This is a genomic window from Lysinibacillus sp. ZYM-1, assembly GCF_001308875.1.
Classification (GTDB): Bacteria; Bacillota; Bacilli; order Bacillales_A; family Planococcaceae; genus Lysinibacillus.
In genome coordinates this window covers 57672-115342 of the sequence record NZ_KQ465116.1, presented here as the reverse complement: position 1 = coordinate 115342, position 57671 = coordinate 57672, and the positions used below count along the sequence as shown (strand labels likewise).

The 57671-nt window shown below is 37.1% G+C and carries 56 protein-coding genes and 1 other annotated feature (2 of these 57 cut by a window edge); of the genes, 35 read left to right on the top strand and 21 right to left on the bottom strand.

The window, feature by feature from the left end; translation table 11 throughout:
• Together AO843_RS10980 and AO843_RS10975 are read left to right on the top strand one after the other, a co-directional pair.
• A protein-coding gene (locus tag AO843_RS10980) for a GAF domain-containing sensor histidine kinase (RefSeq protein ID WP_054611166.1) crosses the window boundary here: on the top strand, nucleotides 1-308 show its 3' portion. It extends 808 nt beyond the left edge of the window; only the last 308 of its 1116 coding nucleotides appear in the window; its start codon lies beyond the left edge, outside the window; it ends in the stop codon at nucleotides 306-308.
• A 12-nt stretch (nucleotides 309-320) separates the two neighbouring features.
• Entirely contained in the window at nucleotides 321-968 is a 648-nt protein-coding gene (locus tag AO843_RS10975) for a response regulator (RefSeq protein ID WP_054611165.1), read from the top strand.
• A 56-nt stretch (nucleotides 969-1024) separates the two neighbouring features.
• Here AO843_RS10975 and AO843_RS10970 read toward each other — a convergent pair whose 3' ends face one another.
• A complete protein-coding gene (locus tag AO843_RS10970; protein WP_054611164.1) occupies nucleotides 1025-2146 on the bottom strand; it encodes a response regulator in 1122 nt (373 codons plus the stop codon).
• A 571-nt stretch (nucleotides 2147-2717) separates the two neighbouring features.
• On the opposite strand from AO843_RS10970, the gene AO843_RS10965 reads away from it, so the two are divergent.
• Together AO843_RS10965 and AO843_RS10960 are read left to right on the top strand one after the other, a co-directional pair.
• Complete coding sequence (locus AO843_RS10965) at nucleotides 2718-3647, top strand: helix-turn-helix transcriptional regulator (RefSeq protein WP_054611163.1); 930 nt, start codon at nucleotides 2718-2720, stop codon at nucleotides 3645-3647.
• 63 nt (nucleotides 3648-3710) lie between these two features.
• Entirely contained in the window at nucleotides 3711-4454 is a 744-nt protein-coding gene (locus AO843_RS10960) for an effector binding domain-containing protein (protein ID WP_231630119.1), read from the top strand.
• 18 nt (nucleotides 4455-4472) lie between these two features.
• Here AO843_RS10960 and AO843_RS10955 read toward each other — a convergent pair whose 3' ends face one another.
• The 4 genes from AO843_RS10955 to AO843_RS10940 form a co-directional block, all read right to left on the bottom strand.
• A complete protein-coding gene (locus tag AO843_RS10955) occupies nucleotides 4473-5381 on the bottom strand; it encodes a cation diffusion facilitator family transporter (protein WP_054611162.1) in 909 nt (302 codons plus the stop codon).
• 190 nt (nucleotides 5382-5571) lie between these two features.
• On the bottom strand, nucleotides 5572-6909 hold the full coding sequence (locus tag AO843_RS10950) for a hemolysin family protein (protein ID WP_255350374.1): 1338 nt from the start codon (nucleotides 6907-6909) through the stop codon (nucleotides 5572-5574).
• Between the two features lie 478 nt (nucleotides 6910-7387).
• Entirely contained in the window at nucleotides 7388-7804 is a 417-nt protein-coding gene (locus AO843_RS10945; protein ID WP_054611160.1) for a hypothetical protein, read from the bottom strand.
• 171 nt (nucleotides 7805-7975) lie between these two features.
• The gene (locus tag AO843_RS10940) at nucleotides 7976-8179 is read right to left on the bottom strand and encodes a YheE family protein (protein WP_054611159.1); all 204 of its coding nucleotides are present in this window, start codon (nucleotides 8177-8179) and stop codon (nucleotides 7976-7978) included.
• Nucleotides 8180-8368: 189 nt separating this feature from the next.
• On the opposite strand from AO843_RS10940, the gene AO843_RS10935 reads away from it, so the two are divergent.
• From AO843_RS10935 to AO843_RS10920, 4 genes are all read left to right on the top strand, one after another.
• The gene (locus AO843_RS10935; RefSeq protein ID WP_054611158.1) at nucleotides 8369-9511 is read left to right on the top strand and encodes a DUF445 domain-containing protein; all 1143 of its coding nucleotides are present in this window, start codon (nucleotides 8369-8371) and stop codon (nucleotides 9509-9511) included.
• Between the two features lie 16 nt (nucleotides 9512-9527).
• A complete protein-coding gene (locus AO843_RS10930) occupies nucleotides 9528-9875 on the top strand; it encodes a YlbF family regulator (RefSeq protein WP_054611157.1) in 348 nt (115 codons plus the stop codon).
• A 131-nt stretch (nucleotides 9876-10006) separates the two neighbouring features.
• The gene (locus AO843_RS10925; RefSeq protein WP_054611156.1) at nucleotides 10007-10669 is read left to right on the top strand and encodes a ribonuclease H family protein; all 663 of its coding nucleotides are present in this window, start codon (nucleotides 10007-10009) and stop codon (nucleotides 10667-10669) included.
• A gap of 122 nt (nucleotides 10670-10791) precedes the next feature.
• Entirely contained in the window at nucleotides 10792-11700 is a 909-nt protein-coding gene (locus tag AO843_RS10920) for a copper amine oxidase N-terminal domain-containing protein (protein ID WP_054611155.1), read from the top strand.
• 54 nt (nucleotides 11701-11754) lie between these two features.
• Here AO843_RS10920 and AO843_RS10915 read toward each other — a convergent pair whose 3' ends face one another.
• Nucleotides 11755-12126, bottom strand: coding sequence for a hypothetical protein (locus tag AO843_RS10915; RefSeq protein ID WP_054611154.1), 372 nt, complete (start codon nucleotides 12124-12126; stop codon nucleotides 11755-11757).
• Between the two features lie 175 nt (nucleotides 12127-12301).
• Here AO843_RS10915 and AO843_RS10910 point away from each other — a divergent pair, with 175 nt between their 5' ends.
• Entirely contained in the window at nucleotides 12302-13807 is a 1506-nt protein-coding gene (locus AO843_RS10910) for a coproporphyrinogen III oxidase (protein ID WP_054611153.1), read from the top strand.
• Nucleotides 13808-13846: 39 nt separating this feature from the next.
• Here AO843_RS10910 and AO843_RS10905 read toward each other — a convergent pair whose 3' ends face one another.
• The gene (locus AO843_RS10905) at nucleotides 13847-14926 is read right to left on the bottom strand and encodes a CdaR family transcriptional regulator (RefSeq protein WP_054611152.1); all 1080 of its coding nucleotides are present in this window, start codon (nucleotides 14924-14926) and stop codon (nucleotides 13847-13849) included.
• A gap of 165 nt (nucleotides 14927-15091) precedes the next feature.
• Between AO843_RS10905 and AO843_RS10900 the strand changes: the two genes are divergently transcribed.
• From AO843_RS10900 to AO843_RS10880, 5 genes are all read left to right on the top strand, one after another.
• A complete protein-coding gene (locus AO843_RS10900) occupies nucleotides 15092-16231 on the top strand; it encodes a glycerate kinase (protein ID WP_054611151.1) in 1140 nt (379 codons plus the stop codon).
• On the top strand, nucleotides 16232-17578 hold the full coding sequence (locus AO843_RS10895; RefSeq protein ID WP_054611150.1) for a GntP family permease: 1347 nt from the start codon (nucleotides 16232-16234) through the stop codon (nucleotides 17576-17578).
• Between the two features lie 72 nt (nucleotides 17579-17650).
• On the top strand, nucleotides 17651-18841 hold the full coding sequence (locus tag AO843_RS10890) for an MBL fold metallo-hydrolase (protein WP_054611149.1): 1191 nt from the start codon (nucleotides 17651-17653) through the stop codon (nucleotides 18839-18841).
• Nucleotides 18828-19076: a DUF3006 domain-containing protein gene (locus AO843_RS10885; protein ID WP_054611148.1), complete on the top strand. Its 249-nt coding sequence runs from the start codon at nucleotides 18828-18830 to the stop codon at nucleotides 19074-19076. The genes AO843_RS10890 and AO843_RS10885 overlap by 14 nt, the downstream gene beginning before the upstream one ends.
• 197 nt (nucleotides 19077-19273) lie before the next feature.
• Nucleotides 19274-20062: an HAD family hydrolase gene (locus tag AO843_RS10880; RefSeq protein WP_054611147.1), complete on the top strand. Its 789-nt coding sequence runs from the start codon at nucleotides 19274-19276 to the stop codon at nucleotides 20060-20062.
• A gap of 499 nt (nucleotides 20063-20561) precedes the next feature.
• Here the strand turns inward: AO843_RS10880 and serA are convergent, their stop codons facing one another.
• Nucleotides 20562-22169 (bottom strand): phosphoglycerate dehydrogenase, encoded by a 1608-nt coding sequence (gene serA, locus AO843_RS10875; protein WP_054611146.1) that lies wholly within the window; start codon nucleotides 22167-22169, stop codon nucleotides 20562-20564.
• 159 nt (nucleotides 22170-22328) lie between these two features.
• Nucleotides 22329-22571 (bottom strand) — a binding site (T-box leader).
• 405 nt (nucleotides 22572-22976) lie between these two features.
• Here serA and AO843_RS10870 point away from each other — a divergent pair.
• Nucleotides 22977-24626, top strand: a complete 1650-nt coding sequence (locus AO843_RS10870; protein WP_054611145.1) for an FAD-binding dehydrogenase — start codon at nucleotides 22977-22979, stop codon at nucleotides 24624-24626.
• A gap of 104 nt (nucleotides 24627-24730) precedes the next feature.
• Here AO843_RS10870 and AO843_RS10865 read toward each other — a convergent pair whose 3' ends face one another.
• Nucleotides 24731-25702, bottom strand: coding sequence for an oxygen-dependent tRNA uridine(34) hydroxylase TrhO (locus AO843_RS10865; RefSeq protein WP_054611144.1), 972 nt, complete (start codon nucleotides 25700-25702; stop codon nucleotides 24731-24733).
• A 139-nt stretch (nucleotides 25703-25841) separates the two neighbouring features.
• Here AO843_RS10865 and AO843_RS10860 point away from each other — a divergent pair, with 139 nt between their 5' ends.
• Complete coding sequence (locus AO843_RS10860; RefSeq protein ID WP_054611143.1) at nucleotides 25842-26624, top strand: enoyl-CoA hydratase; 783 nt, start codon at nucleotides 25842-25844, stop codon at nucleotides 26622-26624.
• A 46-nt stretch (nucleotides 26625-26670) separates the two neighbouring features.
• Here the strand turns inward: AO843_RS10860 and AO843_RS10855 are convergent, their stop codons facing one another.
• Nucleotides 26671-26856: a YhzD family protein gene (locus AO843_RS10855; protein WP_054611142.1), complete on the bottom strand. Its 186-nt coding sequence runs from the start codon at nucleotides 26854-26856 to the stop codon at nucleotides 26671-26673.
• Nucleotides 26857-27121: 265 nt separating this feature from the next.
• Here AO843_RS10855 and AO843_RS10850 point away from each other — a divergent pair, with 265 nt between their 5' ends.
• The 4 genes from AO843_RS10850 (at nucleotide 27122) to AO843_RS10835 (ending at nucleotide 33619) form a co-directional block, all read left to right on the top strand.
• Nucleotides 27122-28336: a metallophosphoesterase family protein gene (locus AO843_RS10850; protein WP_054611141.1), complete on the top strand. Its 1215-nt coding sequence runs from the start codon at nucleotides 27122-27124 to the stop codon at nucleotides 28334-28336.
• A 5-nt stretch (nucleotides 28337-28341) separates the two neighbouring features.
• Complete coding sequence (locus AO843_RS10845) at nucleotides 28342-31230, top strand: ATP-binding protein (RefSeq protein WP_054611140.1); 2889 nt, start codon at nucleotides 28342-28344, stop codon at nucleotides 31228-31230.
• Nucleotides 31227-32162, top strand: a complete 936-nt coding sequence (yhaM, locus tag AO843_RS10840; RefSeq protein ID WP_054611139.1) for a 3'-5' exoribonuclease YhaM — start codon at nucleotides 31227-31229, stop codon at nucleotides 32160-32162. The genes AO843_RS10845 and yhaM overlap by 4 nt, the downstream gene beginning before the upstream one ends.
• Nucleotides 32163-32314: 152 nt before the next feature.
• On the top strand, nucleotides 32315-33619 hold the full coding sequence (locus tag AO843_RS10835) for a methyl-accepting chemotaxis protein (protein WP_054611138.1): 1305 nt from the start codon (nucleotides 32315-32317) through the stop codon (nucleotides 33617-33619).
• Nucleotides 33620-33700: 81 nt separating this feature from the next.
• Here AO843_RS10835 and AO843_RS10830 read toward each other — a convergent pair whose 3' ends face one another.
• Nucleotides 33701-34681 (bottom strand): peptidylprolyl isomerase, encoded by a 981-nt coding sequence (locus tag AO843_RS10830; protein WP_054611137.1) that lies wholly within the window; start codon nucleotides 34679-34681, stop codon nucleotides 33701-33703.
• Nucleotides 34682-34823: 142 nt separating this feature from the next.
• Here AO843_RS10830 and AO843_RS24000 point away from each other — a divergent pair, with 142 nt between their 5' ends.
• Nucleotides 34824-34928, top strand: coding sequence for a YjcZ family sporulation protein (locus tag AO843_RS24000; protein ID WP_004230765.1), 105 nt, complete (start codon nucleotides 34824-34826; stop codon nucleotides 34926-34928).
• Between the two features lie 178 nt (nucleotides 34929-35106).
• Here the strand turns inward: AO843_RS24000 and AO843_RS10825 are convergent, their stop codons facing one another.
• From AO843_RS10825 to AO843_RS10800, 6 genes are all read right to left on the bottom strand, one after another.
• Nucleotides 35107-35292, bottom strand: a complete 186-nt coding sequence (locus tag AO843_RS10825; protein WP_008173337.1) for a hypothetical protein — start codon at nucleotides 35290-35292, stop codon at nucleotides 35107-35109.
• Between the two features lie 70 nt (nucleotides 35293-35362).
• Nucleotides 35363-35908, bottom strand: coding sequence for a DUF3267 domain-containing protein (locus AO843_RS10820; RefSeq protein ID WP_054611136.1), 546 nt, complete (start codon nucleotides 35906-35908; stop codon nucleotides 35363-35365).
• 176 nt (nucleotides 35909-36084) lie between these two features.
• Entirely contained in the window at nucleotides 36085-36645 is a 561-nt protein-coding gene (locus AO843_RS10815; protein ID WP_054611135.1) for an HTH-type transcriptional regulator Hpr, read from the bottom strand.
• A gap of 157 nt (nucleotides 36646-36802) precedes the next feature.
• A complete protein-coding gene (locus AO843_RS10810; RefSeq protein ID WP_054611134.1) occupies nucleotides 36803-37198 on the bottom strand; it encodes a YtxH domain-containing protein in 396 nt (131 codons plus the stop codon).
• Nucleotides 37199-37329: 131 nt separating this feature from the next.
• A complete protein-coding gene (locus AO843_RS10805; protein ID WP_054611133.1) occupies nucleotides 37330-37866 on the bottom strand; it encodes a tryptophan transporter in 537 nt (178 codons plus the stop codon).
• Nucleotides 37867-38017: 151 nt separating this feature from the next.
• Complete coding sequence (locus AO843_RS10800) at nucleotides 38018-38431, bottom strand: HIT family protein (protein WP_054611132.1); 414 nt, start codon at nucleotides 38429-38431, stop codon at nucleotides 38018-38020.
• Nucleotides 38432-38535: 104 nt separating this feature from the next.
• On the opposite strand from AO843_RS10800, the gene AO843_RS10795 reads away from it, so the two are divergent.
• Nucleotides 38536-39285, top strand: a complete 750-nt coding sequence (locus AO843_RS10795; protein WP_054611131.1) for an ABC transporter ATP-binding protein — start codon at nucleotides 38536-38538, stop codon at nucleotides 39283-39285.
• Nucleotides 39269-40450: an ABC transporter permease gene (locus AO843_RS10790; RefSeq protein WP_054611130.1), complete on the top strand. Its 1182-nt coding sequence runs from the start codon at nucleotides 39269-39271 to the stop codon at nucleotides 40448-40450. Before AO843_RS10795 ends, AO843_RS10790 begins: the two co-directional genes overlap by 17 nt.
• A 55-nt stretch (nucleotides 40451-40505) precedes the next feature.
• Here the strand turns inward: AO843_RS10790 and AO843_RS10785 are convergent, their stop codons facing one another.
• On the bottom strand, nucleotides 40506-41021 hold the full coding sequence (locus AO843_RS10785; protein ID WP_054611129.1) for an antibiotic biosynthesis monooxygenase family protein: 516 nt from the start codon (nucleotides 41019-41021) through the stop codon (nucleotides 40506-40508).
• 422 nt (nucleotides 41022-41443) lie between these two features.
• Here AO843_RS10785 and hemE point away from each other — a divergent pair, with 422 nt between their 5' ends.
• The 3 genes from hemE (at nucleotide 41444) to hemY (ending at nucleotide 44996) form a co-directional block, all read left to right on the top strand.
• A complete protein-coding gene (gene hemE / locus AO843_RS10780; protein ID WP_054611128.1) occupies nucleotides 41444-42493 on the top strand; it encodes a uroporphyrinogen decarboxylase in 1050 nt (349 codons plus the stop codon).
• A 149-nt stretch (nucleotides 42494-42642) separates the two neighbouring features.
• Nucleotides 42643-43563 carry a ferrochelatase gene (gene hemH / locus AO843_RS10775; RefSeq protein WP_054611127.1) on the top strand — a complete coding sequence of 307 codons (921 nt, stop codon included), beginning with the start codon at nucleotides 42643-42645 and terminating at the stop codon, nucleotides 43561-43563.
• 14 nt (nucleotides 43564-43577) lie between these two features.
• Complete coding sequence (gene hemY, locus AO843_RS10770; RefSeq protein ID WP_054611126.1) at nucleotides 43578-44996, top strand: protoporphyrinogen oxidase; 1419 nt, start codon at nucleotides 43578-43580, stop codon at nucleotides 44994-44996.
• A 127-nt stretch (nucleotides 44997-45123) separates the two neighbouring features.
• Here hemY and AO843_RS10765 read toward each other — a convergent pair whose 3' ends face one another.
• Together AO843_RS10765 and AO843_RS10760 are read right to left on the bottom strand one after the other, a co-directional pair.
• Nucleotides 45124-47100 carry an exosporium glycoprotein BclB-related protein gene (locus tag AO843_RS10765; RefSeq protein ID WP_082389442.1) on the bottom strand — a complete coding sequence of 659 codons (1977 nt, stop codon included), beginning with the start codon at nucleotides 47098-47100 and terminating at the stop codon, nucleotides 45124-45126.
• A 175-nt stretch (nucleotides 47101-47275) separates the two neighbouring features.
• Entirely contained in the window at nucleotides 47276-48361 is a 1086-nt protein-coding gene (locus AO843_RS10760; protein ID WP_082389441.1) for a glycosyltransferase, read from the bottom strand.
• Between the two features lie 154 nt (nucleotides 48362-48515).
• Here AO843_RS10760 and AO843_RS10755 point away from each other — a divergent pair, with 154 nt between their 5' ends.
• From AO843_RS10755 to AO843_RS10730, 6 genes are all read left to right on the top strand, one after another.
• On the top strand, nucleotides 48516-49508 hold the full coding sequence (locus AO843_RS10755) for a YncE family protein (RefSeq protein WP_197278908.1): 993 nt from the start codon (nucleotides 48516-48518) through the stop codon (nucleotides 49506-49508).
• The gene (locus tag AO843_RS10750; RefSeq protein ID WP_054611125.1) at nucleotides 49508-50191 is read left to right on the top strand and encodes a response regulator transcription factor; all 684 of its coding nucleotides are present in this window, start codon (nucleotides 49508-49510) and stop codon (nucleotides 50189-50191) included. The genes AO843_RS10755 and AO843_RS10750 overlap by 1 nt, the downstream gene beginning before the upstream one ends.
• Nucleotides 50188-51576 carry a sensor histidine kinase gene (locus tag AO843_RS10745; RefSeq protein WP_054611124.1) on the top strand — a complete coding sequence of 463 codons (1389 nt, stop codon included), beginning with the start codon at nucleotides 50188-50190 and terminating at the stop codon, nucleotides 51574-51576. The genes AO843_RS10750 and AO843_RS10745 overlap by 4 nt, the downstream gene beginning before the upstream one ends.
• Nucleotides 51577-51579: 3 nt before the next feature.
• Complete coding sequence (locus tag AO843_RS10740) at nucleotides 51580-52110, top strand: FixH family protein (RefSeq protein ID WP_054611123.1); 531 nt, start codon at nucleotides 51580-51582, stop codon at nucleotides 52108-52110.
• 121 nt (nucleotides 52111-52231) lie between these two features.
• Nucleotides 52232-52804, top strand: a complete 573-nt coding sequence (locus AO843_RS10735; protein WP_054611122.1) for a TetR/AcrR family transcriptional regulator — start codon at nucleotides 52232-52234, stop codon at nucleotides 52802-52804.
• A 131-nt stretch (nucleotides 52805-52935) separates the two neighbouring features.
• Nucleotides 52936-55125 carry a YhgE/Pip domain-containing protein gene (locus tag AO843_RS10730; RefSeq protein ID WP_054611121.1) on the top strand — a complete coding sequence of 730 codons (2190 nt, stop codon included), beginning with the start codon at nucleotides 52936-52938 and terminating at the stop codon, nucleotides 55123-55125.
• Nucleotides 55126-55342: 217 nt separating this feature from the next.
• Here the strand turns inward: AO843_RS10730 and yhfH are convergent, their stop codons facing one another.
• On the bottom strand, nucleotides 55343-55468 hold the full coding sequence (gene yhfH / locus AO843_RS23995) for a protein YhfH (protein ID WP_082389440.1): 126 nt from the start codon (nucleotides 55466-55468) through the stop codon (nucleotides 55343-55345).
• A 144-nt stretch (nucleotides 55469-55612) separates the two neighbouring features.
• Here yhfH and AO843_RS10725 point away from each other — a divergent pair, with 144 nt between their 5' ends.
• From AO843_RS10725 to AO843_RS10715, 3 genes are all read left to right on the top strand, one after another.
• Nucleotides 55613-56605 carry a lipoate--protein ligase gene (locus AO843_RS10725; protein WP_054611120.1) on the top strand — a complete coding sequence of 331 codons (993 nt, stop codon included), beginning with the start codon at nucleotides 55613-55615 and terminating at the stop codon, nucleotides 56603-56605.
• Between the two features lie 100 nt (nucleotides 56606-56705).
• The gene (locus AO843_RS10720; protein ID WP_054611119.1) at nucleotides 56706-57410 is read left to right on the top strand and encodes a response regulator transcription factor; all 705 of its coding nucleotides are present in this window, start codon (nucleotides 56706-56708) and stop codon (nucleotides 57408-57410) included.
• Nucleotides 57410-57671, top strand: partial view of a sensor histidine kinase gene (locus AO843_RS10715; RefSeq protein ID WP_054611118.1) — the start only. The gene runs 722 nt beyond the window's last position; 262 of the gene's 984 nt are visible here — the first part of the coding sequence; the start codon lies at nucleotides 57410-57412; its stop codon lies beyond the right edge, outside the window. The genes AO843_RS10720 and AO843_RS10715 overlap by 1 nt, the downstream gene beginning before the upstream one ends.

Below are 57671 nucleotides of genomic sequence, written 5' to 3'. Positions count from 1 at the left end.
TTTCAGGTGTACTACAATTTCCCTCACGTATTGAGGAGACATTATTTCGGGTAGCTCAAGAGGCCCTAAATAATGTGCGACGCCATGCGGGTGTTTTGGAGGCAGCCCTTTATATTACCGTCACGTCTACAGATATTTTATTGGTAATCCGTGATGAGGGAAGAGGGTTTGTCATTGACAATAATACGAAGTTGCTGTCAATGGGCTTACAATCCATCAAGGACCGTGCAAAATCAGTGGGTGGCAGTGCTGACTGGGTAAGTGAAATGGGCAAAGGTACGGAGCTTCTAATCCGCTTGCCATATTAAGGGGGAGAGGACATGATACGTGTATTAATTGCAGACGATCATCACGTGGTGCGTCGAGGATTATTGTTTTTCTTAAAGACACAAAAGGATATTGAGGTTGTTGGAGAGGCGAAAAATGGACATGAAGCCGTATCATTAGCAGAAAGTATCCAACCGGACATTATCTTAATGGATTTAGTGATGCCTGAGATGGACGGCATACAGGCAACAAAACGCATTAAAGCAAAGTTTCCACAAATAGAAATTTTAATGCTTACAAGCTTTTCTGATCGGGATCATGTTGTGCCTGCAATGGAGGCTGGGGCAGCAGGCTATCAATTGAAAGATATTGAGCCAGATGAATTAGTCTTATCTATTCGTCGCATCATGCGTGGCGAAAATACATTGCACCCAGAGGCTACAACGACACTTGAAATGGATCGCCAGGAGGCGCAAAATGCCCCACACTTGTTAAATCCATTGACACCTCGCGAGCAGGATGTACTGGCAGAGCTAACGAAAGGAAAAAGTAATCGGGAAATTGCATCCTCATTATTTGTTACAGAAAAAACAGTTAAAACTCATATTTCGAATATATTTACAAAATTACAAGTACAAGATCGTACACAGGCAGCATTATATGCAGTTAAGCATGGTTTGACAGAGGGTAGCGGTAGCTAAAAAAACAACGACGAGTTCCTACAATGTAGTAGGAGCCCGTCGTTTTTAGTGTGGTGTTACTTAGTTTGCACAAATAATTTTTTAGATATCTCTAATAAAGTGGAACTTGGAGCTAATGCTAAATCTTCTTTTAATTTTTGTTTATAAGTTTGGTAAATTTTGTGTGCCTGTTCAGGAAGACCTGCCTGAATTAGCGTGTATAAATAGTGCTCAAGTTTTTGTTCATTATATGGATCATATTCTAATAAGGCATGTAAACATTCAATAGCTTTTTCAGTATCAGATAAGACCGTAGTTTGAAATCCTTTTTCTAATAACTCTATGTATGATTTCGTTAATCTATCTTTATAGGCAGTTGCCCATTCATAATCATCGAAAACAAGTAGGCCATTTTTATAAATAGAAAGACATTGATGTATCAAAGAGATGGAGGGAAACTCCAATCGCGAAAAATCCTCATGAAGTTTTTGAAAATCATATAAGTCACACACAATGCTTGGTTTTTCAAAGACATAGTACTTATTTGAAAAGACAATACAGTTTTCATAGCCAATCGTATTTAACGTTTTTCTTAAATATGACAAAGCCGTATGAAGATTTGATTTGGCTCTTACATAGTCTAAATCTGGCCAGAGTATTTCAATTAAATAATCTCGGTGGATTGGAATATTTGGATGCAAAATAAAGTAGGCAAACAATTCCTTCGTCTTTTCTGTTTTAAATGCCACTAAGCTTTTATTGCTATAAACAGCAAATTGATCAAAGCATTGCACTTTTAATACCGTTTGTGTAGCTTGTTGAAGCATTTGCTGTATAGAAAATTCATGCTCTATACGAGTCATTGTTTTTTCTAAACGAGCATGGCTGATGGGTTTTAATAAATAGTCAAGACCACCAATTTCGTAAGCCTGTAAAGCAAATTCATGGTAGGAAGTAATAAAAACAACACTGACATGCGGACGCTCCATTTTGATAATATCAGCTACTACAAGTCCAGATAGTTCTTTGAGCTTTACCTCTAAGAATATAACCTCAAATTCTATGGAGGGCAGCTCATTAAGAAATGCTTCTACACTTGTAAAAGTTTGAATAACCTGTATTTGTTGAAAGGTTTGTAGTTTATTTTGAAAATAGTGTAAAGCTAAAGGTTCATTGTCTATTAAAACGGCTCGAATCACATCAAACTCTCCTTTTTACAATTAAATTGAAAACCATAAAACTCTAGTTCATTTTGGTTGAAAGGGCTTTCTATATATACTGAAAGGGCATGAAAAATGAAAATCACTTAATTTTGCTATTAAAAATTTGATACTAAAATAAAGCAATTTTTTATTGGTCTTCCACAGGCGAGAGTTAGTAATCCTGTGGGTGGTGTCACATCACGCCAAATCCTTCTTAGAAAGTATTCGCCGTTCATTATATAGAAGATAGAAGTTTTTTATTTGTGTTAAGAGAATTGAAATAATTGTTTAGGCATTTATTTATCAAACAATTCTTATAAAAAATTGAAACAATTTATTAGTTAGTAGGAAATAAATGCTGTAAGAGATGGACTCAATAAGGATTATTTTTTCTAAAATTGTAAAAATAGTATAATGATTGTAATAATTAATCAGGCGTTATTATAGTACATTTGTCTTAAATAAAACTAAAAAAGTACTTAAAAAATACTTAAAAAGATAGGATGATAGTAATTAAAATGCATTTTAGTGTGGAAGTAATAAGATATATTCGGAAAGGAGACTTGTTGTGAAATTAGAGCGACTATTAACAATGACGATGATTTTAATCAATCGGAAAAAGGTTACGGCACAAGAATTAGCAGAAGTATTTAATGTGTCCGTTCGTACAATTTATCGAGATATTGAAACACTAAGCTGTGCAGGTGTACCAGTTATTAGTCAACAAGGTGTTCATGGGGGTATTCGATTAATAGATGGTTATCGTGTTGATAAGCAGGTTTTAACGAAGGATGAGCTTGCTTCTCTTTCAATTGCTATTAAAAGTGCTTTGACTACCTATGAAGATTCACACGCAGAAGCTGTTCTTGAAAAACTAACAGGTATTGCAGATGATCATGTAAAACAATCCATTGACCATCTATTTGTAGATCTTAGTCCATGGGGGCCAAATGTCCTTTTTAAGGAATACATTACAATTTTAAAAAGTGCTATAGAAAACAAGCATTGTGTAAATTTTACTTATTCCAAGACGCATGGTGAGCTAACAAGCCGAGTAGTTGAGCCGCATACATTAGTCCAGAAAGGGAAGATGTGGTATTTATATGGCTATTGCATGTTAAGAAAGGACTTTCGTTTATTTAAACTGGCAAGAATTAAGAACTTAAAGCAAGCAGATATTCACTTTGAGCGTAAGGAAATTAATTTAAGTGAACTTCCATGGGGGAAAGAATGGCATAAGCCACAAAACGTAGTAGATTTAGTGATCGTTTTTGATACAGCCATCACTACATTAGTGGAGGAATCTTTTGGAGTGGAAAATGTCGATCATGAGCAGTCAAAGATTTTTATATCCATACCAGAAGATGAGTGGCTTTATGGCTTCTTACTCAGCTTTGGCAATCGTATAAAAATTATGGAACCTTCCTACATAAGGGACATTATTTCAAAACGTGCTCAAGAAATTGTTGAATTATATAAAAATCCAGCTAATAGATGACAGACAGTTGTCAGGTTTCCTTTGCTATAGTAAGGACAAATAAAGCGAAGGGTGGAATCAATAATGATGCAAAATAATTGTCAAAGCTGTGGGATGCCTTTAGTAGAAGAGGCATTATTAGGAACTGAACAAGAAGGTCTCAAAAATCAAGAGTATTGTATATATTGTTATGAGAAGGGGACGTTTAAACAACCCGATTTAACTGTTGAAGCAATGATTGAAATTTGTGTGCCGCATCTAAAGGAAGATGGCATGCCTGAAAACGAGGCGCGTAATATGCTTGGATCTTTTTTGCCAAGCTTAAAAAGATGGAGAAAACACGAATGGTCAGAACCAAAAATTATGCAAAAAGATACGTTTCAAATTGTAGGAATATCAGCACAAACAAGCAATGCGAATGAACTAACGCCACAAGCTAGGATTCCACAATTATGGAATAATTTTTATGAGCAAGATATTATAGGGCAAGTATCTAAGATGGACAATCAAAATGTGTACGGTTTGTATTCGGATTATGAAACCGATGTAAACGGGAATTATTCAATTACCCTTGGTGTAGAAACAACGAATAAGGATGAAACATCTGCTGACTTGGTATTAAAGACTATTCCGGCAGCCAAATATTTAGTTTTTACATCACATAAAGGAACGATGCCAGAAGTTGTCATCCAAACTTGGCAAGAAATTTGGGCATGGTTTGCAAATTCTCAGGTGGAACGAACATACACAGGTGACTTTGAATTGTATGATGAACGTTGCGCAAACCCACAAGAAGCACAAGTGGAAATTTATATCGCTATTAAATAAAAACAAGTCTCTTACCAATCAATTGGTAGGAGACTTGTTATCATTTTGCGGGGGGATCATTTCAATATGTGGTTCGATATGCACAAGAACCTGGCAAAAACGATTTTCTCGCATAATGGTACGTTCTATCTCTTCTGTAATGCGATGACTTTCAAAAACATTTAAATAAGGGTCAACTGTTACTGTTATATCGATAAAGTGCATATTGCCGTGAGCTCGACCTTTAAAGTCTAAGAGCTCGATTACACCGTCCACATTACGAATTAGTACTGATAAAGTTTCCACTTCATCGATATCAAATGCATCCGTAAGGCTTTGAACAGCTTCCCAAAAGATTTCTACTGCCGTTTTAATAATTAAAAAGGAAACAACGAGAGCCGTTAGAGAATCAATAATCGGAAAACCAAAAATTGCTCCAAAAATACCAATCGCTGTGCCAATACTGACAAATGCATCTGAGCGATTATCAAAAGCGGCAGCTTTGACAGCAGTACTTTTAATTTTTTTAGCTAGCGCTAAATTATAGCGATAAACGATATACATGACTCCACCACTACCTATCGCTACAAAGGCTGTTAAGAGGGAAGGAGTTGTACCAGTTGGTGCCCATAGACTTTGTAAAGAATTAATCAATACTTGGAGACCAACAACAAGCATGATGAATGATGCTACTAAAGAGGCAACCGTCTCCGCACGCAAATGGCCGTACTGGTGATTGGAATCAGGTGGTCTCTGCGCAATCCGTAACCCAATCAATACCGCAATGGATGCGATGATATCTGTGGTGTTATTCAAACCATCTGCCTTTAAGGCCTCCGACGTGCCAATATAGCCAATGGTAAGTTTGATGGAGCTTAGGATGATATATGTACCAATGGATAACCAAGCACCTTTTTCCCCTTGACGTAAATTTGTATAGAGCTCCATTTTGTTTCCTCCTCACAAAACTTTCGGATAGTAGAAAACGACCCCCTTTTAAAAGGGAGTCGTTTCATCTATTTATCACGGTATTAACTCCCACCTATATATGGTGTGAAGAAAAGCCCATATTTATAGCCTGGATTATACAAGAGTGCTTTAAATAGTAGCACGACAAGTAATACATAGCAATGCAATTTTACTCAATAACAGCGTCAATTTCATTTGATAAATCATTTTCAGGTAATTTCAGAACTTCTAAGTATAAAATATGGTGACCATCTAATTCTTTTGCGATAAATTCATAACCTTGCTCCAGAATGCTGTCTCCTTCGACTGCATCAAAGCGCTTTGTCATAAACCAACCACCGATAGTATCAATATCATCATCTTCTATGTCAGTACCTAGCATATCATTCACATTTTCAAGAAGCATCTTGGCATCTAAAATAAAATGATTTTCTGCAATTTCTTGTACTTCCGGAATTTCATCTTCATCGAATTCATCTTGAATATCGCCGACAATTTCCTCGATAATATCTTCGATCGTCACTAAACCAGATGTTCCGCCATATTCATCCATTAAAATGGCCATATGAATACGTTCACGTTGAATTTTAAGTAATAAATCATTAATTTGCGTTGTTTCCATCACACGAATAATAGGTTGCATATAGTCAATAACTGGTTTATCCCCATTTTTCGCGTCTTTAATGTAAGCGGTTAATAAATGCTTCATGTTCACTAAACCAATTATATGGTCTTTATCGCCATCAATAATCGGATAACGAGTATATTGTTCAACACCCATTAAATCGAATACTTCTTTAATTGTCAGTTCTTTTTCAATGCCGACAATTTCTGTTCGAGGAACCATAATTTCTTTTGCAAGGCGATCTGAGAACTCAAAAATACTATTTACATATTCATATTCTGCGTTATTAATTTCTCCACCTTTTAAACTATCCGATAAAATCATACGTAGTTCTTCCTCTGTATGAGCTACTTCTGATTCTGACATCATTTTTAAGCCGAAAAGACCGGTTAAGCCACGAGCAGATCCGTTTAATAACTTTATGATTGGATAGGTAATGTTGTGGAATAAAATTAATGGGCCAGAAAGGTTTAATGTGACAAATTCTGCTTTTTGGATGGCTAATGTTTTTGGCGCCAATTCCCCAATAACAACATGCATAAACGTTACGATTGAGAATGCAAGTATGAATGAAAGGATAGATGTAATACTACCATTCAAATTTAGAAATTCAAACACTGGGTGCAAAATAATTTCGAATGTAGGTTCACCTAACCAACCTAAACCGAGTGCAGTGATGGTAATACCTAACTGACATGCTGATAAGTACTCATCTAAATCTGAAACAACACGTTTTGCATTTCTCGCTTTTCTATGCCCTTCTGCGAGCAATTGATCAATGCGGGTAGTTCTCACTTTAACGATTGCAAATTCAGTTGCAACGAAAAATCCTGTCATTATAATTAGTAGGGCGAATGCCGCCAACCTAATGGTTATCTCCAATATGTCTCCGTCCAAATAATTCCTTTGTTCCCGCCCAAATGAGGGAAGTAAACAAAGTGTACACCTCCTATGATTTAAAAAATTGTTGGATGTTTCAATAATAAATTATTTAAAAGAAAAACACAAATATTGACAACAACTTTTTCAGTTGTTTTTCAATTCCTATTTGAAAAAGTAACTAGATTCAAAAGCATAGTGATTGAAAACGTCATTGCTATATGCTAACTTAAAATTGAGCAAAGATAGTTTGTTTAAGGAAAGAAGCATTTTGCATCTCATATAAACCGACACGTCAAAAATCTCAAGAGTGCTTTTACTTGCGGATTTTTTTAAATGAATTATTTTTTATAGCTAAAGGGGAGCCTCAGCAATCAATTGAGACTCCTCTTTTTTATGACCCAATAAACAGCAGGAAAAGTGTTGGAAAAAAGAGGAGCAGTCTCAACAATTTGAGACTGCTCCTTCTATATTTATTGATTTATTCCTGTTGAAAGCGCAATTTTAAACATGCCTTCTCAACATCATGAAAAGATTCTTTCAAAGGTAATTCACCCGTAAACGGTGCTATGGTTACAGGTGCTTTTTCCGTAATACCTTGCTGAGTTAAAACGTAGTTTTTACCATCATAAGTAAAATACATTGTTTTAATAGACTTTTTACCAAAAGTGCTAGCAGAAGAGTCAAAGAAACCTTTTAATTGACTGCAATATTCGTTATAGAAATCGCTTTTAAAGCCAGAAATGGCTTCAAATTTTTTGCTATTTAAGATACCGGCTTCGTCAGCTAATTCGAATATTTTGGCTGAAAATTCAGAAAAAAATTCTTTTACTTTTACACGTACTAATGCTTTTGAATTATAACTATTTAAGTCATCTGAAAGCGTGACTTTACTCATTGAAATGGCCCCCTGCATAAAAAACATATACTATTAAGTTGCTATCCTAAATGTATAAGAAAAATATAGGAATTTCAACATGTATCAACATAATTGGCATAAAGGACGTGCTATATATAGTAAAAATAGGTATTTTTATGTGGAGATTTAGCGAAAAATATACTATTTTTTTTAATCGTACACATGAAATAACATAAGCTCATGAATCATTTTTTTAACATCTTCTTCGTTTGGTGGCGTTGGTCCTGTCCATTGAATAGTGCCATCTTTTAAATATTCAGCAGCGAATCGTTCACGTTGATAAAAAAATGAAATGGTCCACCCTGGAAGTTGAGTATTTTCAAATAATGGTTTAAAACTGAAATGCTGAATCATCATCAAACCTCATTTCTATATTATGTAGTTCATATTATTCAAGGATAATGGTAATTTTGCAACTATTCACTTTTATCTTGAAATCTAAAGGGGGTATTTCTTTCGTTGAAAATCATTGCTCTGCTATAATGAGTGCAGAAGGCGACAAAAAACGCCAATCGTGAATACAATTGAATTGAGAGGATACTAATGGATAATTTCATCGTGACATTACTTTTTATGGCGATTATTGGCGCAGCAATCGGAGGCGTAACTAATCATTTGGCCATCAAAATGCTTTTTCGTCCACATAATGCAATATATATTAAAAACTGGCGCGTTCCATTTACACCAGGTCTTATTCCAAAACGACGCGATGAATTAGCAAAACAGCTTGGTCTTACCGTTGTCAATTATTTATTAACTCCTGAAACATTTAGAAAGAAATTTTTCTCGAAGGATATTCAGGAAAAGGTAGAACAATTTGTGCAAACTAAGGTTGAAGAAACCATCTTTACCAACGATAAAACCATTCAAGATTGGCTAAACTTAGCGGGCTTTGCCCATATGCCGGCTACCATTGAGCAGAAAGTTGAAGCGATTGTTGAGGGACAATTTGCGTCAGTAAAGAATACACTATCAACAAAATCAATTCGTGCACTGCTATCTGCTGATATTCAAGATACTATTGATGCCAAAATTCCTGTAGCTGTACGTCATATACTAGAAAAAGGTGAGGATTACTTTTTATCACCTGAAGGCGAAATGACAATTAAAGCGATGATTGATGATTTTTTATCATCAAAAGGGTCACTTGGTGGTATGATCAATATGTTTTTAGGTGATTCATCGTCCCTTGTTGGAAAAGTTCAACGTGAGCTCGTGAAATTTTTACAAGCGCCAGGTACGTCAACGCTATTAACGAAAATATTTACACAAGAATGGGAAAAATTAAAAGACAGACCAGCCATAGACTTTTTACAAGACATACAGTTTGATCCGATTTTATCGAAATTACAGACGTATGTAAAAGAGCAATTAGCTGTCGCTGAACGGTTAAATCATCCCATATCCTATTACTGGCCTGAAGGAAACGAGTGGATGAAAAATTCGGTCATTCCACAAGTTATAGAAAAAGCTTTTGGAAAGGCAGAGGAAAAACTAGAGGATGTACTAAAACGTTTAAACTTACAAGAGGTTGTTCGTGAGCAAGTTGATTCATTCCCTGTAGAAAAATTAGAGGAACTTGTATTAGGTATTTCAAAACGTGAATTTAAAATGATTACCGTATTAGGTGCAGTTCTTGGTGGATTGATTGGAATTGTGCAAGGTTTAATTGTTTACTTTATTTAAAAAGGAGATTGTATAAATGATTAATATTTATAATGACATTAATGCGCTAGAAGCAACTTTCCGTAAGATTCCTGAATTTGAGGCTTTACAAACGGCGGTTGAAGTTGTAAAGAATGATGAAGAGGCATTAAATGTCTTTAAAAACTTCCGTAAAATCCAAATTGAATTACAAAAGAAACAACTAGCTGGAGAGGATTTATTGGAGGATGAGCTTGTTTATGCTCAAAAAGCATCTCAACTTGCACAGCAAAATGAAAAGATTTCTGCTATGTTAGAGGCAGAAATGAAACTAAGTAAAGTCATTGAAGAAGTGAATCGCATTTTAATAAAGCCAATTCAAAGCCTATATGAAGGAATTCAATAAAATACCCATATAGTAAGGAATAATTGTCCTAGGAATTGCACATATAACAAGTAAGAAGAAAACGTGTATCCGCTAGTCGGAGCACGTTTTTACTTTATATACACCAGTCAATAGTATTGGAGGTTATTACTATGCATGTAATCATTGAATGGACCTATAAAACACCGAAAGGAGCAAAAACTGTTTTACGTTCAGAAGAAATGCCTGCTGCACAAGCGCTATTACTAGCAGAGGATATGGAAAAGACGGGGAGAGTAAGCTCAATTCATTGTATAGATCGCCAGGATACAAGTTGGACAGTAAAAGAACTAAAAACCTATTTAAAGGAAATAGATACGGAACCACATAATATTATTGTCTATTTCGATGGTGGCTTTGATCGTGGAACAAGACAGGCAGGGTTAGGATGTGCCATTTATTATGAACAAAATGGTAAACCCTATCGTTTAAGACGAAATGCTTTTTCATCTGAGCTCAAAACTAACAATGAAGCAGAATATGCTGCGTTTTATTTAGGTTTAGTGGAGCTCGAATTACTAAATGTCCACCATTTGCCTGTCCAATTCAAAGGAGATTCCCAAGTAGTCATCAATCAATTAAGTGGGGAATGGCCAGCGTTAGAAAAGGATTTAGCGGGCTGGGCAGATAAAATTGATGCCAAATTAGCACAACTTAATATTCAACCTGATTACCAGCTTATATCGCGTAAGGATAATTCAGAAACAGACCGTCTTGCTACACAAGCTTTAAACGGCATAGATATTACTGGTTTGAGGGAAATGGTAAAAGAATGATTGAAATGAGGTGTCAGTGGCTACTGTCACCTCTTTCTTATAAATTTCTCTATAAGAAATGAAACTTTTTCCATCTTGAAACTACTACTCCTATGAACTCAAACAATAAGGAGAGATATTTTATGTACATGAAAAAGTTAGCACCAGCAGCTTTGTCTGCATTATTAATGGGAAGTGCTGTAATGCCGATAGCTTCGGCAAATGAGCATAATGCTGAAGTTGAGGTTCCACAAATTCAAATTGATCCAGTCCACATTTTCAATGATACGCATGGTACGGTTGAAGATGTCCGTGTTGGTAAAGACATTACATATTACACTGTAAAAGACGGAGAGCAAACGAATGTACTAGAAATTACTAAAGACACACTTGTGTTTGACAATACTGGTAAGAAAGTGGAGCTTAAAGAAGGTGATAAGGTAGTCGCTTATACATTTGCTAATAAACCACAAAAATATATCTATCCGCCGCAATTCAATCCAGAAGTTGTCATTGTAGAATCGAAAGATGTTGGCTTTGTGGAAGTGGATTATTTCTTTGAGGATTTAACAAACACGTATGATATTTTAAAATTAAATATTGGTAAAGAAACGGAGCTACTAAACGCAAAAGGTGAAAATGTAACGGCAAAGGATTTAGCTGAGAAGTATCTAGTTGTTTTTTATACTGCATCTACTAAGAGTATTCCAGCACAAACAACGCCATCTAAAGTAATCGTTCTTGAGGACTATCCGGAAGGCTCTTTGAATCCAGTAGATGAAGACATTGATAACATCATCGCCACTGATTTTTATGGAGAAGCAGGGACAACAATGGTGCCATTACGTAGTATTGCTGAAAAGCTTGGCTATAAAGTAGAAGCAACAGGTAAAGGTGCCATCCTAACTAAAGGCAACGTATCTTATACAATCACACGTGGAGAAAAAACGTTTGGTTATAACAAGGCAATACGTACACTGACAGTGGCACCAACACTAAAAGATACGAAGACATATGTTCCTGTTGAGTTCATTGAAGAATATTTAAAATAAAAGTGGAAATAGTATGCCAAGAAAAGTTGGCATACTATTTGTATTTTTAAGAGACTATTTGGGAGAAATGAAAGTCGGATATCTTTTCGCAAATTGCTGTAGGCATTGCTTGAAAGAAGTAGTTTTCATAAAGTTTTTAGCTAATATCATTTCATCTGAATACAGTAAAAATTGCTGGAAGTGCTGTTCAATAAATACCCTTGCTTTCTCGTAGTGCTTGTTGATAGAAACAGCTCCATAAATTTCTTGTTGGTCAATGATGTAGATAAAGTCAAAAAGAACGTTATGTGTACCATATTTAAATAATACCGTGACATACAATGTTTTTTCGTCACATCGTTCTAAGTCAAAATGGTGGAATGCTACTTCTACTTGATGAATAAAGCTAGAAATGGATGGACGGTTACTATTTTTTAAAAGAAACACTATCAACACCACCTTTTGTAAAAAATTATAATGACAAAAAAATAGTTTGTCTATATTTAGACTGAATATTCTGTTATTTATAGTTTCTAATTGTTACTTTGCTTAAAGTCATAGAAATTTGTTAAACTTAAATCTGCAATATATATGGAATAAGAAAAGAAGAGAGCGAAACAATATGAAAATTATTCACATAGATCAAAAATATCCTGAGGATTGGATTCGCGTATTAAATCATATAGCGAATTTATTTTTTGAGGATTCCAAACTGAGAGTGGAGCCAGAGGGTGCAGATATGTCAGTTTCATTTGCGTATCAGGTTGGAGACAACTTTTCTATAGCTACAAAAGCCATATTAACTGTAGATGGAAAACAATATACAAATGATTACAGCATAAAATACGAGTCAGTCGCAACTGGTCGTGAGCTCAATATTCGAATGAAACGTGCATTATCTCATGTGTTTTTAGATGTTCTAGAGCAGCATACAGGGGTGCATCAACAATGGGGTATTTTAACGGGAGTCCGTCCGACTAAGCTCTATCATAAATTTAGAAAAGAGGGAAAAAGTGAGCGAGAGATTGCTGAACTATTAATTCGAGATTTCCGCTTGTCTGCGGAGAAGGTGGCACTTTTAAAGGATATTGTGGAACGACAATTAGTAACTATTCCAGATATTGATCAAATTGGGCAAGAGATCAGTGTTTATATCGGTATTCCATTTTGTCCAACGAAATGCGCCTATTGTACCTTCCCTGCCTATGCGATAGGTAGTAACCGTAAGCAAGGTCGTGTCACTACATTTTTAGATGGATTGCATATTGAATTACGTGAAATGGGTAAATGGCTGAAGAACAATAATATGAAAATCACCTCTATTTATTGGGGGGGCGGTACACCAACTTCAATTGAAGCAGATGAAATGGACTCCTTATATCAAACGATGTATGAGTCATTCCCAAATCCTGAAACAATTCGAGAGGTTACAGTTGAAGCGGGAAGACCAGATACGATTACACCTGAAAAATTAGAAGTGCTTAAAAAATGGGGAATTGATCGTATTAGTGTTAATCCACAATCCTATACAGATGAGACGTTAAAAGCAATCGGGCGTCATCATACGGTACAAGAAACAATTGATAAATTTTGGCTTGCTCGTGAATCAGGTATGAACAATATAAATATGGACCTCATTATTGGGTTACCGAATGAAGGTATTGAGGAATTCCAGCATTCATTAGTGGAATCTGCTAAAATGCAGCCTGAATCGTTGACTGTCCATACGCTATCATTTAAACGCGCATCTGAGATGACTCGTAATAAAGATAAATATAAAGTAGCGGATCGTGATACGGTTGCTGAAATGATGGAAATGGCACAAGTTTGGACAAAGGAAAATGATTATGTTCCATATTATTTATATCGTCAAAAAAATATTTTAGGTAACCTAGAAAATGTTGGTTATAGTAAAGCTGGTGAAGAAAGTATCTATAATATTGTTATTATGGAAGAAGTACAAACAATTTTAGGAATTGGTTGTGGGGCATCTTCTAAATTTGTTCATCCTGACACAGGAAAAATCACACAATTCCACAACCCAAAAGATCCAGCAGCATATATTATGACCTTTGAAGAGGCTATTGGGAAAAAAATCGAGTTTTTAGATGAATTATACAAAGTATAAAATAAAGGCAATCTGATTTGTTCAGATTGCCTTTATTGATTATAGAGTTCGTAATGTACACGCCATTTTTAATATAACTGCATCTTCGAAATATTGTGGGTCATAGCCTGTTAACTCTCTTATCTTATTTAATCGATATGCAAGTGTATGACGATGAATGTTCAGATGTTGCGCACAAAGCTTTAACTGTAAATTGCAGTCAAAAAACGATTGTAATGTTTCAAGCTGTTTTGCGTTAATATTTTTAAGTATTCGGTGATGGAAAGCCTGTACTTCCTCTGATTCTCGATGCTTAAAAAGCGAAAATAACTCTACATCTTCAAAAAAAGTAAGCTCGTTATGGAGGGTAGCAAATTCTAGTGCAGTTTTTGCCCCTTGATAGCTATAGGATAGTTGGGAAAGATGTTGCACAACGGGACCAATACCAATTTGCAAGGAAGGTAGCTTTTGTTTTTTCTTACGTAGAGCTTTTATAATAGGACGACAACTTAGTTCTTGACAATTAGTCAGTAGAATATAGTATTCCTGTAATTGGCTATGCCCAGCTAGAATGGGCTGTCTATAAAATAAATCTTCAAAAAAGAATGGTATCGTATTTTCTAAATAAGATGTTTCATTTAAACTCAATAAAATAACTTGGAAGGGTGCTATTAGTGAGAAGGGTAATTTTTGAATTCGTTCATTTAATGTAGCATCTAGCTTACTTCCATGAACAAGTGCCTCGAATATGTAGTCGTTATTTTTCCGCTGCCACTCGCTTTTAGACTCAACGAGTGCTTGATGTGTCATAATCTCTGTTGTTAGTTGAACAAGGTTGGCGATTTCAAGCATATCCTCTGAATCTCCAGTTATACCAATAACGCCTACTACTTCATCTTGATACATAATAGGCATATTAATGCCTGGTTTTGTGTTTGGATACAATCTTATATTCTCTTCATTGATAATCAACGTTTGTTTTGTTTGTGCTACATAAAGCGCACCCTCGTGAATATCTTCCACCCTCATCTTATCTCCAGAGGCTAAAATGACACCGGTAGGGCTAATGACGTTAATATTGTGACGTAAGCGCAACATTGTTTGATGGACGATTTCTTCTGCTAATTTTTTTGTCAACATGTTTATACACCTCGGATAAAAAACAGTCTGTTATAGGACAGATAAATTGTACTTCAATTATAATGTTTTCTGAATTTATTGTCATTATAATAAATTGTAAGCGCTTAACTTAGGAATTTGAAAATTTACGTAAATGTCAATGGACGACATAAGTGGAGGTATTGTATGAAAGTCATTATTAGTCCAGATTCCTTCAAGGGTACTCTGTCAGCAGTTGAAGTAGCGAAATCAATACAGAAAGGAATTTTGGATGTAGATCAATCAATTGAAACAATCATTCTACCTGTTGCAGATGGTGGGGAGGGGACACTTGATTCACTTATTGCCTCTACGGGTGGTCAATATTTTACAGTGGATGTACTAGATCCAATAGGAAGAGTCATTCAGGCACAGTATGGTGTTTTGGGTGATAAAGTAACGTGTGTTATTGAAATGGCCCAGGCATCTGGCATCATGTTGTTGCAAGACGATGAAAAAAATCCCGAGTTTGCCACATCGTATGGTACAGGTCAATTAATCAGGGCTGCACTCGATAGAGGTTTTAGAAAATTTATTATCGGTATAGGTGGAAGTGCCACTAATGATGCAGGTATTGGCATGCTAAAAGCATTAGGTGTGCGGTTTACGAAAGAAGATGGTTCAGATTTAGAGAATGGAATATCCAATCTATTGCAATTAGCTGCCATCAATGTTAGCGGACTTGATGCTAGATTAGCAGATGCGCTATTTACCATTGCTTGTGATGTGGATAATCCATTCATTGGTGAACGAGGAGCAACAGCCGTTTTCGGCCCTCAAAAAGGTGTGCAGGAATATCAAGTTGAACATTTTGATAACTGTTTAAAGCATTTTGCGAATATCGTGGAACGACAGTTTTCTATTCGATTGCACGATTACAAAGGGGCGGGAGCTGCTGGAGGTATGGGAGGAGCGTTAATCGCATTTTTAAAAGGGAACTTTCATGCAGGCATCGATATTGTAATAGATGCTGTACAGTTACAGGGTCATTTAGCAGATGCACAGTTAGTGATAACGGGTGAGGGAAAATCAGATCTCCAAACATTACATGGAAAGGCACCATTAGGGGTAGCGAAAGCAGCTGAATTAGCGCAAGTAGATGCGGTTTTATTGTCTGGGGGAATCGATATTAAGGCTAGGCCCACACTTCAAAAGTATTTTAGCGTTGTGGAGTCATTAGTCGATGAGGAGATCACTACTCAGCAGGCAATGCAAGAACCTGCTCGCTTTATTCGCTTAAAAACAAAGAGAATCATTGAGCGTTACATACAAAAGGGGGATGACTAGATGTTGTTCATCATTATTTTAATAGGGGTATTGTTTGTTGTATTGGGGACAGCCAAGTTAAAGCTTCATCCATTTTTGGCGTTATTAATTAGTGCTTTATTCGTTGGTATTGCTTCAGGAATGCCGCTATTAACAGTTGTAGAAAGTATTAACACTGGTTTTGGTGGTCTAATGACAAGCATCGGTTTAGTGATTATTGCTGGGACCATTATAGGTTTAATTTTAGAAAAATCAGGCGCTGCCTATCGAATGGCAGAAGTGGTTTTACGAATTGTAGGTCCGAAGCGTCCACAACTTGCGATGTCTTTAATTGGTTATATTGTGTCTATCCCAGTATTTTGTGATTCTGGTTTTATTATTTTATCGAGTTTGCAAAAATCATTAGCAAAGCGGGCTAACGTAACAATTGCTTCAATGGCAGTAGCTCTAGCGACAGGCTTATTTGCGACACATGTATTAGTACCGCCAACCCCAGGACCTATCGCAGCAGCAGGGAATATTGGAGCGGCAGATTATTTAGGAACAGTTATTGTCATTGGGTTATTAGTAGCGATACCAGCAACATTTGTAGGCTATATGTGGTCAGTAAAAGTAGCAACTAAGATTAGAGTACCTGAAGATGAGGTTGACGCATTAGATTATGAGGAAGTCATTAAATCCTTTGGCAAAATGCCTTCAACATTTAAAGCTTTTTTACCAATTGTCCTACCAATTGTTTTAATTGGACTTGGCTCGATAGCTTCATTAGTTGGCGATCCAGAGTCAACATTCAATACCATTTTTAAATTTTTAGGTTCACCAACAGTAGCTTTATTTTTAGGGGTAGCGGCTGCCTTTTTGTTATTACCTGAAATCAGTGAAACGACATTATCAGGTTGGATTGGTGAAAGTTTAAAAGATGCAGCTCCTATACTACTCATTACAGGAGCTGGCGGTTCATTTGGGACAGTCATTAAAAATGCTGGTGTTGGAGAAATGCTACAGGAAATGGATTTAGGGATGTTTGCATCAGGTACTTTATTCCTTCTTGTACCGTTTATTGTAGCGGCTGCTTTAAAAACAGCCCAAGGTTCTTCTACCACAGCACTTGTTATTACTTCTACTTTAGTAGCACCAATGCTTGTGACGCTTGGTATTGAGGGTGCTGTACCATTAGCATTAGTGGTGATGGCCATTGGAGCTGGTGCAATGACGGTTAGCCATGTGAACGACAGTTTCTTCTGGGTAATTACACAGTATAGTGGAATGGAAGTTACTCAAGCTTATAAAGCACAAACAGTAGCCACATTACTACAAGGTATTGTCACAATCATTATTACAATGATTTTATGGTGGATATTTGTTTAAAGTACAAAGAGAGCAGCCGCATGGCAAGCTCTCTTTTTTGTATAATAGAAAGATAGAAAGGAAGTTAGTAGAATGAAAAAATTAATAGTATTGCTCCTTTGTATTTTTTTATTAGCAGGGTGTACAGAAGCAGTTAAAACAGAGCAAGTCCCTGTGACGGCTGGTCATGATATGAGAGTTCATTTTATTGATGTGGGACAAGGGGATTCTATATTGATTGAATCACCAAATGGTAAGACAATGCTTGTAGATGGAGGTGTGAAAAGCGCAGGACAGCAGGTAGTTTCTTATCTAAAGGACCTGGGTGTGAGCAAACTTGATATGGTAGTGGCGACACATCCAGATGCTGATCATATCGGTGGGCTCATCCCGGTGTTAAATTCAATCCCTATTGAGCAATTCTATGATTCAGGAAAAGTACATACCTCTCAAACTTTTGAAGAAATGCTGATGTTGATTGATGAAAAAAATATACCTTATTATGTGCCCAAAAAAGGTGACCTTATTGAATTTGATAAAGATGTAACGGTGAAGGTTTTAAATGCAAATGAACATGCAACGGATAATAATGACGCTTCGATTGTCTTAAAAATGGTTTATGGCCACATATCCTTTTTATTAACAGGGGATGCTGGCATAGCATTAGAAAAAGAAATGATGCAAAATGATGTGACCGCAACTGTTCTGAAGGCAGGGCATCATGGTTCTAATACAAGTAGCTCAGAAGATTTCATTCGTGCTGTGAAGCCAGAAGTCACTATATTAAGCTATGGTGAAGATAATAAATATGGACATCCTCATACAGAAGTAGTGAATCGATTGCAAGCGATTGGTAGTAAAATCTATGCCACTGCTGACTTAGGAACGATTACTGTGTCAACAGATGGGGTAAACTATTCAGTAAATGGAAATGAAACTTCTCGAGCAGTAACCCCAAAAGAACCATCCAAAGAAGAATCATCAACATCAGCTGTTGAGATCATCAGCAAAGATTTAGTGACAGAAATTGTAGGCATTAAAAATAACGGACAACAAGCAGTTTCGTTAAACGAATGGCAGCTTATTTCGATAGAGGGTAATCAAGTTTTTAATTTTCCTAATGTATCATTACAGCCTGGTAAAATCATTTATATTACAAGTGGAACCAATGCACGAGAAGGGCAAAATTATTTAAAATGGACAACTAAACAGATTTGGCTAAACGATGGAGATCCTGCACAATTACGGAATGAGAAAGGGGAACTTGTTAGTGAGCTCGACTAAATATGTTTTAGATCGGATTGAGGATGGTTATGCTGTTTTTTTAAAGTATCCAGAGGAAGAAGAGCAAATCATTATTTTACAGTCAGCCATGAACAAGCCAGTGCTTGTAGGAGATTATGTGCAAATAGAAGAAAAAGATGGCATTTACCATATTGAAATTTTAAAGGAAGAAACGGAACAAAAAAGAGTAGATATCCAGAATTTAATGGACCGTTTGCGTCATAAACATAAATAATAGATGACAAGCTGTGAGGAAGTTACTCACAGCTTGTTTTTATCGTGATTCAGCAATGTCCTTAAGCCTTCTGTAGATGGGTGCAAAGATATTTAGGTGTATTGAATATTGAGAGGAATTGGACATAATTTGTTATCCTAAATATTTTGAAAATATGCTAAAATAATAGTATTAATCAGGAGCTAGGAGCGGACAAAATGTCGATAAACACTATTATTTTTGATTTAGATGATACATTACTGTGGGATAAAAAATCAGTTAAAACTGCTTTTGAAAAAACATGTGACTATGCTGCTACGATACATAATGTGAATTCTGCTGAGCTAGAGGAAGCAGTTCGTCAAGAGGCTCGTGCGTTATACGAAGGCTATGAAACATACGACTATACAGTTTTAATTGGCATTAATCCTTTCGAAGGACTATGGGGAACTTTTGATGACCCTACTGAATCTTTCCAAACTATGAAAGGGCTTGTTCCGGGCTATCGTACGGCAGCATGGACAAAAGGTTTAGCTGCTCTTGGTATAGAGGATGCGAAATTCGGAGCAGAGCTAGGAGAACGCTTTGTGGCTGAACGCAAAGCCTCACCATTTTTATATGAAGATACATTTACTGTGTTAGACGAATTGAAAGGGAAGTACCAGCTTGTTTTACTTACCAATGGCGCACCTAGTCTGCAAAATTTAAAACTAGAAATTACGCCAGAAATAGCTCCGTATTTTGATCATATTATTATCTCAGGAGACTTTGGAAAAGGTAAGCCTGACGCTTCCATTTTTGAGCATGTTATGGAGAGAGCCGGCATTACAGCGGATAATGCAATTATGGTTGGCGATAATCTCAATACTGATATTTTAGGTTCTTCTCGAGTTGGAATGCCAAATGTATGGATTAATCGTGAAAATAATGTTGCCGACGGAGCTGTGACACCTACTTATGAGGTAAACTCGCTGACAGCCCTATTGGAACTAGTGAATAAGCTATAAAAAATGTACTGCTCCTTTCGAGGAAGCAGTACATTTTTTTAGATAGAAGCATTTAAATAATAGTCAGTAAGTGCAAAGTATAAGCATGTTAAAGCTATAGCAATAAGAATACTGGTTAGTAGATAATCGAGAGGCTCACAGTTTTTTTACGATAATAGATTTGCATAATGGAGTAGAGTATACAGAAAGAATAAATAATAACAACATGAATAATATGCTGTAAAAGATAGAGACCGAATTAATGAGAAGAGGGATATGTTTGCTCCACATATTGCTGAAAAAAGGGAACAAATTGAATAAACCTTTTTCGGCACTAATGATCGCTAGGTTACGTGCAGTAGTTCTAAGCCATACAAGTATTTAAAAGGGGTAAGTAAAATATCATTCTGATTTCCAATCTGTGCACCTCCTCGTCCTTAAAGACGATACCCTTTCAAAAATCATTTTAGCAAAAAAGAAAAAGCAGAGAGTCGAAACTCTCTGCCTATCGCTTTAAACATTATAGATTAATAGCTTTTACTTCATCGATATTTTCAAGCTGTGCCACAAATGCTAAATCTTCGTCTGTTACAACATTATCAATCGTAAGCATCATAACGGCTGTACCACCAACTTGTGCTCGACCAACTTGCATGGTTGCAATGTTGATATCTTTTTCTGCTAGTTTAGTTGCTACACGACCAATTGCACCTGGTTTGTCAGTGTTTTTAATATAAAGAAGATGCCCTTGTGGAATAACATCCACCACATAGTCCTCTACTTTTACGATACGTGCACCTAAACCGTTTAATAACGTACCAGCTACTGTATGCGTTTCGTTTGCTGTAATAATTTCAATCGTAATTAAGCTTGTAAAGCCTTTGGCAGTTGTCGTTTTATGCTCAATAATTTTCATGCCAATACGTTCAGATAGGTAGCGAGCATTGACATCATTTACGTGATTACCGTGGTTTTTAGCTAATAAACCTTTTAATGCATTTGAAGTTAATGGACGAACATCATAGTTTGCTACTTCGCCAGCATAAGATAAGTTGATTTCTTTTACAGGCTCTGTCGTCACTTGTGATAAGAATGAACCAAGTTTTTCAGCTAATTCAAAGAAAGGTTCAACTTGTGCAAGAAGTTCTTTCGGAATAGATGGCATATTCACTGGATTCGTCACAGTGCCCGTTTTATAAAATTTGATGATGTCATTTGATACATCCACAGCTACAGACTCCTGTGCTTCAATCGTAGATGCACCTAAGTGAGGTGTTGCGATTACTTGAGGTAAAGTAAGAAGCTTATGATCTGTTGCTGGTTCAGAAACAAATACATCTAGGGCAGCACCTGCTACTTTTCCTGCTACGATGGCATCATATAAATCATCCTCATTGATTATACCGCCACGTGCACAGTTGATGATACGTACGCCATCTTTCATCAACGCAAATTTTTCTTTATTAATGAGATTACGTGTTTCGGGAAGAAGTGGTGTGTGTACAGTAATGAACTCAGCTGCTTCACAAATTTCTTCAACTGTCGCCTTTGTGACACCTAATTCTTTTGCGCGCTCATCAGTTAGGAAAGGATCATATGCCATAACATTCATACGTTGACCTTTTGCACGATAAGCAACTTCAACACCGATTCGCCCAAAGCCCACAACACCCAAAGTTTTATTTTTAAGCTCTACACCAACATAAGATTTACGGTCCCATTTCCCATTTTTTAATGTATTAAAAGCTTGTGGAATATGACGTGCAAGTGATGTCATCATTGCAATTGTATGTTCAGCAGCAGAATTTGTGTTACCATCTGGTGCGTTGACAACGATAATGCCATGTTCTGTGGCAGCAGCAAGGTCAATATTATCGACACCTACACCAGCACGACCGATTAATTTTAAGCTTTTTGCTGCTTCAATCACTTCGCGTGTCACAGTAGTTTGAGAACGAACTAGTAATACATCTACATCTGCAATTTTAGCGATTAATTCTTCAGGTGCTAGGCCTGTGTCTACGATAATGTTTAAATCTAAATCTTTTTCTTGGCGTAATGGGAAAATACCATCATCACTTAGTGGATCAGCAATAAATACGTTAATTGTTTTTGTGGCAATAATCATTATAATTAGCTCCTTTTTAATAAAAATTGGTTGTGGCTTTATCTACGACAGTCTGAAATTTGTAAAATTCAAACATTTTACAACATGCAAACAATCTCCTTTCCAAATCGAAAACAATATAAAAAGCCTTTCACGCCTTACAAACACAGTTATTGTGTTGTAAGGGGCGAAAGGCTATAAAAAACATTAGTTCGCGGTACCACCCTTAATCACTGCTAGAAAAAACTATTCTTGCAGTCTTAGCAATATGCGTAACGTGCATGGGACGGATAAGCTTACTTTAGATTGTTCAGCTTAACTATTTAGGAGTGGAACTATTATCGTAGAAATCACTGATTTGCACCAACCATCAGCTCTCTTTGGATTTTCTTACGACTAGTATGTCTCCCTCGTTATATTTTTCTGTGATTAAATTTGTTAACATCATAATCCCTATTGTTCACCTTTGTCAACATTTTTTCAAAAAAATTAAAAAAACATGGACTTCGAAAGTCAGATAAATAATTAAAAGCGAACTATTTAAGTATTTGTTGAGATAAATGTTCGTCTTTATGGGATGTACAATGAAAGCGCTAACGATATTTGAAAAGTCCGATCTTATCAGGATTCCATGAAGAGTATAGTGGAAATATTATATGGTAATTAAATGGAATTAATTAGATGATTTATGCTAGAACTTGATTGCACTCATAAAAGAAGGCGAACATTTTATGTTGTCACATTTTAGACAAAACTTTAAGTTTTAGAAGGTAAATAGACTATAGGAGAAGAATTTTAGTTTAGGATGATTGATTTGGGGGTGTAGTAATGAAGTACGATGTTGCAATAGTCGGTGCTGGACTTGCAGGCTTAGTGGCAGCTTGTGAGTTAGTCGATGCAAAGAAGAAAATTCTTTTAGTAGATCAAGAGCCTGAAAATTCAATGGGAGGACAGGCATATTGGTCTTTTGGTGGCATATTTTTGGTGAATTCTCCTGAACAAAGAAGGCTTGGTATTAAGGATAGTAAGGAGCTGGCATGGCAAGATTGGCAAGGGACAGCAGGCTTTGATCGTTTAGAAGATGAAGATTCCTGGGCATATAAATGGGCAAGAGCCTACGTCGATTTTGCTGCTGGTGAAAAATACGATTGGTTGAAGACGAAGGGTATTAAATTTTTTCCTGTTGTTGGCTGGGCAGAAAGAGGTGGCTCACTTGCTGGTGGACACGGTAATTCAGTGCCGAGGTTTCATATTGTATGGGGTACAGGGCCAGGGATAGTCAAGCCGTTTGTGGATAAAGTAAAGAAGGCAATAAAAGAAGGCTTTATTGATTTTAAACCAAGACATCGTGTGGATGAATTTATTCAACAAGATGGAAATATCATGGGGATTAGTGGGACTGTGCTAGCAGAAACCTTTATTAATCGAGGTGAAAAAAGTTCGAGATTAGGAGTCGGAGAATTTTCTTATGAGGCTGCAGCCGTTATTGTGGCAAGCGGTGGTATTGGGGCAAATTTTGATTTAGTGAGAAAAAATTGGCCAGAACGATTAGGGACTCCCCCTAAAAATATGATATGTGGTGTCCCGGCTTACGTAGATGGTAGAATGCTAGAAATTACAGAGCATGCAGGGGGACGTATTGTTAATCGCGATCGTATGTGGCATTACACCGAAGGATTAAAAAACTGGGATCCGATTTGGCCCAATCATGGAATACGAATTTTACCCGGTCCCTCCTCCTTATGGTTTGATGCAGAAGGTAATCGATTTCATGCGCCTAACTTCCCAGGATTCGACACGCTCACCACATTAGAAACGATTCAAAAAACAGGCTTTGATTACTCCTGGTTTATTCTAACTGAAAAAATTATTGAGAAAGAATTTGCTCTATCTGGCTCAGAACAAAATCCAGATTTAACAAATAAAAGCATTGGCGATGTTTTAAAAAGGATAATGCCTGGACCACCTGCTCCTATCCAAGCCTTTAAAAATCATGGCGAGGATTTTGTGATTGCAAATGATTTAAAAGAGCTAGTAGATGGAATGAATAAACTAGCGGGGAATGAACTACTTAATTTTATGAAAATTAAAGAGCAAATTTTAGCAAGGGACCGAGAAATGGACAATAAGTTTACTAAGGATTTACAGGTGAACGCCATTCACGGTGCAAGAAATTATATAGGGGATAAGTTGGTACGTGTTGCCAAACCACATAAAATTTTAGATACTAAAAATTGGCCTTTAATTGCTGTACGTTTAAATATTTTAACAAGAAAAACCTTAGGGGGCTTACAAACAAATTTAGATGGTGCTGTGTTAGGAATGGATGGCCAGCCTGTACCAGGATTATTTGCTGCTGGCGAAGTAAGTGGCTTCGGTGGCGGTGGTGTACACGGCTACCGTGCTTTAGAAGGGACCTTTGTCGGGGGCTGTTTATTTAGTGGTAGGCAGGTAGGGCGCTTCTTAGCGCAAGGGTAATGCCAATTATATTCTGATAAAAAGGAAGAGCATCGCAATGAACGATGCTCTTTTTGATAGATCGAAAATGTTTAGTGTTTGCCAAGTAATTGATCAAAATAGCATTATCTATTCACGTTTTGAACATCAGCAATTTTAACGATTTGCTCTTCTACTTGCTCTGTAGTCCAGCCATGCTCCTCAACGAAGAAGTTATGTTTGGCACGACGGCATTCATCAGAGCAGCTACGCATATAAAATGCTTCGTGCTTTTCTTCACATAGCATTAATTTATGGCATTCTGGGTTAGCGCAGTTCGTATAACGTTCAGATGGTTCGCCTGTGAAATAATCTTCCCCAATAACAACATGCTCCACTTGATTGATCGGCACACTACGACGATGATCAAAAACAAACATTTGCCCATCCCAGAGTTGACCTTTTACTTCAGGATCTTTTGCATATGTGGCAATTCCACCATGTAATTGACCAACGCTTTTTCCATAGCCCTCACGTTTTAACCATCCAGAGAATTTTTCACAGCGAATTCCACCTGTACAGTAAGTTAAAATCTTTTTATCAGCGAATTCTGCTTTATTTGATTCCATCCAAGCTGGCAAGTCACGGAAATTTTCAATATCAGGGCGAACTGCGCCTCTAAAATGACCAAGATCATATTCATAGTCATTACGTGCATCGATAATAATTGTATTCTCTTCTTGCATTTGTTCCATAAATTCTTTAGGAGATAAATACTCTCCTGTTATTTCTAAAGGATTGATATCATTTTCTAAACCTAAGTGGACGATTTCGCGGCGAGGGCGAACATGCATTTTTTTGAATGCGTGTCCTTCAGCTTCATCAATCTTCCACATGATATCGCTAAATCGAGGGTCCGCCTTCATATAATTCATGTAAGCATCTGTTTGTTCAATAGTCCCCGAAACAGTTCCATTAATACCTTCATGACCAACTAAAATTCGGCCAAGAAGTCCGATTTCTTGGCATAACATTAAATGTTCTTCAGCAAATACTAGAGGGTCTTCAATCGTAATATATTTATAATAAAGTAATATACGATAGTCTTTTTGTGTCAAAATACGTAACCACCTTTATAACAATATTCGTCCTTTAATATAGCATAACAAGAGCAAATTTACTTAGAGGAGGAGGAGTTTTCTAAAAAAACACGAATAGTACATAGTGAATGACTATTCATATTTGGGGGTAATGAAGATGGAATTTTCAACGATTACTTTAGAAATGTTAGATCGTCGTGCAACTTTAACGTTGAACCGTCCACAGGCAATGAATGCTATGGATGATGTTATGATGCGAGAACTCGCTGAATGCTTTGAGGCTTTGCAACACGAACAAAATATACAGGTACTAGTTATCCGTGGAGAAGGGAAGGTCTTTTCTGCTGGAGGCGATATTAAAGCGATGCTCGATACAAACAAGCCTCTAAATATTGATGAGGCGATGGTTTATCTTACACGCATTGTTAAAGCATATTATCAGCTACCAATGATTGTAATTGCGGCAGTTCATGGTGCATCTGCAGGTCTTGGTTTTAGTTTAACACTAGGGGCAGATATTGTTGTGGCATGTGAAAATAGTAAGCTAGCTATGAATTTCATAGGAATAGGGCTGGTTCCGGATGGGGGCGGTCACTTCTTTATGAAGGAGCGTGTAGGAACTGTTAAAGCTAAACAAATGATTTGGGAAGGGAAGGTTCTTACAGCAAAAGAAGCATTAGATACGGGGTTAATTGATTATATTGCACCGGAAGGCACCGTATTTGCAATGGTAGATCAGCTTGTTGGTAAAATGCTTGCTTCACCAATTTCTTCTATGATTACGACAAAAAAAATTCTACATGCTCAAAATTTATCGCAACTCGAAAATATCCTTGTAATGGAAGCGGAAGGGCAATCAGCTATGCGTAAAACGACAGATCATTTAGAGGGTATTCATGCATTTGTAGAGAAAAGAACACCTGTCTTTGAAGGGAAATGAAAATAGGAAAAGGCACGTAGATTTCCTACGTGCCTTTTCCAAATTATTAAACATGGAATAAAATTAATTTACCTGATGCGTTTACAAGACGATGAGTTTTGTTGGCAACACCTTTTTCTTCAATTTGTTGTTGACCATTTAATTTAGCAGTCTCATCATTTTCAAATGTCCATGTTTCATCAAACAATGTTTCCCCTGTTTTTTCGAAAGCTGTAAAACGATAATTCTCCATACAAACCCCACCCTTTTACTTAAATATATATCTATTATACATAGAAGATTTATAAACTTCACGGTAAAACTAGTAAACTTTTTGATAAATTACGAAAATTGTGGAAAAAGTAAGTCGACGCATTTTTTCAGTTATACCATTTTTCTTAAATCGTGAAGTATGATAAAATAGAACAAATATTCGGTTTTGTAATCATATTACTGCTTTGGTTGATAGTTAATAGTAACTATCCAAGGTGGGAATTATCTATAGTTGAGGTGATTGGATGTCAGCAATTCGTTTTTTTCATATGGCAGATTTACATTTAGATAGTCCATTTAAGGGCTTATTTGGCTTACCTGAACACATTTTGAAGGAAATTCGATCAAGTACCTTTGATGCTTTCGATAAAATTATTCAGAGGGCGATTCAGGAGCAACCTGACTTTTTATTGATTGTTGGAGATATTTATGACGGGGAGAATCGCAGTTTACAAGCCCAAAGAAGATTTCAAGATGCAATGGAGAAGCTTTTTCAACACAATATTCCTGTGATTATTAGCTATGGAAACCATGATCATTTAAAGGGAACTTGGACACGCTTTGCTTTACCAAGTAATGTCTATGAATTGCCCAGTGAGACAAGTGTTGTCCAGTTAAAAATCCGCGGTCAACAGGTCCGTATATACGGTTTCAGCTATAGTGAACGCCATTTGAAGAAATCGGTTATTGAAACGTATCCAATTGCTCAGGATCCTCATGCCATTCATATTGGTATGTTGCACGGCAGTGAGGCCAGCGATACTTCACATGCTTTGTATGCTCCATTCACAAAACAGCAGCTGCTTGAAAAGAACTATCATTATTGGGCTTTAGGACATATTCATAAACGACAGCTCTTACATCAAAACCCTCCTATAGTTTATCCAGGCAATATTCAAAGTCGTCATCGTAAAGAACAAGGAATAAAAGGTTTCTATGATGTGACTTTATCCCAAGCAGCTTGTGAACTTGATTTTATCCCTACCTCCGCCATTGTTTATAGCACGATAGAGGTAGATTGTACGGATGTGGTACATGCTAATGAATTACTCAAAAGATGCGAAGAAGCAATCGCGGCCAATCGGACTACTTTGGGAGCATCAGTAGTTGAGCTACATTTAAAAAATATTGATGAACAAACGGAAGCCTTGTTTGAACATGCAACGGTGGATGCTTGGTTGGAGACCATTCGAGAGGCGGAAGAGGGTCTAGAGCCAATGTGTTGGGTACAAAAAATGGTGTTGCAAAAGTCTTCAATTTACTATGAACATTCTGCTTCTACGCAATCCGTTGTGAGTTTAATGGAGCAATGGGACAGTAATGATTGGAAGGATATACTAAAAGACTTGTACCAGTATGCTGGAGGCGCTAGGCTGATAGAACCTTTAACCGAAAAGGACATGAAAAATCTAACGCACAGTGCACAGGCACTATTGGCAGAAGAAATTCAAAGGGCGTGAAGCACATGCTGACAATCAAAAAAATACAAATTTATGGCTTTGGTAAGCATGAAAACCTGACAATTTCCTTAAATGAAGGCGTTACTATTTTTTATGGATTAAATGAGGCAGGAAAAACAACAATTCAGCAATTTATTTTACAAATGTTATTTGGCTTTCCAACAAGGCAGCAGACACAGCGCAAATATGAACCCAAAGCTTCGACGAAATTTGGCGGCCAACTGACATTATTGCATCCCATTCATGGTCAATGCATCATTGAACGTGTGAAGGGCAAAGCTGCAGGTGATGTCACTGTTTATCTTGAGGATGGCACAACGGGACAGGATGAGCTGCTAGCAAAGCTATTATATGGCTATTCTAGAGCCTCCTTTGAATCCATTTTTTCTTTTTCATTGCATGAGCTTCAAGGCATTGAAAAAATGTCTGAGGAGGAGTTAACACATCTTCTTCTTGCTTCTGGTACAACAGGCATCCAGCACTTATCCGCTCTTGAAAAGAAAATGGATAAAGAGGCGAACGAGTTATTTAAAAAAACAGGTAAAGTTCCAGTGATTAATCAAAAAATTGAGCAGTTAAAGCAACTGGAACGAACGATTAAACTGGAACAAGGAAAAATCCAAACATTTGAGGATAAGTTACAGCAATTGCAACTTCTTGAGCAAAACCTTGAGAACTTGTATGCCATTCAAAAATTGCAACAACAACAGTGGCTACAGCTAACTGTTCAAAAACAGGCATTACCTCTTATCAAGCAACAACAGACTTTGCAACAGACATTGGTTAACTATCAGCATGTTCAGTTTCCTCCAGAAGGCTTAAGACGTTATGAACAATTAAAGGACCGTCTTTTACACGAAAGTCAACAGCTGATGCAATTAAAAGAACAATATCAATCTTTACAAAACAAAGTGCTTGCAACAGTAGATGAGCAAACGGTAAACGAAATGGGCCGTCTCATGCAAAAAGAGGCAATATGGCATCAGTTGACGGTGAAAGAGCAAAACTTACGAGACGATCTCTTTATGCTAGAGCAAGAAATTGATGCGCAGTTTCGTTTATTAGGTGTACAAGAGAAAGAGGCACAGGAGATTCTTCTCGGGGAAACAGTATCCTTACAGCAGGAACAACAATTTCAACATCAATTAAAAAAGCTAGAGGATGCGGAAGAGGAGCTAAAGTTTCACTTACGTTCATTAGAGCAAGTCCATCATGAGTTAGATGCCATCACGCAACAGAAGCAAAGGCTAAAGCGCGAGTCATTAACAAAGGAAGAAGAACATATTTTAGCACAGTGGCCTCAACAAAAACGAAGGCTTGAGCAATTGCGTGCTGCCAAATCCCAACGTACTAAACAAAAGCAGCCCGATATTTTTTTCTGGATGGTGTTATTTATTGGTTTATTGTCATTTGCTTATGGTATATTCCAAAAAAATGTGGCAGTGGCCGTTATTGGCGCTGTTTTAACAATGTTAACAATATTGTTGATGAGATTTGTTAGACAAGCAACCGAGACGCCGAATAAAGAACAAAGTCACCTCTTCCGACAGTTAGAACAAGAGGAAACGACTGTACAATCTATATTCTTAAAGAAGGAAAGACTGGAAGATCGTTGGTTACATGTCAATGAACAGCAAAGTGAAAAGGAGCAGCAATACACCAAACTTGAATATAAAATTCAACAAGCAGAATTGGAAAGTGAGGAAGCTTCGCAGTCATTGCAGCATTATTTAAAGCGCTATCGATTACAGGGCACAATAGCCAGAACGTTAATGCCAGAATTATTTATGCGTATACGGGGTGTGCAAGAGCTGGCAGTTAAAAGGAAGGGTAATAGTAGCCTTTTGCAAGAAACTCAGGATGAAAAGAAAAGTCTCTATGAACAGCTTCAACAGGTGCTAGATGGAACTTTTAATGAACATGAAATATATGTGTATCTACGCACAGCCTACCTTGAAGCCCAACAACAACAACAGCGAGTACAGCAAACAAAAGATCAGCTAGCTGATATCGAGAGGAACCTACAAGGTGGACAAACAAGGATGGATCGTTATACCACTGAGATGACACAGCTATTGAACGAAGCGCAGGTACAAAACGAGCAAGCGTATTATGAGAGGTATGAGCAATTTGAGCAACAGAGAAAAATTACGACTGAGCTTCAAACTGTCCAGGCTCAATTAGCTTCACTTAATTTCCCTCATGACAAGCATCTGATAGAGGACTCTGTTATAGAGGATATGCGTGTTTTAGAACAAGAGCAAGATTCTTTGCAGTTGGAGATTGACCGATGTCTTGAACAACGTGCTGCACTGCAGATTGAAAAAGAACAGTTATTAAATGATGAGAAATATGGAAAATTGTTGCAACAGTTTGAACAGGAAAAATCAGAGTTGCAACAGCTTATTGAGCACTGGGCAACGAAAAAAGCTGTGGCTACTGCCATTCATGAAACATTATTTCGTCTTCGAGAAGAAAAATTACCTCATGTTTTATTGAAGGTCAATGCAATATTTCGTTTACTAACAGGAGGAAGATACGATCAACTGGTGATTCATGACGAAGGCTACTTTGTTGCGCAAGATGTGGCTGGATTCCGTTATCAAATGGTTGAATTATCGCAGGCAACTAAGGAGCAGGCCTACATTGCATTGCGTATGGCGCTTGCGCAAACGTTGACGACCTCAGCGCCATTCCCAATCATTATGGACGATCCATTTGTCCATTTTGATCGAAACCGTACAGACAAAATGGTACAATTAATGAAAGAAGTAGGATATGAACATCAAATTTTGTATTTTACTTGCCATGACGCAATGCTCAAACATTGGCCAAAAGAGAAAATTATTGATGTAGGAGCACTAGCAAATGAAAGGGGAGTGGCGTCAACATGAAAGGAATTACAACGCTCCAAGTTGGAGAATCAGTTGATCAATACTTATTAATTAAACAAGCGACAAAAGGAGTTACTACTGTTGGAAAGCCATTTATGTCGCTAATATTACAAGATAAAAGTGGAGATATTGAGGCAAAGCTCTGGGACACAAATGAAGATCATGAAAAGATGTATCATGCTGAAGCCATTGTGCGTGTCGGTGGAGAAATTCATGACTACAGAGGAAAAAATCAATTGCGTATCAAAGCAATTCGTGTGGCAAAGCCAGAAGAAGGAATTGCCATTCATGATTTAGTGCCCTCCTCTGAAACACCAAAGGAACAATTATATGAAGAATTGAATCAATTTTTCTTTGATATTAAAAATCCAAGTATTTCTCGTATTACGAGAGCGGCAATTAAAAAACATCAGGACGCCATTTTAGTTTTTCCAGCGGCCACTAAAAATCATCACGATTATGCTTCTGGCTTATTAGATCATATGGTGTCCATGTTAAAACTAGGTAAGGCCATTGCCGATTTATATCCAACTCTTAATCGTGATTTGTTATATGCAGGTATTATTTTGCACGATATTGGAAAGGTTGTGGAGCTGTCTGGTCCAGTTGCCACGATGTATACAGTGGAGGGCAATTTATTAGGACATATTACGATTATGGTGAATGAAATCGCTAAAATTGCTAGTGAACTAGAAATTGAGGGTGAAGAAGTGATGCTTTTACAGCATATGGTTTTATCGCACCACGGCAAGGAAGAATGGGGTAGCCCGAAAAAGCCAATGATTCAAGAAGCGGAAATTCTTCATTATATTGATAACATCGATGCTAAGATGAATATGCTGACAAGAGCACTAGGTAAAACGGCACCAGGTGAATTTACAGAGAGACTCTTCCCACTGGATAACCGTTCATTTTATAAGCCTACTTTTTAAATAATTGTGAAATTTTAGTTCGTTAATAACTATTTTTAAGTGTATTTATGTAAGTCTAATTATGTATCTGTGGAATATTAGTACCTATCCATTGTACCAATACTGTATTTATTTTAGAATAAAGGAAGAATTTATAGGAATGGGGAAAAACAATGGATAAAGAGGTACTTGTTTCACGTAAAATTAAATTTTGGAAAAGCTTAATTTTCAAAATGATACTAGCTATTGGTATCAGTTTATTTATTAGCTCACATATTTCAGAATTTATTAGTCAACAAATCGAAAAGGTAGTGGCGTTAGATGGTAGTGCTGGTGTTGCCATAAATACCTTAATTTCGCTATTTATTGGTACAGTAATCATTTCGTTATGTACAAGGTATATCGTCTTAAAGCGTGTAAAACGTGTGTTAAAAGCAATGACACAAGCAGCAGATGGTGATTTAACAATACGTATTGATGATAAATTGAAAGATGAAATCGGGCAATTATCGACTGAATTTAATCATATGTTAGAGCAAATCGGCATAGTCATTGAAAAGGCGAATAAAGCATCAACAGATGTTTCTGCCTATACAAGTGAATTTACAACTATTACAGAGCAAAGTAGTAACACAGTTGAAACAATTTCTGTTGCTATAGGAGAAATTGTCGCTAGCGCAGAAGGACAATTGAAGCAAATGGACTTATTATCTGAATCTGCTAATTTAATTTCCAAAGATATGGATCATGCTTCCTCTGCTGTGCAAGCAGTTTCAAATATAGCAAATGAAACGAATCAAAAGGCTGATTTAGGATTACAATTAATTGAGCAAACGATTGAAAAAATGAATACAATTAATGAATCTGTTCATCAATCAACAGAGGTTGTGAATGCTTTAGGAGAAAAATCAAAAGAGATTAGTACTATTGTGGCACTAATTACAAGCATTACAGATCAAACAAACTTGCTTGCATTGAATGCATCCATTGAGGCGGCTCGAGCAGGAGAGGCTGGTAAAGGATTTGCAGTTGTCGCTGATGAAGTAAGAAAACTAGCAGAGGAATCTGGTAAGGCTGCTGATAATATCCGAACATTAGTGGATGATATCTTAAGCCAAACATCAAGTGCAGTTTATGCTATTAATAGTGGCACGCAATTTGTGGAAGAAGGGCGAGAAGCTGTTGAGCAGACAGGCGGTGCTTTTAAAAATATTGTAGAATATTTACAACAGATTAGCCATTGTACAAGGGAAGTTACGGATATTGTATTGCGTGTAAATGAAAAGGCAAGTCAAACCGATTATGCAACGAAAGAAATTGTAGGTATTGCGAATGGTACGTCTTCAGGTATACAGCATATTGCGCTATCAATTGAGCAACAAACTGCCTCTAATGAGGAAATTGCAAGTGCAGCAAATGTGCTTCAGACGATGTCGAATGACTTACAAGCTGAAATAAGCCAATTTAAAGTGAAATAGAAAAAGATAAAGGGAGCATCTGAAATGTGAGATGCTCCCTTTTGATTTTGTTCTATTAGAGGAAAAGTATAATCATCCTGATTATTTAGATTCTTTATCAGTATCTTCTGCTTTGTCGCCAGACTCTTCTTTAGCAGCTTTTTCATCTGCTTTTTTAGCAGCTTCCTCATCTGCTTTTGCTTGTTCTTCACTTGTTGTTGTAAAGAATTCTAGTGAACCTTTTAAATCTTTATCAGAAGTTTTAACATTCGCATCTTTTGCCATTTTTGCAACAATGTCTTTTAGAATAGTTTGTGCTTCACCTGTTTGGTTCAGCTTACTTAACATTGTTGTGCGAATTTTTTCTTCTTCATCTTTAAATGAACCGATATCTTTCACATCACGCTTGTCCGTAATTTCGATTACGTGATAACCAAAGCTAGATTTTACTGGCTCACTTAAAGTGTTTAATTCAAGCGCATAAGCAGCATCGTTAAACTCATCAACCATCGAACCAACAGAGAACCATCCAAGCTCTCCACCTTTTTGTGCAGAACCTGTATCAGTAGAGTACTCTTTTGCTACATCAGCAAATTTAGCGCCACCTTTAATTTTTTCGATGACTTCTTTTGCTGTTTTTTCATCTGCTACTAAAATATGACGACCATTTAATTCTGTTTTCATTTGCTCGTAGTATTTTTTCACATCTTCTTCTTTAATAGCTTGATCTTTTAAAGCTTTTTCTTGAAGAAGTTGAACACGTAAAGAATCTTTAAAGCCTTGTTCTGTTAAGCCACTTTCAGCAAGTGCTTGTGCAAAACCATCACCGAATTGTGAAGCTGTTGTATCGTAAGCTTCTTTAATTTCTTTATCAGTTACTTCATATTTGTCAGACAATACTTTTTCAGTCACCATTTGCTGTAATACATATGAACCTGTTAAAGCTTTGGCTTTTTCATTAAAATCAGCAACTGAAATATCGCCAACTTTAGAAGTAACGATTGCTTTGCTATCTCCTCCGCTACAAGCACCGAGCGCTAAAACAGAAGCAGCTAAAGTTAAAGATAAAACTGTCTTTTTCATAGTGGATATTCTCTCCTAACATGGTTTCGTCCATTTTTTACTATAACATAAACGTTTTAAAAACAAAATGGTTCCCCTTGAGTATTGCCTATATTTCAAATTTTGAAGCGCATAGGATATAGAAAAGAAAGGGGGTGAAGTTATGGGCAACGGAGGATACGGTGGCGGTGGCTACGGCTCAGGCTTTGCTTTATTAGTTGTGTTGTTTATTTTATTAATTATCGTTGGCGCAGCGTTCCTATACTAATTAATAAAACAGCGAAAAGCTAAGAGATTCATTACTCTTAGCTTTTCTTAACAATGTCAGACATTCGCGCCGCATGCCAGAGATCCAAGCCATTAGTAATGGTTTGAACAAGTTGTTCTATGGGGGCTCAACTTATCTTTGAGCGTGCGGATGTGCGCGAATGTATTTTACTTTTCCGTTATACTGCGTATAAAATTTCAATATAGAATGAAACAAGTAAAATGGTAATAAGTATATTTATAGTTCGGAATATTTTTGGCTGGTTTTCTTCGGGAATTTCACGTCGCATGCATAGAGCATATGTCATGCGATTAATTTGAAATAAATAGAATACCGAGAATAGAACTACAATCATTAATAGCAAGTCTATTCCTCCCCTCTTTCAATAGTAATAGCATAACAAAGAACGCCATTAAAAAACAAGTACAAGCAATTTAGTGAACGGTTGGTGGAACTAAAATTTCATAGCCCTTAGGTGTTTCTTCAATTTGTGAATTTTTGGGAGAATTCAATAAATATTTCACGTAAAGAATATCAATCAAACATAGACTACAGTGATACGCTAACAGCAATGTGCCATAATGTGTATATGCTGGTAATAGCCAAGTACCTATTATAATACTAGTATTGAGAACGATAAAAGGCGTAAGAAGTGCTAAAATATAACGATTTTTAGATAAAGGTTCACGAATACGCATGTGTAAAACTGGAATTAGATAAAATTGAGTGCGTACACGCAACTTTAAATGCTGGCGTAAATCATATAGTGCCAGAAAATGTAGGAACTTGTGTACCGGATAAAGTGTTAATACAGCTATCACAAAGAGCCAGAATAAACGATCTGTATAGTGCTCTTCATTGAATAAATTAAACGTCACATACGTTACTGAAAAAACGGATAAAAAAGTAATGACACCCATTATAATAATACGCGTAGTGCCGTAATGATGTTCAAGATTTAAAATTTTCCAACAGTGCATGATTTATTATCAACTCCGTAAATAGGAAGTGTCCTATTTAATGTAAATTGAATTGTCTTAGAATGCAAGAGAAAGGAGGTACTTCAGAAATATTTCTGAAATACCTCCTTTCACATGATTTATTCCTGAATGAACAGCAAGAATCCTCAGGAAAATAGCTGTACTATAGCCTTATTTTATCCTTTTACAGTTGTACGTTCTTCAATCGTGTCAAAGGAATCTCGAAAATGTTGGAAGGAGCGTTCAAAAATATCAATGAAATCCTCACCATAAATATTACGAATGACAGCCATCACGTCTAAAAAATCAGGGAAACGGCCATATAAATCTTTTAAGGCCAATGATCCTTCTAGTACGGAATGATAAGTGTTATGGTAATTTTTATTCATTTCTATAATGAGCTCGGTACCAGTTTCTGTTAGCTCAACATACGTATTACGCTTATCATCATCACGCTTCGAAAACTTAAGGAAGCCACGCTCTTCTAATTTTTTGGAGAAATTAAATGCTGTGGACACATGCATTACTCCAAATTTTGCTACATCAGAAATGGATGCCCCTTTTAAATGATATGAAATCCATAAAATATGGTGTTCATTAATATTTAAATCATAGGGTTTAATCCATTGTTGCCAATCTTTTTCAACCGCTTTCCATAGAGCTTTCGATAATTGCGCGATTCTTTGACTATAAAGCATAGCTTCTTTTTGTGTATATAATTCCTCTGACAAAACCATCACCTACTGCTTTCTTTCACATTTTTAAAAATATTATAGCAGTAAAGAAAAAAAGTTTAAAGTTAGAAAAATTAAAAAATTGAAAAGTGGCTAAAAAATAATATTATAGCAATAGTTTTTGATAAAAAAATAGATAAATCACCATCCGAAAAGGACTTTAGTCGCTAACTTTTTCCTGCGGTTTTTTCTTATTTTCTGTGAATTGTGCAATGTTTTTCTCGATTTCGCTTATCGAATTCTGTAAAGCATCTAATTCTTGTTGTAAATTATTTTTACTTGGCTCGATTTCTTCTGCAAAAGTAGTAATTGTTTGTTTTAAATCATTTATTATTTGGGGGATATTATTTTTGACTTCGTTTGTTAATGTATTGACAGATTGTTTCACAGTCCCTACTTGTTGTTTTACATCGAGGAGCATACCTTTTGTTTGATCTACATTTTGTTTTATAGTTGTACGTAACTGCTGGCCTGATTGTGGAGTTGAAACTAGGACAGCAACTGTTCCACCGACAATACCTGTTGTTAGTCCAATTAAAAATGGTTTTGCTTTCATATTATATACCTCATTTCTTGTCATGTTTAACTACTATTAAACCATGAAATGCACGAATACAAAAAGAAAAAAGAAACTAAACGAGTGATTGACTATCACAGTTCAGCTTCTTTTATATTTAAAGTTAGTATTTATGAAATTTGAGAAATGGCTGTCACGAATTTAGAGCGCTTCACTAATTTTGCAACGATAGGATAAATGATGGCAAAAGCAACGACGTTAAATGCGACTGCTGGAAGGACAACCCCTATAAATAGCATCGCAAACGTTGCACCTACATTTGCATTGAATACAAAAAGTGCTACTGCTAAAAATACCGTACCTGATAGAATGGTACCCAAACCAACTAAGACTGCAGAGACAGCGAAATTATTTGCTATCTTTTTTAGAATGAATACAGCAGCTAAAAATACAAAGCCTGTCACAGCTTTATCGATAATGTTTGGAACAAGACCAGCAGGAAATGTTGTGAACAAACCTGAAAGTACCCCTGTTGCTAATGAAAGTAAAAACGTTTCTTTCACTGTAGGAAACAATAAAATGCCAATGAACATCATCGTCAACATGAAATCTGGTTTCATGCCGTTAATCATTCCTGGTGTAACCACATAAAGGGCCGCACCGATACCAACTAAAAGGGCCATTAATACTAAATTCTTTGTATTCATTTTTTATCTCTCCTCAACTAAGCTAATCTATTAGTTTCCCAACGTGTCCTCTTGACCGTTAGCGAAACTTATTTGTGATTGTACGCTAAAATTTTTATATTTGCAATACAGTATTCGGGTTATTAATATGTTAATATATGACAAATGTTTTTTATAAGTTGGCTTTAATACTTTCCGCTACTTCAGCCAATTGTTCTGGTGAATATTTTTGCGTTTGCCAAATTAAACCTAAACCTTCTTTTTCATCATAACGCGGAATAAAATGTAGATGATAGTGGAACACAGTTTGTCCAGCTGCCGTACCATTATTATTAATCGTATTCAAACCTATCGGCTGGAACGCAGCCTTAATGGCATTCGCAATTTTCGGTGCAGCAGCATACAAATTACGTGCAACATCCTCAGGCATTTCGTATAGGTCTTGGCAGTGATGTTTTGGAATTAGTAAAGTGTGACCTTTTGCAACTGGTGAAATGTCTGTAAATGCATAGACATGATCGTCTTCATAAACTTTTGTACTTGGAATGGATCCATCGATAATTTTACAAAATAGGCAATCGCTCATGAGATTTTCCCCCTTAACGTATATGTAAATTCATTCTATCATACTCAAACCTGTATCATTTGCTAATTTTTGATAAAATATAAAACAAGAAGAGGAGTGAGGATATGTCAGTATTAGAGGTACAGCATGTGACAGGTGGATATACAAGAAAACCTGTTATTAAAGATTTATCTTTTTCTATTGAAAAAGGAGAGCTTGTTGGCTTAATCGGTTTAAATGGGGCCGGGAAAAGTACAACGATTAAACATATAATAGGAACAATGTTGCCAAAAGAAGGGGACATCCGTCTAAATGGGGTAACATTAAAGGAAGATACGGACAAGTACCGTACAGCCTTTTCTTATATTCCAGAAACCCCTGTGCTATATGATGAGCTAACATTAAGTGAACACTTAGAATTAACAGCGATGGCTTATGGTATTGATAAGGCAACCTTAGATGCTCGTTCAGCTGTACTATTAAAAGAGTTTCGAATGGAGAAAAGATTAAACTGGTTTCCTTCACATTTTTCAAAGGGAATGCGTCAAAAAGTTATGATTATGTGCGCCTTTCTAGTTAATCCTAGTCTTTATATTATTGATGAGCCTTTTGTGGGATTAGATCCACTTGGAATTCAATCATTATTAGATCAGATGGATGAGAAGAAAAAAGAAGGTGCTTCTATATTAATGTCTACACATATCTTATCAACTGCCGAAAAGCATTGTGATCGAATTATTTTATTGCACGAAGGAAGAGTTCGAGCACAAGGAACGATGGCAGACTTGCGACAAACATTTGCGATGCCAAATGCAACATTGGATGATCTTTATATTGCTATGACAAAGGAGCGGGACCATGAAGAACTTGCGTGATGTATGGTCCTCTCGCTTCATGCATTATATAGGAGAAGTACAAAAGTATATGCAATTTATTTTTACAGGGCATATTGCGATTGTACTTGTATTTCTAATTGGAGCAGGAGGCTACCAATATAGTGAATGGTTGAAAGTTGTACAGGCAGATTTCCCAGCAGAAATAATTATTGCTGTTTTTGTAGGCGTTTTATTGGCTTTTAGTCGTCCTACTACGCTATTGAGAGAGCCAGACCAAGTGTACCTATTGCCCCTAGAGTCAAAGATGTCGCTGTATTTTGGGAAGGCTTTAGCTTGGACGTTTTGGTCCCAAGTGTGGATTGTAGCGATTGCCTTCATTGTTAGTATCCCATTATTAAAAGCAGTGACTGATTTAACAACGATTGAAATTTGGTCGATATTCATTCTTGTGATTGTGCTGAAATATATAAGTGTTCAAGGAGAATTCAGCTATCGATATAGTGAACGTGGTCAAATGGTTTGGGTGGACAGGCTTGTTCGAGCAATCATATTTGCTGCAGCTGTTTATATGGGCCTTCAAGCTCAGTTCATGCTAGCTGTTGTCGCTATAGTAATTAGCGTCATTTATATGATTGTCTTTAGAAAAAAATCTGTAGGGGAACCAGTACCATATGAACATTTTGTAAAGCTTGAACAAAATCGTATGATGAGTTTTTACCGTTTCGCTAATTATTTTACAGATGTACCTCATCTACATGGAAGCATTCGACGTCGAAGTTGGATGGACTGGCTTTATAAATTCGTACCATATGGAAAAAATAACGCTCAAAAGTATTTGGTGTATCGCACCTTTGTTCGTACAGATGATCATTTCTATTTATGGGTCCGTCTTACGGCGATTTCAGCAGTGATTGCAGCCTTCGTAGACATTCCTATAGTCACATGGATTGTTGCTGGTGCTCTAAGCTTTGCGACAACTATTCAATTAAAACAAGCACTACTAACAAGTGGAGAATTCCGCATGGACATGCTGTTTCCGGTGCCAGATAATGCTCGTCAAATAGCTGTGAAGCAGATTGTACGAATAGCTATGGTTACACAAGCGATTATCGTTGGTTTATGTGCGATTACACAGCCAATGTTTTATATTGCAGTTGCCATTGTTTTAGTAATCAGTGAATTGACTGCGAGAGTTGCTAAATAATGAAAAGCTCATCTTCCCAATAATTGTTGAGAAGATGAGCTTTTTTGTCATATACCTATTCTGTATCTTCTTTCGGTATAGCATTATAAGTTGTTACATAGGAAGCTGCTGAGAAGATGTTCTGCTGATTTACACCTGTTGAATCATCTCTTTGAGCATGCGCATTTTCAAAAGCTTTAGAGCTTTTCCATGCTTCAAATGAATGCGGGCCATGCCATTGTGTCATGACAATATAAGTATCATTTTTGATAGGACGTAGTAATCGGAAGGACACAAAACCTGGCTCATCCTCAATGGCATGTGAACGTTGTAAAAAGCGATGTTCGAAAACGGGACGTCCTTCATCTGTTACGGGAATATTATTAAAAACAAAGAATCCGCGTTCTTCTAACTCGTTTACCGAATCTAATACTTCAAATTTGCGAGGTGTGGCAAAAACAGATTTTCCTTCTGTTTCATGAATTAATACGGAGTTTCCTTCTCCGTGAATTAAGACCATATGTTCATTTGGATACTTATTTTTCAGCTGTTCTAAAAAGTCACCAGTACCAGAAGTTAAATAAATATACATCAATTTATCCTCCTTATGAATCTTATTAATTATAGCGTGATTATACCCTTTTCAGCATAAGTCTAACGCTTTGTCCAAAAAGAATCTGTCTAGAATGAACAATTTTATGACATTTCACTAGGAAAACTATACAATAGCAGAGGAAGCGTTTACTATTGAAAACGGATATCAATAATAAAGGAATAAATAATACATTTTTTTCTTGATGCAGCAAGTGTTTTTGTACCGAAAGCAAAAAGTAAGGTACAGATTTCTCTTTCTTCTATAAGGGGAGGTAAACTCACTGAATCAAGATAAAGCCTATGGTGAATGTAAAGATTTTGAAGAGAAGCTTCTTGAGGCAAACTCGAAAAAAATCTAGATACAATTACGCCAAAGCGTAAAGGGATAGTAATGAATTTATCGAGGGGAAGGAATTATTCATGACAACTTTTAACGATACACTTCTGCGTGCTGCACGTGGAGAAAGGACAGCACACACGCCAGTATGGTATATGCGTCAGGCAGGACGTTCTCAACCAGAATACCGTGCCATTAAAGAAAAATATTCATTAGAGGAAATTACACATCAACCTGAGCTATGTGCGTATGTCACTCGTCTACCTGTAGAAAATTACAATGTTGATGCAGCAATATTATACAAAGATATTGTCACACCTCTTCCTGGGATTGGGGTAGATGTAAAAATTAAAGCCGGCATTGGCCCAGTTATATCTAATCCTATTCGTTCAGTTGCAGATGTTGATAAATTAGGTGAATTCAATGCAAAAGAGCATACCCCATTTGTATTAGAGACAATTAAGATGCTAACAGAAGAGCAATTAAATGTTCCTCTAATAGGTTTTGCTGGAGCACCGTTTACGCTTGCAAGCTACATGATTGAAGGTGGTCCTTCCAAAAACTATAATAAAACAAAATCATTTATGGTATCGGAACCACAAGCTTGGTTTGCGTTAATGGATAAATTAGCTGACATGATTATTGCAGATGTCACTGCTCAAATTAAAGCTGGTGCAAAAGCAATCCAAGTATTCGATTCTTGGGTTGGTGCCTTAAATGTTGAAGATTACCGTGTATTTATTAAACCAATTATGACGCGAATTTTTGCAGAATTACAAAAAGAAAATGTACCATTAATTCAATTTGGTGTCGGTGCGAGCCATTTAGCGAAGGAATGGAATGATTTACCGATTGATGTTGTAGGCTTAGACTGGCGTTTACCTATAAAAGAAGCACGTGCAAATGGCATTACAAAACCTGTCCAAGGTAACCTAGACCCATCGCTATTATTGGCAGATTGGTCAGTCATTGAAAAACGCACAAAAGATATCATCGATCAAGGTTTAGAAATGCCAGGTCATATATTTAACCTTGGTCACGGTGTTTTCCCAGAGGTTGATCCAGATGTCTTAAAACGTTTAACTACACTTATTCATGAATATAGTGCACAACAAATTCAAGCTCGTTCTTAAAATAAGCGAATTCAAATGTGAAATGTATCCTTTTCTATGTGTGGAATTTTCATCATAGAAAGGGGGCTGTCCAACATGATAGATTGGGCAGCTTCTTTTTATCACATAATGTATAAAAACATAAAACAATTTTAGAGGTGAAAAGGGTAATGAAAGAAGTTAAAGGCTTATTGGTAATGGCATACGGAACACCCTATAAAGAAGAAGATATTGAACCTTACTATACACATATTCGTCATGGTCGCAAACCTTCGGAAGAGCATTTAGAAGATTTACGTAGTCGCTATGAAGCAATCGGAGGTTTATCTCCTTTAGCAGCGGCAACACAGGCACAAGCTGAAGCTTTATGTGCACGTTTGAATGAAGTACAGGATGCTGTAGAATATAGATTGTTTATTGGTTTAAAGCACATTCATCCATTTATCGAAGATGCAGTAGAGCAGATGGTGGCAGAGGGAATCAAAGAAGCGGTATCAATTGTTTTAGCCCCTCATTTCTCAACATTCTCTATTAAATCTTATAACGGTCGTGCTGTAGAGGCAGCAGGAGGTCGCTTAACGATTACTTCTGTAGAATCTTGGTATGATGAACCAAAATTTATAGAGTATTGGAAACAACAAGTAAATGATACATTTGAAAAAATGTCTGAAGAAGAACGTGGAACAGCATGTTTAATTGTGTCAGCCCATTCACTTCCTGAAAAGATTAAAGATTTAGGCGATCCTTATGAGGATCAATTAATTGAAACAGCTCGACTTATTCAAGAAGCAACTGGTTTGAAAAATGTTGAGGTTGGATGGCAATCTGCTGGTCAGACACCAGAGCCTTGGATTGGTCCAGATGTTCAAGACTTAACACGTGAACTTTATGAAGAAAAAGGCTTCCGTTCATTTGTTTATACGCCAGTAGGTTTTGTAACAGAACATTTAGAAGTGTTATATGATAATGATTTTGAATGTAAAGTTGTTTGTGATGAACTAGGCGCAAAATACTATCGTCCAGCGATGCCAAATATACACCCATTGTTTATTGATGCGATGGTAGATGCGATTCATAAAAAATTAAGCTAAGCGAAAAGAAAGTGATGATGTTGGTGACTCAGAAAAGACGAAAGGTAGTTGTCATAGGCGGAGGCATTACTGGCCTTACAGCTGCATTCTATATGCAAAAACAAGCAAGCAAAAATGAATTGCCATTAGATATCGTACTTGTCGAGTCGTCATTACGTCTTGGCGGAAAAATTCAAACACTAAGAAAAGATGGTTTTATTATTGAGCGTGGGCCAGAATCTTTTTTTGATCGTGAAAATTACGTAAATGCTTTAGCAAAGGATCTCGGTATCGAACAGAAGATCATGACAAGTAATGCCGGACCAACTTATGTTGCTGTCGGTAGTCAGTTATACCCAATTCCTAGTCATCTGTTATCAGGAGAAACGCCACATATCTCGTCATTCATTACATCAGGCTTGTTTTCACTAAGCGGTAAAGTTCGTGCGGCGGGAGATTTTTTTATCCCCCGTTCGGCACGAGATGATGATCAACCGTTAGGGGCATTTTTTAGAAGAAGATTTGGCGCTGAGATTGTCGAAAATCTAGTTGAACCGTTGCTTGCGGGCACATTTGCAGGAGATATTGAGCAATTGAGTATGAGCTCAACTTTCCCGCAGCTTTATAATCTAGAGCAAAAATATCGTAGCTTACTTTTAGGTATGAAAAAGGCCGGAACAAATTTCTTAAGTAATGATTTTATTGATGAAAATAAAGGGATTTTTCAAACCTTTAGCAATGGGCTTGAAACACTTATAGAAAGTATAGAGGAATCTCTACTTCCTGGGACAGTTATGAAAGGTGTCAAAGTGGAGGAAATCGAGCACGGCAAAGATGGGTCCGTACATGTAATGTTAAACAATTTCTCTCATATTAAAGCGGATGCGGTTATTATTGCTACACCTTTTAATATGGCAGAGAAGATGTTTAGTAAGCATGATCTGTTGAATGAACTAGGGACAATGAAGGCTGCAACTATCGCAACCGTTACAATGGCCTTTAAAAAAGAACAACTTGGTGATTTAGACGCACTTTCTTTTTATGTCTCTCGAAATAGTGATTTTTCAATAACTTCCTGTACTTGGATGAATCGAAAGTGGCCAGGTACCTCATCTGATGATTATGTGCTATTACGTAGTTACATTGGTCGAGTGGGCGACGAAGCGATTGTAGCATTATCAGATACTGAGATTGAAAAAACGGTGTTACAGGATTTAAATAAAACAATAGGTATAGATGGGGAACCAATAACAACAGTGGTTACACGTTGGAAGAATGCGATGCCACAATACACTGTTGGGCATGAGGCGAAAGTCCAGCGCATAAAACAAGAATTACAAGAACATTTTCCAACTGTAAAATTAGCAGGTAGCTCATTTGAGGGAATATCCATACCAGAATGTGTGCAGCAAGGTAAACATGTTGCAAAAGAAGTGTTAAGGGATATTTTTTAAATAATAGAAGCGTAATAGTACAAACATTAACCATTAATGTTTGTACTATTTTTATTTGTAATTCGTTGTATGGAAGTCAAAGAAACTGCTTCAAAGCTTTATACCTTTGAAGCAGCAATGTGTTTTACTACAAACTAATTGCTATACCAGCGCTTGCGTAACCAGCGATAGTATTGACTAAAGTTATACCGGCAGCGCTCGCGGAAAAGACCATTAATAATCTTGTACCTGCTGTGACAGGTATATTCAATCCTAAGGCGATTCCTTGAGAAATCGTTCCAAGTGTAATGTTACCTGTTAAAGAAGGAGAAAGGTTTACTGAAGCACTAGGAATCGGACTAAAAGTGTTACTTGTTGAACTGTATAATTGTGCGTTAATAGTAACAGTACTGCCTAGAAGTGATAAACCTGCTGTTGTACTGAAGAATGCTGCAATAGATGTAATTGTAATGTTTTTAGGAACTGAGAATGCAAAGTTAAGTGTACCTCCAGCTCCTGTTAGATCAATATTTCCCCCTATAATACTTATTCCTGCAATGGAATTACCAAAACCAATTAAAGTTGTAGTACCCACGCCAAGAGCAGTAGTTGTTAGGCTCGCAGGGTTTCCTGATGCAAATGGAATAATGGCACTTGTTCCAGTAGGCCCGATAGTTCCAGTCGCTCCGGTAGGTCCTGTAACGCCAGTATCCCCAGTAGGACCAGTAGCGCCAGTAACACCAGTAGCCCCGGTAGGACCAGTATCCCCAGCAGTTCCAGTAGAGCCGGTAGCCCCGGTAGGACCAGTATCCCCAGTAGCGCCAGTAACCCCAGCAGTTCCAGTAACACCAGTAACACCAGTAGAGCCAGTAGAGCCAGTAGAGCCAGTTTCCCCAGTAACCCCAGCAGTTCCAGTAGCGCCAGTAACCCCAGTAGCCCCGGTAGGACCAGTATCCCCAGTAGCGCCAGTAACCCCAGCAGTTCCAGTAAAGCCGGTAGCGCCAGTAACCCCAGTAACCCCAGCAGTTCCAGTAGCGCCAGTAACCCCAGTAGCCCCAGTAACACCGGTATCCCCAGTAACCCCAGTAACCCCAGTAGCGCCAGTAGCGCCAGTAGCGCCAGTAGCGCCAGTAGCGCCAGTAGCGCCAGTAGCGCCAGTAGCGCCAGTAGCGCCAGTAGCGCCAGTAGAACCAGTAACACCAGTAGAGCCAGTAGCCCCAGTAACTCCTGTAGCGCCAGTAGCTCCCGTAACTCCTGTAACGCCAGTAGGACCAGTAACACCAGTAGCCCCAGTAACGCCAGTAGAACCAGTAACACCAGTAGCCCCAGTAACACCAGTAACACCAGTAACACCAGTAACACCAGTAACACCAGTAACACCAGTAACACCAGTAACACCAGTAACACCAGTAACACCAGTAACACCAGTAACACCAGTAACACCAGTAACACCAGTAACACCAGTAACACCAGTAACACCAGTAACACCAGTAACACCAGTAACGCCAGTAGCCCCAGTAGCGCCAGTAGCGCCAGTAGCCCCAGTAACGCCAGTAACGCCAGTAGGCCCAGTAGCCCCAGTAGCGCCAGTAGAACCAGTAACACCAGTAACGCCAGTAGAGCCAGTATGCCCAGTAGCCCCAGTAGCACCAGTAACACCAGTACCGCCAGTAACACCAGTAGCCCCAGTAACGCCAGTAGAGCCAGTAGGCCCAGTAGGCCCAGTAGAACCAGTAACACCAGTACCGCCAGTAGAACCAGTAACACCAGTAGCCCCAGTAACGCCAGTAGAGCCAGTAGGCCCAGTAGGCCCAGTAGGCCCAGTAGCCCCAGTAACACCAGTAACACCAGTAGCACCAGTAACACCAGTAGCGCCAGTAGCGCCAGTAGCCCCAGTAGCGCCAGTAACGCCGGTAGCCCCAGTAACACCGGTAGCTCCTGTAATGCCAGTAGCCCCAGTAACCCCTGTAGCTCCCGTACTTCCTGTTGGTCCAGTAATGCCTCCAGTAGGTCCGGTAGGTTTTACAGGCCAAATCGGACAACTTGGACTAGGTCCAGTTTTACAACAACAAGGAAAAGAATTGCACTTACTGCAAACTCGATCTAAAAATTTTCCAAAATGCATAATCTCACCTCCTCTCTCAAATATCGTATTCTGAGAAATAATAGAGGAGATAGACACATAACTACTTATTTACTTGTAAGAGAGAGTTATTTTTAGCATCTCGAAGTTTATTTTTAGCAGCATGTATTCTACTAAAATGTAAATGTATTATTTATTGGTTTGTAATTAGGATTTTTCACGAGTCAACCTGTTCATTATTTAAAATACGCTCGAAATACTTTTTATTGTGTAAAATTTTTGCATCGTTAGGGATAAAAGAGCTAGCTAATTCATTATGTGCGTTTGCCAGTTGGTGTTGTTGTAGACGGTCAAATAGAACACAAAGCTGCAAGTGAGGAAGCCAAGTTGAGAAGCTTTTATTTTGAAAAGGAGCGTTTGGATTTTGTTTAATGATAAGTGCTTGTTCGTACCAAAAAATAGCTTCATAATTCTTATATTGCTCCATGAAATGATAACCTAGGCGACAGCATGCTTCAGGGCGGGGGACGTCGTATTCAAAGCTTTTTAATACAGCAATAAAGTTGTTTTCCTTTTCACTTAAATTTGAATAGCAATCTGCTAATTTAAAGCAAGCACGAATATTATCTTCCACCCAGCCTTGTTTTGATGTTAAAAACAATTCGTAATAGTAAATGGCTTCCTCAAATTGACCATGATCTAGTAATTCATTGGCAAAATAAAATGTATCTCGTGGTGATAGTGTTTCTCCAGATTCAATTAGTTGCTTATAAATCGTAATATTACGTGAATGATCATGCGATAAAGGTAAATGACTGACGGCTATATCGCTATCCATCAGTTTGCCACCTACTTCTAAATATTCATGGACAGCACCGATCCATTGGAAGTTTTTATCTTTTCTTACAAGGCGATTTCTTCTTATTAAAGCATCTACATTTCCTTCACTATCAAAACTAAGATTGTAATTCATTGAAACGGCATCAAAGCTGGGGAGAAGGGAATTCTTTAACGCCCTAAATTTTTCTTGATCTTCTTCTAAAAATACGTCGTCTGCATCTAACCAAAGAATATATTCCTTTGTTGCTTGCTGAAAGGAAAAGTTCCTGGCAGCTGCGAAATGATGAATCCATTCAAAATCAAAAATTCTATCAGTATATTGAGCAACAATTTGTTTTGTGCTATCTGAGGAGCCGGTATCTACAATATTGATTTCATCTACTAAATCTTTAACAGATTCAAGACATCTTCCGATGACAGCTTCTTCATTTTTCACTATCATACATAAGCTTATGGAAACCACTTTATATTCCTCCTTACCATTATCCTTGTAGTATATGTATCTATAGGAGTATTGGCTGGATGAATACAACTGAAATATTTAGTTTAAAATGTGAAATGTATTTTTATGGTTTGTCATAAATTTACCTCTCAAGTTTCACCCGGATTTCACAATTGTGAAGTATAGTAGAGGGGCAGAGGTGATAACGTTGAAAAAATGGGCATTCTTCATTTTTTCTTTACTACAAATAGTCTGGTTAGCAGGTTGTACGGAAAAAACGTATGAGTCAATTGAACGTGATCGAAATTTTATAGCTTCTTTAAATATTCAAGAACCATCATTGGATTTTATTGATGAGAATGGCAAAGTGTTAGCAAAGTGGTTATTTGATAAAGCTTACTCAGGGGCGACATTAATAGGGGATGATCAAGTCCTCTTATACGGGCACCAATTAAATACGATGGACGTCTATACAATATCAACTGGAGAAAAGCTCTATTCCAAAAAAGTAGAGGTCGGTATAACGAATGTGTACTATGATGACAATATCAAGCAATTTTTTATAACGAATAGTAAAACTAATACAGTGACAAGCTTTGATCAAGAAGGAAACGAGCTGGTCACACAACAACTTGGGAATTATCCTATGTCAATGGCGTCTTATAAGGATAAGCTGTATGTGGTAAATTTCAAAGATACAAAATTATCTGTTTTAAATATGAAGAATTTACATATTGAGCAGGAATGGCCGATCCAAAAATCTTCACATGGAATAGCCATTGTAGAAGAGACACACGAGCTCTGGATAGGTGGTCATGGAGAGGGAAGTAAGCCAAATAGTTCAGTTAAAAAATATGATTTGAACACTGGTCAATTACATGGAGAGATTGACATGCCATTGATGCCAGTGGGGTTAAAAAAGACAAGGGATGCTGTACTTGTTGTAAGTCATGGACATAATGAGTTATATGTTGCTGACTTTGATGGCCACATAAAATGGCAGCAGGAAGTAGGAGCAAATCCTTTCGTGGTCAATCAATTTAAAGACTATATTGTTGTCGCTGGCTATGACGATCACAAATTGTACTTTATAAAAGACGGCCAGAAAGAAAAAACAGTTGATGTAGGGAAAGGTGCTTTTCAACTGTTAGTAAGGGAGGAAAAATAATGACAACTGTATTAATAGTTGATGATGAGCAGGATATGCGGAATTTAATAGAAATGATGCTCAATAACTCTGATATTGAAACATTTACTGCTGCAAGCGGGACAGAGGCTTATGATGTAATTGTACGTGAGAAAATTGATTTAGTATTACTGGATGTAATGATGCCGCACGAAGATGGCTTTGTAGTTTGTCAAAGTATACGTGCTATGTCCAATGTTCCGATTATATTCCTTACAGCACGTGACGCCAATGATGACAAAGTGAAGGGTCTTACACTCGGTGGTGATGACTATATTGTTAAACCCTTTACTCATGATGAGCTAGTAGCTAGAATTTACGCAGTATTAAGAAGAAGTGGCGCGAATATTGCAGAATTACAGCAAAAGTATGTAGTATTTGGACCCATTAAAATAGATGAAATAGCACGTAAAGTATCGGTCGATGGTAAAAGTATCCCCCTTACTTTAAAAGAATTTGAACTACTGCATTTATTTATGAAAAATCCAGGAAATGCCTATACACGAGAGCAATTATTAGAACGCATTTGGGATATTGATTATGTAGGTGGTACTCGAACTGTCGACACTCATATAAAAACCTTACGCATTAAGCTTGGAAAGGAAGCGGCTGCACATATTCAAACGGTCTGGGGAGTGGGCTACCGCTTTGATCCTGGCGAATGAAAAAAATAGCCACACGTATTTGGTTGTTAATTTTCGCATTTTTAATTATTACCGTTGTTTTTATGTACGTCCTCACGAATTTTTTATATCAACGTTTATATGTACAAGATACGGAAGATACAATGGTCGAGGTTGGCTTAAAGCTCCAGACAAAATATAACAATGGAAAGGTAACGGATGAATTTATTGCAGATATTGAACGTTTTAACGACTATTCAAATTTAAATATATTTGCGGTAAGGAATCCACGTGAGCTAAGTGCCTGTGTTCCATTTGATATAGATTATGAAACATTAATTGGACCTGAGGAAAGACAGAAATTACTTGCTGGGAACTATGTGCAAAAAATTGGTTATGAACCTCGTTTTGATCGACAGTTAATTTCTGTAGTCATCCCCCTTGTCGATCAAAATAGATTAGAAGGCATTATTTATATTTACTTTCCTCTAGCCAAGATTAGTGAATTAGCAAATAGTGGGGTGATTTTGTTATTTATTAGTGCCTTCATATTTTTAGTGGTTGTAAGCTATTTAATTTATAAAGGTATTCGGCATATTATGCGACCATTAAACGATCTGCAACGTGCGGTGGAACAGATGTCCTACGGGAATTATGAGACACGTGTACCTGTAAATTCACGAGATGAAATCGGTAAACTATCTAGTACTTTTAATAAAATGGCAGAGGCAATCCAGCAAGAGGATGAAGCACAAAAAACATTTTTAGCAACTGTTTCTCATGAATTGCGGACACCAATTAGCTATGTAAAAGGCTATAGTGAAGCGATGCAAAATGGCATCATCACAGAAAACCAAAAAGAGGAAACGATTCAGCTTATTGTTCGTGAGGCTAATCGGATGGAACGGTTAACGAACGAATTACTTCAACTTGCCAGAACCGAAAATGAACAAACAGAGATTGTAGTATATCCAATACCTCTGGGAGAAACTTTACGTGAGGTTCAAAAAATCTTAACACATCAAGCAGATAAAAAGAACATAACATTACATTTAGATGTGGATGATGCTTTAATTATTCAGGCAGATGAAGTAAAGCTCAAACAAGTTTTTATAAATATTATTGAGAATGCTATTAATTACTCGTATGAAAATTCGAAAGTGGAAATGGTTGCTATTGAAAAGAATGGTAGTGCGCAAATTACCATCAAGGATTATGGAATTGGTATCCCTCAAGAGGATATTTCACACGTAACAGAGCGATTCTATCGTGTTAATAAAGCGCGGAGTCGAGCAGACGGCGGTAGTGGACTAGGGTTATCAATTGTAGAACAACTATTGAAACAGTTACAGGGAAGACTGGAAATTGAAAGTATTATTGAAAAAGGCACAATCGTTAAGATTATATTGCCATTAATGGAGGATTAAAAAATGAAAAAGTGGTTATTTGCACTAATTGCAGTTCCTGCCTTGTTGGTAGGCTGTGGAGAAAAAAAGGAACAAGCGGCTTTACCAGAACCAGAAGTTCCTCAAATACCAGAAGTTGAAATCCTAACACCCAAAGAGGTAGCACTTAATGAAACAATTGAGCTGGCAGCACATGTTGAGCAGGGTGGCAAAAACGTCGATGACGCAGTTGTAGAGTTTGAAGTATGGGAATCAGGGAAACGTGATGAAGGTCAAATGATTGATGGGAAAATAGAGAAAGATGGCGTATATAAAGCGACAACTACATTTGATCATGACGGGGTGTATTATATGTATGCTCATACTACAGCTAATGGTGTTCATAATATGCCTAAGCAACAGATTATTGCGGGAAGTCCCGATATGACACAAGTTTTGTCTGAGGATGAGAAAGGTAATAACAGTATGGATAATAACATGATGAATCATAGTAATGACACATCTAACGATACGGATCAGAACGACGAAAAAAAAGATGAAAAAAATCATCATTAAAGACTTGCATTTTTTTAAAAATAGGAATATGATAATGACCAGATGACCGAAATGGTTTTCTGGTCATTTTTATGAAAATGTACTTTAGATGTACATAACCTAACAAGAAAGGGTGTTACTAATGGATCGTAGGCAGGAAATTCTTGAAGCAGCTGCAAAATCTTTTACATTGTTTGGCTACAAGGCTACAACGATGGAGCAAGTGGCAAAGATAGCCAATGTAGGTAAAGGTACGATTTATACATTCTTTGCAAATAAAGAGATTTTATTTCAAGAAATCGCTATGTCACTTGTACGAGAGATGAAGGCGGAAGCAGATGCAGTGTTGGATGCATCAGCAAGCTTTATGGATAATGCACATAATGCTTTAATGAGGATGCTACAGTTCCGTGAAAAACATCTTTTATTTGCGAAGTTAATAGAGGAAGAAAAAGAACTACGTACACCAGCTGTTAAACAGGTGCTATTACGCATCGAGACAGAAATTTTATCGTATGTTGCAGAGTTAATACAGCGACGTATTAATAAAGGTGAAATTAGAGATTGTGATGCAGAGCTTGTTAGTTATTTATTATTAAAGGCCTATCTTGCATTTGTTGTTGATTGGCATGAACTACACGGCGATGCTATTCCAGAAGAGAAGATTCTTAATCTTTTCAAGGAAACAATCTTTCGAGGTTTAATTCTAACTTGATTCGATTTAAATAGAGAATGAAGTGTCGAATCAAGTGTTCTTTTTGCAAAGTAGTAGGGGTTTATATTTTTTTTGAATAAAAATGACCAAATGACGTTTTCGGTCAAATAGTATAGGAGTGAAGATAATTTATGATTAAAGCTGAGTGGCTGAAGATCTTTAAAACAAGAAAAATGCTTGTATCAATCATCGCTGTATTATTTATCCCAGTAATGTATGCAGGTATGTTTCTATGGGCGTTTTGGGATCCTTATGCAGGACTTCCTAATTTACCAGTAGCTGTAGTAAATGAAGATACTGGTGCTGAAATGGATGGTGTTAAATTAGACTTAGGAGACACCTTGGTCGATAAGTTGATAGATAGTGAACAATTTAACTTTATAGAAGTTTCAAAAGCTGACGCTGAAAAAGGTTTAAATAGTAGGGATTATTATATGATTCTAGAGATTCCAACAAATTTCTCTGATCATGCTACAACATTGTTAGATGACAAACCATCAAAATTAGTAATGAACTACATTCCGAACGAGGGACTTAACTTCCTTGGTGCACAAATTGGTGAGACTGCAATGGATCGCGTGCGTGCAGAAGTAAATTCACAGGTTTCAGCAACTTACGCTGAAAAATTATTTGACTCTATTGCAACACTTGGAGATGGCTTTACAGAGGCATCAGATGGCTCTAATAAGCTAGACGAAGGTGCACAAAAAGTAGCGAATGGTGCAAAAGATTTAAAAGGTTATCTTGAGCAACTAGCATCAAGTACAGTTGAACTATCAAATGGTACTGATAAATTAACAAAAGGTGCTGGGGATGCTGCAAAAGGTGCGAATGATTTATCTAGTGGTTTAGTAAAACTTCAAAATGGTACTGTACAATTACAACAAGGTGCACAGCAGGCTGCAAATGGTGCAACTAGTCTTGAACAAGGTGTATCACAATATACACAAGGTGTTGCAAAAGTAGGTGCAGGTTTAACTACTTTAAATGACAAACAACAACAAATTAGTGCAGGTGCAGCGTCTATTGCTGAAAATGCTGGTGCATTAAATGGTGCAGCTGGCCAACTAACAGATGGTTCAGCAAAAGTTGAGGCAGGTATTACTGCCCTATCCAGCCAATTACAAAGCATGATGGCTTCAATGCCTGAAGAACAAGCAGCAGTATTAAAACAAACATTAGCAGAATTACAAGCAGGTAGTGCCAGTGTGCATAATGGTTTAACATCGTTATCAGCGGGTACAGAAAAATTACAAGCTGGTGCTAACCAAGTAAGTTCAGGTGCAAGTCAAATTGCAGCAGGGCAAGCTGAAGTACTAGCGGGTGCAAATGCATTAACAGCAAAAAGTAATGCTTTAGTAGAAGGTGCCAAAGGTCTACAAGCAGGTAATGCAACATTAGCTGCAAAATTAGGTGAACTGAATGCGGGTGTGAATACAGCTGTAACAGGTTCTAAAACATTGGCATCTGGTTTAAATGAATTAGCAAATGGTACAACAACATTAAATCAAGGTACATCTACACTTGCTTCAAAATCTGGTGAACTAGCACAAGGTTCAGCAACACTTGCAGATGGTTCTACTGAGCTTGCTGACGGTACATCTACATTATCTAGCAAATTAGGTGAGGCAAGTGAAAAAGCAAATGAAGTAAAAGCAAATCAAGATACTTACGATATGGTAGGTAGTCCAGTTGAAGTTGAAAAAGAGTCTGTAAATCATGTTCCTAACTATGGTACAGGTTTTGCACCGTACTTTATTTCTCTTGGCTTATTCGTAGGTGCATTATTAATTTCAATTGTATTCCCACTTGTTGAACCAGCTATTCGCCCAAAAAATGGAGCATCTTGGTTCACAAGTAAAGTGACTGTATTAGCAGTCGTAGGTTTAGTACAAACGTTACTAACAGTGGTCATTGTTAAATGGGGTCTAGGACTTGAAGTGAATAACATGGGCTACTTCATCCTAACAGCACTATTAACAAGCTATGTATTCTTAGCTTTAATCCAAATGCTTGTTTCCATCTTTGGTGATCCAGGACGTTTCATTGCGATCGTTGTACTAATCCTACAACTAACAACAAGTGCAGGTACATTCCCACTTGAATTAATTCCATCACCATTACAAGTATTTAATAAGCTACTACCGATGACATATACGGTTCAAGCGTTTAAATCAAGCATTTCCACTGGCGATACGTCATTCTTAATGCAAAACTATGGAGTTTTAGCTGGCTTCTTAGTAGCATTCTTAGCCATCACATTTGGTTATTTCATGTTACTGCATAATAAACGTTACTCTAAAATAGCTGAAGAAAACTAAAATGTCTTTGAAGCACTCACCAAATAAGGTGGGTGCTTTATTTTGTCTATAAAAGTAGTGCTTCCTAAGTCAAAAAACAACAGCTGATATGAGCGTATCAGCTGTTGTTTTTGTAAGTGTAAGAGATTTAATTAAAGGTTCATCAAAAAAATGATGAAGGATGTCATTATTAGTACGTGTGGGGCACGTATATGACAATTACAGAATAGGCAAATGCTTATAGGTGGTTACATTTTTCACAAGTGTTGCTGTAACATTCGCTTTGTTCATCAATTTTTTCACCGCACTCTGTACATTGCTTAGCGGGTAAATTCTTGAAAAATTCAACTACGTTTTCTAACATTGTGGACTCCTCCTTTAAGTTCATCTGTACTATTACTGTTCTGATATTTACTAGTGTATTATAACAGATGCTTTTCGTCAACACAAAATGCCTAATTTACGTTAAAATAAATATGGATATTTTATGAAGGAGGAAACGCAAACTATGATTTTCGTTGATAATAAAGGGATCCATGATCCACGTATTAATCTTGCTATTGAGGAGTATTTGCTTAAAACAATGGATGTTGAGAAGGAGCCAGTGCTACTTTTTTATATAAACCAGCCATCCATTATCATTGGTAAAAATCAAAATACTATTGAAGAAATCAATACTGATTATGTAGAGGACAATGGCATTATTGTTGTCCGCCGTCTATCTGGTGGTGGGGCAGTGTACCATGATTTAGGAAATCTAAATTTCAGTTTTATTACAAATGATGATGGCGATAGCTTTATGAATTATAAAAAGTTCACTCAGCCAGTAGTAGACGCCCTAGCAAAAATGGGTGTTAATGCAGAGCTTTCAGGGCGTAATGATATTCTTGCAGAAGGGCGTAAAGTCTCTGGAAATGCTCAATTTTCAACACGTGGTCGTATGTTCAGTCATGGTACGTTGATGTTTGATACAGAAATAGATGCGGTTGTATCAGCCTTGAAAGTCAAAAAGGATAAAATTGAATCGAAAGGAATTAAATCCATTCGTTCTCGAGTAGCAAACATTTCAGAGTTTTTAACAGAGAAGATGACGATAGAAGAGTTCCGACTTGAAATTTTAAAATCCATTTTTGGTGGAGAAGCAAACATTCGTTATTATGAGCTTACGGATGAAGATTGGGTAAATATTCATAAGCTTTCAGCAGAACGTTATCAAACATGGGAATGGAACTATGGTAAATCACCACGTTTCAATATTCAAAAGACGCACCGTTTCCCAACAGGAGGCATCGATATTCGCCTTGAAGTAAATCATGGTGTCATTGAAGAGGCACATATTTTTGGAGATTTCTTTGGTGTAGGTGATATGGCTGATATAGAACAACGCTTAGTTGGGACAAACCATGATCGAACGGCCATTGCTAAAGCATTAGAAGACATTGCTATTCCAACTTATTTTGGTGGAATTTCAACTGAAGACTTTTTACAATTAATTTATTAAGAAAAATACGATTTCGTGTAATGATTTAGCCTAAAGGTTCGCTGACAATTATGTCGTCGAACCTTTTTTTGATACAATATAGATAGAAAGGAGTGTTGATATGGAAAAGCATCGAATATTCATAGTTGAAGATGATGTCAAGATTGCATCATTACTAGCGGAAACGCTTAGAAAATATCAATACGAAGTTGAAACCATTCAAGAGTTTGATCATCTTATAGAAGAATTTACAGCATTTAATCCACATATGGTGCTGCTCGATATAAATTTACCTTCTTATGACGGCTACTATTGGTGTCGTCAGTTACGTCAGCATACAACGTGTCCAATTGTTTTTATTTCTGCTCGTTCAGGTGAAATGGACCAAATTTTTGCACTTGAAAATGGGGGCGATGATTTTATTACAAAGCCCTTTAATTATGAAATTGTCTTGGCTAAAATTCGTAGTCATTTGCGTCGTACATATGGTGAGTATGCTACAAGGCAAGAAGAGCGGACAATTAAGCAAGGGCAGCTTATTCTTCATTTAGAGAGAATGGAGCTGCATAAAAATGATTTAGAAATTCCTCTTCAGAAAAAAGAGTGTATTATTTTAGAACTACTTATGGGGAATGCTCCGAAAGTAGTAGCACGTGAGCAACTTTTAGAGGAACTTTGGGATGATCAGGCATTTGTCGATGAAAATACGTTGAATGTTAATATGACTCGCGTCCGTAAAAAGCTAGCGGATTATCATATTTCGTCAACCATTGAAACTGTGCGTGGTGCAGGCTATCGATTCATATTGAGTGCGGGTGAGCTATAGTGGGCTGGAAATTATTTTTACGCGATTACGCATCATTTATTGTATTCCAGCTCTTATTAGTTGGCTTCATCATGGTTTTATATGGACTAGATGGTTTCAGAAATATTGATACAGCTATATATTCCTTCTGTATCAGTCTTGTGCTACTATGTTCATTTTTACTGGCCCGTTATTTAATGCGACAACGTTATTTGATGAAGATATCCCAGCTTCCTACAGCTATGGAGGATGTGTTACAAAAAAACGCCAAAACGCCAGAGG

Coding starts and splice junctions, on each gene's coding strand:
- AO843_RS10975 (WP_054611165.1), top strand. CDS start 321: ATGATACGTGTATTAATTGCAGACGATCATCACGTGGTGCGTCGAGGA.
- AO843_RS10960 (WP_231630119.1), top strand. CDS start 3,711: ATGATGCAAAATAATTGTCAAAGCTGTGGGATGCCTTTAGTAGAAGAG.
- AO843_RS10955 (WP_054611162.1), bottom strand. CDS start 5,381: ATGGAGCTCTATACAAATTTACGTCAAGGGGAAAAAGGTGCTTGGTTA.
- AO843_RS10945 (WP_054611160.1), bottom strand. CDS start 7,804: ATGAGTAAAGTCACGCTTTCAGATGACTTAAATAGTTATAATTCAAAA.
- AO843_RS10940 (WP_054611159.1), bottom strand. CDS start 8,179: ATGATTCAGCATTTCAGTTTTAAACCATTATTTGAAAATACTCAACTT.
- AO843_RS10935 (WP_054611158.1), top strand. CDS start 8,369: ATGGATAATTTCATCGTGACATTACTTTTTATGGCGATTATTGGCGCA.
- AO843_RS10930 (WP_054611157.1), top strand. CDS start 9,528: ATGATTAATATTTATAATGACATTAATGCGCTAGAAGCAACTTTCCGT.
- AO843_RS10925 (WP_054611156.1), top strand. CDS start 10,007: ATGCATGTAATCATTGAATGGACCTATAAAACACCGAAAGGAGCAAAA.
- AO843_RS10920 (WP_054611155.1), top strand. CDS start 10,792: ATGTACATGAAAAAGTTAGCACCAGCAGCTTTGTCTGCATTATTAATG.
- AO843_RS10910 (WP_054611153.1), top strand. CDS start 12,302: ATGAAAATTATTCACATAGATCAAAAATATCCTGAGGATTGGATTCGC.
- AO843_RS10905 (WP_054611152.1), bottom strand. CDS start 14,926: ATGTTGACAAAAAAATTAGCAGAAGAAATCGTCCATCAAACAATGTTG.
- AO843_RS10900 (WP_054611151.1), top strand. CDS start 15,092: ATGAAAGTCATTATTAGTCCAGATTCCTTCAAGGGTACTCTGTCAGCA.
- AO843_RS10895 (WP_054611150.1), top strand. CDS start 16,232: ATGTTGTTCATCATTATTTTAATAGGGGTATTGTTTGTTGTATTGGGG.
- AO843_RS10890 (WP_054611149.1), top strand. CDS start 17,651: ATGAAAAAATTAATAGTATTGCTCCTTTGTATTTTTTTATTAGCAGGG.
- AO843_RS10880 (WP_054611147.1), top strand. CDS start 19,274: ATGTCGATAAACACTATTATTTTTGATTTAGATGATACATTACTGTGG.
- serA (WP_054611146.1), bottom strand. CDS start 22,169: ATGATTATTGCCACAAAAACAATTAACGTATTTATTGCTGATCCACTA.
- AO843_RS10870 (WP_054611145.1), top strand. CDS start 22,977: ATGAAGTACGATGTTGCAATAGTCGGTGCTGGACTTGCAGGCTTAGTG.
- AO843_RS10860 (WP_054611143.1), top strand. CDS start 25,842: ATGGAATTTTCAACGATTACTTTAGAAATGTTAGATCGTCGTGCAACT.
- AO843_RS10855 (WP_054611142.1), bottom strand. CDS start 26,856: ATGGAGAATTATCGTTTTACAGCTTTCGAAAAAACAGGGGAAACATTG.
- AO843_RS10850 (WP_054611141.1), top strand. CDS start 27,122: ATGTCAGCAATTCGTTTTTTTCATATGGCAGATTTACATTTAGATAGT.
- AO843_RS10845 (WP_054611140.1), top strand. CDS start 28,342: ATGCTGACAATCAAAAAAATACAAATTTATGGCTTTGGTAAGCATGAA.
- yhaM (WP_054611139.1), top strand. CDS start 31,227: ATGAAAGGAATTACAACGCTCCAAGTTGGAGAATCAGTTGATCAATAC.
- AO843_RS10835 (WP_054611138.1), top strand. CDS start 32,315: ATGGATAAAGAGGTACTTGTTTCACGTAAAATTAAATTTTGGAAAAGC.
- AO843_RS10830 (WP_054611137.1), bottom strand. CDS start 34,681: ATGAAAAAGACAGTTTTATCTTTAACTTTAGCTGCTTCTGTTTTAGCG.
- AO843_RS24000 (WP_004230765.1), top strand. CDS start 34,824: ATGGGCAACGGAGGATACGGTGGCGGTGGCTACGGCTCAGGCTTTGCT.
- AO843_RS10820 (WP_054611136.1), bottom strand. CDS start 35,908: ATGCACTGTTGGAAAATTTTAAATCTTGAACATCATTACGGCACTACG.
- AO843_RS10815 (WP_054611135.1), bottom strand. CDS start 36,645: ATGGTTTTGTCAGAGGAATTATATACACAAAAAGAAGCTATGCTTTAT.
- AO843_RS10810 (WP_054611134.1), bottom strand. CDS start 37,198: ATGAAAGCAAAACCATTTTTAATTGGACTAACAACAGGTATTGTCGGT.
- AO843_RS10805 (WP_054611133.1), bottom strand. CDS start 37,866: ATGAATACAAAGAATTTAGTATTAATGGCCCTTTTAGTTGGTATCGGT.
- AO843_RS10800 (WP_054611132.1), bottom strand. CDS start 38,431: ATGAGCGATTGCCTATTTTGTAAAATTATCGATGGATCCATTCCAAGT.
- AO843_RS10795 (WP_054611131.1), top strand. CDS start 38,536: ATGTCAGTATTAGAGGTACAGCATGTGACAGGTGGATATACAAGAAAA.
- AO843_RS10790 (WP_054611130.1), top strand. CDS start 39,269: ATGAAGAACTTGCGTGATGTATGGTCCTCTCGCTTCATGCATTATATA.
- AO843_RS10785 (WP_054611129.1), bottom strand. CDS start 41,021: ATGTATATTTATTTAACTTCTGGTACTGGTGACTTTTTAGAACAGCTG.
- hemE (WP_054611128.1), top strand. CDS start 41,444: ATGACAACTTTTAACGATACACTTCTGCGTGCTGCACGTGGAGAAAGG.
- hemH (WP_054611127.1), top strand. CDS start 42,643: ATGAAAGAAGTTAAAGGCTTATTGGTAATGGCATACGGAACACCCTAT.
- hemY (WP_054611126.1), top strand. CDS start 43,578: ATGATGTTGGTGACTCAGAAAAGACGAAAGGTAGTTGTCATAGGCGGA.
- AO843_RS10765 (WP_082389442.1), bottom strand. CDS start 47,100: ATGCATTTTGGAAAATTTTTAGATCGAGTTTGCAGTAAGTGCAATTCT.
- AO843_RS10750 (WP_054611125.1), top strand. CDS start 49,508: ATGACAACTGTATTAATAGTTGATGATGAGCAGGATATGCGGAATTTA.
- AO843_RS10745 (WP_054611124.1), top strand. CDS start 50,188: ATGAAAAAAATAGCCACACGTATTTGGTTGTTAATTTTCGCATTTTTA.
- AO843_RS10740 (WP_054611123.1), top strand. CDS start 51,580: ATGAAAAAGTGGTTATTTGCACTAATTGCAGTTCCTGCCTTGTTGGTA.
- AO843_RS10735 (WP_054611122.1), top strand. CDS start 52,232: ATGGATCGTAGGCAGGAAATTCTTGAAGCAGCTGCAAAATCTTTTACA.
- AO843_RS10730 (WP_054611121.1), top strand. CDS start 52,936: ATGATTAAAGCTGAGTGGCTGAAGATCTTTAAAACAAGAAAAATGCTT.
- yhfH (WP_082389440.1), bottom strand. CDS start 55,468: ATGTTAGAAAACGTAGTTGAATTTTTCAAGAATTTACCCGCTAAGCAA.
- AO843_RS10725 (WP_054611120.1), top strand. CDS start 55,613: ATGATTTTCGTTGATAATAAAGGGATCCATGATCCACGTATTAATCTT.
- AO843_RS10720 (WP_054611119.1), top strand. CDS start 56,706: ATGGAAAAGCATCGAATATTCATAGTTGAAGATGATGTCAAGATTGCA.